This is a genomic window from uncultured Planococcus sp., from assembly GCF_947501725.1.
In the GTDB taxonomy this organism is placed as follows: Bacteria; Bacillota; Bacilli; order Bacillales_A; family Planococcaceae; genus Planococcus; species Planococcus donghaensis_C.
Map to the genome: position 1 here is coordinate 1 of NZ_CANMXD010000012.1, position 56,133 is coordinate 56,133.

General features: G+C 45.7%; 63 protein-coding genes. 16 read left to right on the forward strand and 47 right to left on the reverse strand.

Annotated elements, in window-relative coordinates; genetic code table 11:
* Positions 1-172: 172 nt before the first annotated feature.
* The 13 genes from Q0785_RS16355 to acpS all read right to left on the reverse strand — a co-directional run bounded on the left by Q0785_RS16355 (position 173) and on the right by acpS (position 8,879).
* Positions 173-1,420 (reverse strand): MFS transporter, encoded by a 1,248-nt coding sequence (locus Q0785_RS16355; protein WP_298832322.1) that lies wholly within the window; start codon positions 1,418-1,420, stop codon positions 173-175.
* A gap of 217 nt (positions 1,421-1,637) precedes the next feature.
* Positions 1,638-2,237, reverse strand: coding sequence for a PP2C family serine/threonine-protein phosphatase (locus Q0785_RS16360; RefSeq protein WP_298832325.1), 600 nt, complete (start codon positions 2,235-2,237; stop codon positions 1,638-1,640).
* Positions 2,237-3,019, reverse strand: coding sequence for an RNA polymerase sigma factor SigB (gene sigB, locus Q0785_RS16365; RefSeq protein WP_146558232.1), 783 nt, complete (start codon positions 3,017-3,019; stop codon positions 2,237-2,239). The genes Q0785_RS16360 and sigB overlap by 1 nt, the downstream gene beginning before the upstream one ends.
* Entirely contained in the window at positions 2,997-3,467 is a 471-nt protein-coding gene (gene rsbW, locus Q0785_RS16370) for an anti-sigma B factor RsbW (protein WP_006830181.1), read from the reverse strand. Before rsbW ends, sigB begins: the two co-directional genes overlap by 23 nt.
* Position 3,468: 1 nt before the next feature.
* The gene (locus Q0785_RS16375) at positions 3,469-3,798 is read right to left on the reverse strand and encodes an anti-sigma factor antagonist (RefSeq protein WP_298832340.1); all 330 of its coding nucleotides are present in this window, start codon (positions 3,796-3,798) and stop codon (positions 3,469-3,471) included.
* Between the two features lie 95 nt (positions 3,799-3,893).
* Positions 3,894-4,895, reverse strand: a complete 1,002-nt coding sequence (locus tag Q0785_RS16380) for a PP2C family protein-serine/threonine phosphatase (protein ID WP_298832343.1) — start codon at positions 4,893-4,895, stop codon at positions 3,894-3,896.
* A 12-nt stretch (positions 4,896-4,907) separates the two neighbouring features.
* Entirely contained in the window at positions 4,908-5,309 is a 402-nt protein-coding gene (locus Q0785_RS16385) for an anti-sigma regulatory factor (RefSeq protein WP_146558235.1), read from the reverse strand.
* A gap of 2 nt (positions 5,310-5,311) precedes the next feature.
* Positions 5,312-5,674, reverse strand: a complete 363-nt coding sequence (locus tag Q0785_RS16390; RefSeq protein WP_008432419.1) for an STAS domain-containing protein — start codon at positions 5,672-5,674, stop codon at positions 5,312-5,314.
* On the reverse strand, positions 5,674-6,501 hold the full coding sequence (locus Q0785_RS16395) for an RsbT co-antagonist protein RsbRA (RefSeq protein WP_298832359.1): 828 nt from the start codon (positions 6,499-6,501) through the stop codon (positions 5,674-5,676). Before Q0785_RS16395 ends, Q0785_RS16390 begins: the two co-directional genes overlap by 1 nt.
* A gap of 168 nt (positions 6,502-6,669) precedes the next feature.
* Positions 6,670-7,020, reverse strand: coding sequence for a type II toxin-antitoxin system PemK/MazF family toxin (locus tag Q0785_RS16400; protein ID WP_008432415.1), 351 nt, complete (start codon positions 7,018-7,020; stop codon positions 6,670-6,672).
* 4 nt (positions 7,021-7,024) lie between these two features.
* A complete protein-coding gene (locus Q0785_RS16405; RefSeq protein WP_142827252.1) occupies positions 7,025-7,309 on the reverse strand; it encodes a transcriptional regulator in 285 nt (94 codons plus the stop codon).
* Between the two features lie 43 nt (positions 7,310-7,352).
* Positions 7,353-8,510 (reverse strand): alanine racemase, encoded by a 1,158-nt coding sequence (gene alr, locus Q0785_RS16410; protein WP_298832384.1) that lies wholly within the window; start codon positions 8,508-8,510, stop codon positions 7,353-7,355.
* A 15-nt stretch (positions 8,511-8,525) separates the two neighbouring features.
* A complete protein-coding gene (acpS, locus tag Q0785_RS16415) occupies positions 8,526-8,879 on the reverse strand; it encodes a holo-ACP synthase (protein ID WP_298832386.1) in 354 nt (117 codons plus the stop codon).
* Between the two features lie 68 nt (positions 8,880-8,947).
* On the opposite strand from acpS, the gene Q0785_RS16420 reads away from it, so the two are divergent.
* Entirely contained in the window at positions 8,948-9,556 is a 609-nt protein-coding gene (locus Q0785_RS16420; protein ID WP_298832389.1) for a rhomboid family intramembrane serine protease, read from the forward strand.
* A 53-nt stretch (positions 9,557-9,609) separates the two neighbouring features.
* On the opposite strand, the gene Q0785_RS16425 is transcribed toward Q0785_RS16420, so the two are convergent.
* From Q0785_RS16425 to Q0785_RS16465, 9 genes are all read right to left on the reverse strand, one after another.
* A complete protein-coding gene (locus Q0785_RS16425) occupies positions 9,610-11,121 on the reverse strand; it encodes a PH domain-containing protein (protein ID WP_298832866.1) in 1,512 nt (503 codons plus the stop codon).
* Positions 11,114-11,593, reverse strand: coding sequence for a PH domain-containing protein (locus tag Q0785_RS16430; RefSeq protein ID WP_298832392.1), 480 nt, complete (start codon positions 11,591-11,593; stop codon positions 11,114-11,116). Before Q0785_RS16430 ends, Q0785_RS16425 begins: the two co-directional genes overlap by 8 nt.
* 145 nt (positions 11,594-11,738) lie before the next feature.
* On the reverse strand, positions 11,739-13,256 hold the full coding sequence (locus Q0785_RS16435; RefSeq protein WP_298832395.1) for a DEAD/DEAH box helicase: 1,518 nt from the start codon (positions 13,254-13,256) through the stop codon (positions 11,739-11,741).
* 334 nt (positions 13,257-13,590) lie between these two features.
* Positions 13,591-14,289 carry an alpha/beta fold hydrolase gene (locus Q0785_RS16440; RefSeq protein ID WP_298832398.1) on the reverse strand — a complete coding sequence of 233 codons (699 nt, stop codon included), beginning with the start codon at positions 14,287-14,289 and terminating at the stop codon, positions 13,591-13,593.
* A gap of 64 nt (positions 14,290-14,353) precedes the next feature.
* Positions 14,354-15,712 carry a UDP-N-acetylmuramoyl-tripeptide--D-alanyl-D-alanine ligase gene (gene murF / locus Q0785_RS16445; RefSeq protein WP_298832400.1) on the reverse strand — a complete coding sequence of 453 codons (1,359 nt, stop codon included), beginning with the start codon at positions 15,710-15,712 and terminating at the stop codon, positions 14,354-14,356.
* A 13-nt stretch (positions 15,713-15,725) separates the two neighbouring features.
* Entirely contained in the window at positions 15,726-16,796 is a 1,071-nt protein-coding gene (locus Q0785_RS16450) for a D-alanine--D-alanine ligase (protein WP_298832403.1), read from the reverse strand.
* A gap of 73 nt (positions 16,797-16,869) precedes the next feature.
* Complete coding sequence (locus tag Q0785_RS16455; protein ID WP_298832406.1) at positions 16,870-17,187, reverse strand: multidrug efflux SMR transporter; 318 nt, start codon at positions 17,185-17,187, stop codon at positions 16,870-16,872.
* Positions 17,187-17,534 carry a multidrug efflux SMR transporter gene (locus Q0785_RS16460; RefSeq protein ID WP_298832409.1) on the reverse strand — a complete coding sequence of 116 codons (348 nt, stop codon included), beginning with the start codon at positions 17,532-17,534 and terminating at the stop codon, positions 17,187-17,189. Before Q0785_RS16460 ends, Q0785_RS16455 begins: the two co-directional genes overlap by 1 nt.
* Before the next feature lie 88 nt (positions 17,535-17,622).
* Positions 17,623-18,393 carry a hypothetical protein gene (locus Q0785_RS16465; protein WP_298832411.1) on the reverse strand — a complete coding sequence of 257 codons (771 nt, stop codon included), beginning with the start codon at positions 18,391-18,393 and terminating at the stop codon, positions 17,623-17,625.
* Positions 18,394-18,552: 159 nt separating this feature from the next.
* Here Q0785_RS16465 and Q0785_RS16470 point away from each other — a divergent pair, with 159 nt between their 5' ends.
* Complete coding sequence (locus tag Q0785_RS16470; RefSeq protein ID WP_298832414.1) at positions 18,553-19,734, forward strand: FtsW/RodA/SpoVE family cell cycle protein; 1,182 nt, start codon at positions 18,553-18,555, stop codon at positions 19,732-19,734.
* A gap of 27 nt (positions 19,735-19,761) precedes the next feature.
* Here Q0785_RS16470 and Q0785_RS16475 read toward each other — a convergent pair whose 3' ends face one another.
* Complete coding sequence (locus tag Q0785_RS16475; RefSeq protein WP_186759981.1) at positions 19,762-19,902, reverse strand: Lmo0850 family protein; 141 nt, start codon at positions 19,900-19,902, stop codon at positions 19,762-19,764.
* Between the two features lie 231 nt (positions 19,903-20,133).
* Between Q0785_RS16475 and Q0785_RS16480 the strand changes: the two genes are divergently transcribed.
* The 4 genes from Q0785_RS16480 (at position 20,134) to Q0785_RS16495 (ending at position 24,455) form a co-directional block, all read left to right on the forward strand.
* A complete protein-coding gene (locus Q0785_RS16480; RefSeq protein ID WP_223636883.1) occupies positions 20,134-20,457 on the forward strand; it encodes a metal-sensitive transcriptional regulator in 324 nt (107 codons plus the stop codon).
* 15 nt (positions 20,458-20,472) lie between these two features.
* Positions 20,473-20,694: a copper chaperone CopZ gene (gene copZ / locus Q0785_RS16485; RefSeq protein ID WP_223636885.1), complete on the forward strand. Its 222-nt coding sequence runs from the start codon at positions 20,473-20,475 to the stop codon at positions 20,692-20,694.
* Positions 20,695-20,771: 77 nt separating this feature from the next.
* Entirely contained in the window at positions 20,772-23,159 is a 2,388-nt protein-coding gene (locus Q0785_RS16490) for a heavy metal translocating P-type ATPase (RefSeq protein WP_298832440.1), read from the forward strand.
* A gap of 114 nt (positions 23,160-23,273) precedes the next feature.
* The gene (locus Q0785_RS16495) at positions 23,274-24,455 is read left to right on the forward strand and encodes an MFS transporter (RefSeq protein ID WP_298832443.1); all 1,182 of its coding nucleotides are present in this window, start codon (positions 23,274-23,276) and stop codon (positions 24,453-24,455) included.
* Positions 24,456-24,537: 82 nt separating this feature from the next.
* Here Q0785_RS16495 and Q0785_RS16500 read toward each other — a convergent pair whose 3' ends face one another.
* The 5 genes from Q0785_RS16500 to Q0785_RS16520 all read right to left on the reverse strand — a co-directional run bounded on the left by Q0785_RS16500 (position 24,538) and on the right by Q0785_RS16520 (position 29,552).
* Entirely contained in the window at positions 24,538-24,861 is a 324-nt protein-coding gene (locus tag Q0785_RS16500) for a DUF5658 family protein (RefSeq protein WP_298832446.1), read from the reverse strand.
* An 861-nt stretch (positions 24,862-25,722) separates the two neighbouring features.
* Entirely contained in the window at positions 25,723-26,580 is an 858-nt protein-coding gene (locus tag Q0785_RS16505) for an SDR family oxidoreductase (protein WP_298832448.1), read from the reverse strand.
* 95 nt (positions 26,581-26,675) lie between these two features.
* On the reverse strand, positions 26,676-26,855 hold the full coding sequence (locus tag Q0785_RS16510; protein WP_298832451.1) for a hypothetical protein: 180 nt from the start codon (positions 26,853-26,855) through the stop codon (positions 26,676-26,678).
* Positions 26,856-26,867: 12 nt separating this feature from the next.
* Positions 26,868-28,421, reverse strand: coding sequence for a GNAT family N-acetyltransferase (locus Q0785_RS16515; RefSeq protein ID WP_298832454.1), 1,554 nt, complete (start codon positions 28,419-28,421; stop codon positions 26,868-26,870).
* A gap of 15 nt (positions 28,422-28,436) precedes the next feature.
* The gene (locus Q0785_RS16520) at positions 28,437-29,552 is read right to left on the reverse strand and encodes an FAD-dependent oxidoreductase (protein ID WP_298832456.1); all 1,116 of its coding nucleotides are present in this window, start codon (positions 29,550-29,552) and stop codon (positions 28,437-28,439) included.
* A gap of 167 nt (positions 29,553-29,719) precedes the next feature.
* Here Q0785_RS16520 and Q0785_RS16525 point away from each other — a divergent pair, with 167 nt between their 5' ends.
* From Q0785_RS16525 to cls, 5 genes are all read left to right on the forward strand, one after another.
* Positions 29,720-30,565 carry an MBL fold metallo-hydrolase gene (locus Q0785_RS16525; RefSeq protein WP_298832459.1) on the forward strand — a complete coding sequence of 282 codons (846 nt, stop codon included), beginning with the start codon at positions 29,720-29,722 and terminating at the stop codon, positions 30,563-30,565.
* 180 nt (positions 30,566-30,745) lie between these two features.
* Complete coding sequence (locus Q0785_RS16530) at positions 30,746-32,011, forward strand: glycosyltransferase (protein ID WP_298832461.1); 1,266 nt, start codon at positions 30,746-30,748, stop codon at positions 32,009-32,011.
* Positions 31,971-32,672, forward strand: coding sequence for an HAD-IIB family hydrolase (locus Q0785_RS16535; protein ID WP_298832463.1), 702 nt, complete (start codon positions 31,971-31,973; stop codon positions 32,670-32,672). Before Q0785_RS16530 ends, Q0785_RS16535 begins: the two co-directional genes overlap by 41 nt.
* Positions 32,673-32,859: 187 nt before the next feature.
* Entirely contained in the window at positions 32,860-33,690 is an 831-nt protein-coding gene (locus tag Q0785_RS16540; protein ID WP_298832465.1) for a phytoene/squalene synthase family protein, read from the forward strand.
* A gap of 449 nt (positions 33,691-34,139) precedes the next feature.
* Entirely contained in the window at positions 34,140-35,594 is a 1,455-nt protein-coding gene (gene cls, locus Q0785_RS16545) for a cardiolipin synthase (RefSeq protein WP_298832468.1), read from the forward strand.
* 76 nt (positions 35,595-35,670) lie between these two features.
* Here the strand turns inward: cls and Q0785_RS16550 are convergent, their stop codons facing one another.
* The 5 genes from Q0785_RS16550 to Q0785_RS16570 form a co-directional block, all read right to left on the reverse strand.
* Positions 35,671-36,501 (reverse strand): M15 family metallopeptidase, encoded by an 831-nt coding sequence (locus tag Q0785_RS16550; RefSeq protein WP_298832469.1) that lies wholly within the window; start codon positions 36,499-36,501, stop codon positions 35,671-35,673.
* 417 nt (positions 36,502-36,918) lie between these two features.
* Positions 36,919-37,164 carry a hypothetical protein gene (locus Q0785_RS16555; protein ID WP_298832471.1) on the reverse strand — a complete coding sequence of 82 codons (246 nt, stop codon included), beginning with the start codon at positions 37,162-37,164 and terminating at the stop codon, positions 36,919-36,921.
* A gap of 52 nt (positions 37,165-37,216) precedes the next feature.
* Positions 37,217-37,996 (reverse strand): membrane protein insertase YidC, encoded by a 780-nt coding sequence (yidC, locus tag Q0785_RS16560; RefSeq protein WP_223636933.1) that lies wholly within the window; start codon positions 37,994-37,996, stop codon positions 37,217-37,219.
* A 174-nt stretch (positions 37,997-38,170) separates the two neighbouring features.
* Entirely contained in the window at positions 38,171-38,956 is a 786-nt protein-coding gene (locus tag Q0785_RS16565; RefSeq protein WP_223636935.1) for a helix-turn-helix domain-containing protein, read from the reverse strand.
* A 358-nt stretch (positions 38,957-39,314) separates the two neighbouring features.
* The gene (locus Q0785_RS16570) at positions 39,315-40,211 is read right to left on the reverse strand and encodes a diacylglycerol kinase family protein (protein ID WP_298832477.1); all 897 of its coding nucleotides are present in this window, start codon (positions 40,209-40,211) and stop codon (positions 39,315-39,317) included.
* 104 nt (positions 40,212-40,315) lie between these two features.
* Here Q0785_RS16570 and Q0785_RS16575 point away from each other — a divergent pair, with 104 nt between their 5' ends.
* On the forward strand, positions 40,316-41,443 hold the full coding sequence (locus tag Q0785_RS16575; protein WP_298832480.1) for an MFS transporter: 1,128 nt from the start codon (positions 40,316-40,318) through the stop codon (positions 41,441-41,443).
* Between the two features lie 230 nt (positions 41,444-41,673).
* On the opposite strand, the gene Q0785_RS16580 is transcribed toward Q0785_RS16575, so the two are convergent.
* The gene (locus tag Q0785_RS16580) at positions 41,674-42,072 is read right to left on the reverse strand and encodes a hypothetical protein (protein WP_298832484.1); all 399 of its coding nucleotides are present in this window, start codon (positions 42,070-42,072) and stop codon (positions 41,674-41,676) included.
* Between the two features lie 92 nt (positions 42,073-42,164).
* Complete coding sequence (locus Q0785_RS16585) at positions 42,165-42,611, reverse strand: GNAT family N-acetyltransferase (protein WP_298832487.1); 447 nt, start codon at positions 42,609-42,611, stop codon at positions 42,165-42,167.
* Positions 42,612-42,706: 95 nt separating this feature from the next.
* On the opposite strand from Q0785_RS16585, the gene Q0785_RS16590 reads away from it, so the two are divergent.
* Complete coding sequence (locus tag Q0785_RS16590; RefSeq protein ID WP_298832490.1) at positions 42,707-43,198, forward strand: GNAT family N-acetyltransferase; 492 nt, start codon at positions 42,707-42,709, stop codon at positions 43,196-43,198.
* Positions 43,199-43,286: 88 nt separating this feature from the next.
* Here Q0785_RS16590 and Q0785_RS16595 read toward each other — a convergent pair whose 3' ends face one another.
* From Q0785_RS16595 to mntR, 6 genes are all read right to left on the reverse strand, one after another.
* Positions 43,287-43,883: a DUF4064 domain-containing protein gene (locus Q0785_RS16595; RefSeq protein ID WP_298832493.1), complete on the reverse strand. Its 597-nt coding sequence runs from the start codon at positions 43,881-43,883 to the stop codon at positions 43,287-43,289.
* A 370-nt stretch (positions 43,884-44,253) separates the two neighbouring features.
* Entirely contained in the window at positions 44,254-44,535 is a 282-nt protein-coding gene (locus Q0785_RS16600) for a GNAT family N-acetyltransferase (RefSeq protein ID WP_298832496.1), read from the reverse strand.
* A gap of 18 nt (positions 44,536-44,553) precedes the next feature.
* On the reverse strand, positions 44,554-45,522 hold the full coding sequence (locus tag Q0785_RS16605) for a ring-cleaving dioxygenase (RefSeq protein ID WP_298832498.1): 969 nt from the start codon (positions 45,520-45,522) through the stop codon (positions 44,554-44,556).
* Between the two features lie 129 nt (positions 45,523-45,651).
* Positions 45,652-46,539, reverse strand: coding sequence for a DUF1002 domain-containing protein (locus Q0785_RS16610; protein WP_298832501.1), 888 nt, complete (start codon positions 46,537-46,539; stop codon positions 45,652-45,654).
* A 54-nt stretch (positions 46,540-46,593) separates the two neighbouring features.
* Positions 46,594-47,454, reverse strand: a complete 861-nt coding sequence (locus Q0785_RS16615; RefSeq protein ID WP_298832503.1) for a S1-like domain-containing RNA-binding protein — start codon at positions 47,452-47,454, stop codon at positions 46,594-46,596.
* Positions 47,455-47,475: 21 nt separating this feature from the next.
* The gene (gene mntR / locus Q0785_RS16620) at positions 47,476-47,898 is read right to left on the reverse strand and encodes a transcriptional regulator MntR (RefSeq protein WP_223636959.1); all 423 of its coding nucleotides are present in this window, start codon (positions 47,896-47,898) and stop codon (positions 47,476-47,478) included.
* 175 nt (positions 47,899-48,073) lie between these two features.
* On the opposite strand from mntR, the gene Q0785_RS16625 reads away from it, so the two are divergent.
* On the forward strand, positions 48,074-48,229 hold the full coding sequence (locus Q0785_RS16625; protein WP_146558271.1) for a lmo0937 family membrane protein: 156 nt from the start codon (positions 48,074-48,076) through the stop codon (positions 48,227-48,229).
* Between the two features lie 144 nt (positions 48,230-48,373).
* On the opposite strand, the gene Q0785_RS16630 is transcribed toward Q0785_RS16625, so the two are convergent.
* The 3 genes from Q0785_RS16630 to Q0785_RS16640 are packed head-to-tail and all read right to left on the reverse strand — an operon-like array spanning position 48,374 to position 51,932.
* The gene (locus Q0785_RS16630) at positions 48,374-49,492 is read right to left on the reverse strand and encodes a GNAT family N-acetyltransferase (protein ID WP_298832512.1); all 1,119 of its coding nucleotides are present in this window, start codon (positions 49,490-49,492) and stop codon (positions 48,374-48,376) included.
* 21 nt (positions 49,493-49,513) lie between these two features.
* Positions 49,514-51,583, reverse strand: a complete 2,070-nt coding sequence (locus Q0785_RS16635; RefSeq protein WP_298832514.1) for a heavy metal translocating P-type ATPase — start codon at positions 51,581-51,583, stop codon at positions 49,514-49,516.
* Positions 51,576-51,932 carry a metalloregulator ArsR/SmtB family transcription factor gene (locus tag Q0785_RS16640; protein ID WP_298832517.1) on the reverse strand — a complete coding sequence of 119 codons (357 nt, stop codon included), beginning with the start codon at positions 51,930-51,932 and terminating at the stop codon, positions 51,576-51,578. Before Q0785_RS16640 ends, Q0785_RS16635 begins: the two co-directional genes overlap by 8 nt.
* Positions 51,933-52,179: 247 nt before the next feature.
* On the opposite strand from Q0785_RS16640, the gene Q0785_RS16645 reads away from it, so the two are divergent.
* Positions 52,180-53,646: a SulP family inorganic anion transporter gene (locus tag Q0785_RS16645; protein WP_223636966.1), complete on the forward strand. Its 1,467-nt coding sequence runs from the start codon at positions 52,180-52,182 to the stop codon at positions 53,644-53,646.
* Between the two features lie 11 nt (positions 53,647-53,657).
* Positions 53,658-54,077, forward strand: coding sequence for a universal stress protein (locus tag Q0785_RS16650; protein WP_223636969.1), 420 nt, complete (start codon positions 53,658-53,660; stop codon positions 54,075-54,077).
* A 209-nt stretch (positions 54,078-54,286) separates the two neighbouring features.
* On the opposite strand, the gene Q0785_RS16655 is transcribed toward Q0785_RS16650, so the two are convergent.
* The 3 genes from Q0785_RS16655 to Q0785_RS16665 form a co-directional block, all read right to left on the reverse strand.
* Positions 54,287-54,619 (reverse strand): CrcB family protein, encoded by a 333-nt coding sequence (locus Q0785_RS16655; protein WP_223636972.1) that lies wholly within the window; start codon positions 54,617-54,619, stop codon positions 54,287-54,289.
* The gene (locus Q0785_RS16660; protein WP_223636975.1) at positions 54,616-54,969 is read right to left on the reverse strand and encodes a CrcB family protein; all 354 of its coding nucleotides are present in this window, start codon (positions 54,967-54,969) and stop codon (positions 54,616-54,618) included. The genes Q0785_RS16655 and Q0785_RS16660 overlap by 4 nt, the downstream gene beginning before the upstream one ends.
* 62 nt (positions 54,970-55,031) lie before the next feature.
* The gene (locus Q0785_RS16665) at positions 55,032-55,925 is read right to left on the reverse strand and encodes an alpha/beta hydrolase (protein WP_298832528.1); all 894 of its coding nucleotides are present in this window, start codon (positions 55,923-55,925) and stop codon (positions 55,032-55,034) included.
* Between the last annotated feature and the right edge of the window lie 208 nt (positions 55,926-56,133).

Below are 56,133 nucleotides of genomic sequence, written 5' to 3' on the forward strand. Positions count from 1 at the left end.
ACCGAAGTCATCTGATCGCAGCCTAGCTGCAGGGTACCTTTTTTTATAAACTGTCCACTAAATGGGGCGCGGATCAGACAGAGGGCTTCTTTTTTGTCGGTCATTCTATTCATTTACTGAAATGGCCAACTCTCACTGCAAACGAGCCTACCTGTTCCCAGTACTTCTCCACTCAAGTCTCAGTTGGAACTTCGACCAATACTGGCTCTTTGCGTGCAGCCTTGCCTTTCAGCGTTTCAATCAATCCGAACGAAATGAGAAATGCGATTAGATAAGAAATCGGAATGACGACCATAACAGCAGTCAATCCAAACGAGTCTGCCAGCACTCCGGATAAGCCGATCGAGAAGGCACCTACCAGTTCACCGATTCCCATGATGAGCGCATTGGCCGTAGCCATGACGGCAACCGGTACACTTTCAACCGGTATGATGCTTTGATAAAGGGTGTTCATTGCCAAAATGATTCCACCAAACAACACCAGAACCACCAGGCTTACTGCAGATTGCGGGAAGATGAATAAGACGAGCGGCGTCACCATTGCCATTGCCAGATAACCAGACATTGCCGGTTTTCTGCCGATTTTATCGGAAGAATAAGGAATGAATACTTGCCAGATGATGGTCAACAATCCAAAGAGTGAGAAGACCAAGCCCATTTGGGTATTGGACAATAAACTCACTTGCGTCAAATACAGCGGCAAGAATGCGTTGAATGTCCACATGGCACCCATGCAGAAGATACTGATGAGAATACAGATCAGGATATTCCGGTTTTTCACGCTGTTATAGATTGTGCTTACATTAAAAGCAGTAACCGCTTCAGTTTTCACGACAGCTTCAGGCGGCTTCACAAAACGAAGCATCAGCAAGGCGACAACGAAACTCGGAATACTGACGAACAGGAATGCATAACGCCAGCCCACCAATTCACCCAACTGCGTTACAACTAGTGGGCCAATAGCGACGCCGATGACTGCGGCTCCTGCATACACCAAGCCCATATTGCGTCCGAGTGTCGTCGGACGCGAAACGGAAGCCAATAGCGAGAGTGAAATCGGAAGAATGACCCCTTCACTGGCGCCCAATAAAGTACGGACAATCAGCATAAACGTGTAGGTTTCTGCAAACATCGTCAAAAGCGCCAACACGGACGTGACGATCATCGCCCAGAACAGGATCGTTTTTTTATGCCCTAAGCGATCCGAGAGAATTGCAAACGTCGGAGCTGCCAGGGCAAATCCTATGGTTTGCCACATATTGATTTGACCGATTTTTGTGTTCGACAAAGCGATGTCTTCGATGATAAACGGCATCAGCATCGAAATTGCCTGTCTATCCAAATAAAGAAAACCCCATGCGACGAAAAAGAGCATGACCAATACGGTTTCATAACTTAACCCGTTTTTAATTTTTGCCATTCTGTCAACCCCCTCGATTAGTCCGTTATTTTTGCTCCAGCCATTACTTCTTCCAACTCCGTCCCTCCGCATCCCCTTTCAGCTCTGTTTTGCACTAATTGAATTGTATGAGAAAGCGCTTTCAATTTATAGAATAAATACCTTCTGATTTTTTCAGAATTTCAAATAAACTTATTCGGTTTTTATTATTCATTTTAGGCAAAAAAAAGAAGCCATCTCATTTGAGAAGGCTTCCCGTTATGAATGTGGCATCATCACCTGTTTGGATAGACGCCAGTATGTCGCGGTATAGTTGTTCAGGCACTGCAGCTTTTCGCATCATGGCTTTCGGATTTCTTAAATCCACTCCATCGGAATGGATCAGAAACAAATCGTCCTCCACATATGTGTAAAGCTGAGTACGAAGTTTTTGCGGACGCCCTGACAAATAGCCCATGACCGGCAATGGATAGATGATTTCATCGGTAGCTTTACGGTACAGATAAAATCGGATATTGCCGACGCAGCTGTATTCAAGCGTCTTTTTATTGAAATCGACTTTAAAGATAGCCACGGCAGCTCCACGCTTCTGAAGCATTAATCCGTTAAAGCGATACATTAATTGATTGATTGTTTCATGATGGTATTCACGTAAAATTTGGGGAATGACTTGAGACGATTCACGCGCCACAGGTCCACTCCCTAATCCATCGGCTACAGAGCAAATGAAATACTCGTCCGTCAATACAGTATGGTAGCTGTCACCGGATTCATGATTCCCTTTTTTTGCTTCGTTGAAAATAAAAGCATCTACAAAACTATGCTGAATTTTCTCCACTACGAAACCCCACCGGCCGCTAAAATAGCTTCCTGCAATTTCTTAATGGCTTTTCTTTGCAAACGGGAAACATGCATTTGAGAAATACCGAGTTTATCTCCGGCTTCTTTTTGGCTCAGCTGCTCTATGTAAGTGAATTGGATGATCTGCTTTTCCCGTTCCGAAAGCACATTCATCGCTTCAGCTACAAGCATGCGCTGATCCGCCTTCTCATAACCATCATCTTCCTGGCCTACTACGTCAAACAATGTGACGGTACTGCCATCTGAATCCGCCTCCAAAGAGTGGTCCATTGAAAGTGCCTGATAGCTTTTGCCCATTTCCATCGCTTCCAACACATCGTCTTCTTCGACATCCAGATATTCGGCGATTTCCCATACTTGCGGCGAACGTTGAAGCTCTGTTGTCAGCACTTCTACCGTCGCTTTAATACGGGGCCCCAATTCCTTGATGCGCCGCGGAACATGGATCGCCCATGTCTTATCGCGTAAAAAGCGTTTGATTTCGCCGATGATCGTAGGCACAGCAAAAGCTTCAAAGCTGCGGCCATACGAAGGGTCGTAACGTCTGATCGCTCCTAAAAGCCCAAGCATGCCTACTTGCGCAATATCCTCGTGGTAAGATTTACCATTAGAGTATTTTCGCGCAATGGATTCTACAAGACGCTTGTAATTCAATACTAAATTAGTCTGGGCTTCTTCATCTTCTGTCTTTTGATAAGCTTCAATCCACTCAAGCACCTGCTCTTTAGTAGGCTGATTAGGATGAGACTGTTTCGACATCCTTCTCCACCTGCTCTCCTTCAACATGCTTTGTCATGAAGATTGTCACTCCTTCTTGATGATGAACTTTGACTTCATCCATCAATGTTTCAATCAAATACAAGCCGAGACCTCCTTCACGAAGAAAAGCACCTTCTTCTTGGTCATGATAAGGACCCACTTTTGCTTTAGTTTCTTCGAAGTTAAAGCTTTGTCCATGATCCGCTACCATAATCTCGATCTTGTCTTCATACAAGGCACAGCCAATGACAACTTCGCCTTCTTCGCCTTCTGCATAAGCATGCTGGACTGCATTGGTCACCGCTTCACTCGAAGCAATTTTCAAATCCTCTATATCATCGAACGAAAATCCGATACGGCTGGCCAATCCTGAAATGGTGAGTCTTGCGACACCAACGTATTGGGATTTGGCAGGAACTCTCATTTCTACATAATCGAAAGGACGCATATCAGTTACCACCCTTCCCGACTGATTCGATATCCATAATATCTCCTAGACCTGTAATATCGAAAAGCCGTTTTAATCGTGCAGAGAGCCCTTTTAACTTTACGTGTCCGCCATTTGAATTGACCGATTTATAAAAAGCTACAAAAACTCCCAATCCTGTACTATCCATATAATTAACGTCGGAAAGATCCAACTCTGCTTTCAATCCTTGGTGATTCTGATAATTTTCTAGTTTTTCCCGTAGGACCGGTGCAGTATGCGCATCAATTTCTCCGCGTACAAAGCCCTCAAGAATATTGTCCGATTCAGTTAAATCCACTTGAATATTCATTGTATTTCGACACCCCGTTTTTTTAAATTCAACCCCGCTTAAAAAAAGCTGTTCTAAGCATTAATACCACATTTGACCCATAGTTAAACCTGCTACTAGACTTTTTTGTATATCACCAAAGTAAAGTCATCTTGGAACTGCGCATTTTGCATGCGTTCAAGCTCATCATAGACATATTGCACAATGGTTTGTGCAGGCTCGTCTTTCTTCTGCTCAATCAATTCAAAGATAACCTCACGCTCGATAAAACCTTCATCGTTCCGGCCTTCTGTCACGCCATCAGTCATCATAATCACGAGATCGCCTTTTTCCAGATCGACAGTATGCTCTTCATAGACGGCGGCCGGAGATACACCCAGCAGCAACCCTTTTGCAAACAGTTCGCTGAACTCTTGGTCTTTGGCTCGGTAAAGGATAGCCGGCTCATGCCCAGCTGATCCGTAAGTCAAGCGCGCCTGCTTGGCATCATAATTGCCATAGAACATGGACACGAACATCGAATCATCGACACTTTTTTCTACAATCCGATTGATGACACTCAAGACGTCTTTCGGAAGTGCATGGGTGCTGCTCAAGCTGTCCATACCGAATTTAATCATAGACATGCAAAGAGCAGCCGGAAGGCCTTTGCCGATTACATCCGCAACCGCCACCCCGGCATAGCCGTCATGATCACTGACAAAATAAATATAATCCCCGTTCATTTTTCGCGCAGGGATAGAAAGAAGGCCGATATCCAAACCTTCCAATAGAGGCAATTTAGTTTTCAACAGCGTTTCCTGAACGTTGGCAGCAAGATCCATTTCCACTTTCAGCTCTTCCTGCTGTTTCAGGAGACTTTGCCGCTCCTGAAGCGCCAAGCCATAGTTGATCATCATTTCAATCAGAAAATCAAAAGAATGCCACACAACATCCGGCAACTCACCGTACAGTTCTTGAATCGCCGCTTTGTGCATGCTGATGACTTCTTCAGGTGCGATATTCTCTAAAATCAGCTGCCGGCTGAAATTTTGGCCGACATACAGATTTTGTTCACTCTGTTTTTTCATGTATTCATTTAGAATCTCTTTATACTGATTCTCAATTTCTTGAGCCATTGGGTGTTCCCCCTAACGAAGCCACTTGGTAGCTCTTATATCTGTACCTTCGCCTAGTATCGTTTCGATTTTAAAGTCGTCCATTAATCGTTTGACACCTGGCAGTCCCGCCCCTAGTCCACCGGAAGTCGTAAAACCATCTTCCATGACTTTGCGGATATCCGGAATTCCCGGACCGCTGTCTGCAGCTATGATCAGGATTCCTTTCACGCCGTTTTCTGTTAATTGTTGAATTTCGATTCTGCCTTTACCGGCATATAAGTAAATATTGCGGGCAAGCTCGCTGATGGCCGTTGTAATACGGGCCTGGTCAACTGTGCCAAAGCCAAGCTCTTTCGCTACATTGCGTCCGAGTTGTCTTGCAGCTACAATATCCCATTCTGTCAAAATTTCCACCGAGGACTGGTCGCTCATTTTTAAGCCTCCAATTCCAATTGAAGTTTATCTAAACCATTTTCTAAATCCAGTGCTGTCATAACGTCTTCAAGTCGAATTCCTAACTCGATCAAAGTGATAGCGACTGCTGGCTGGATACCGGTAATGACTACTCGGGCCCCCATCAGGCTTGACATACTAATGACGTCTCCCAGAACTTTCGCGATAAATGAGTCGATGAAATCAATGGAAGTCAAATCAATCACGACACCTCGCGCACTTGTTTCATGCAGTTTGGTCAGTAAATCCTCTTGAAATTGAAGAGCTGTCTGGTCGTCAAGCTCCCATTGGATCGAAACAATCAATGTATCTCTTAACTTTAAAATCGGAATTCTAAAATTCATCAGTCTTCAACCTCCACAATTTTTCGGTTTGTCCAAGCCAATGCCTGTTCCACGCCTCGCTGTAAAGTGCTTGTTGTCGTAAAGTCGTTCAGGTTGATGCCGAGCGTGACAATCGTCTGGGCAATCTCAGGTCGAATTCCGACAAGCATGCATTTCGCTCCAACCAGACGCACAGCATCTGCTGCCTGGATAATGTGATGGGCGACCATTGTGTCCACTACCGGTACACCGGTGATATCGAGCAACACAACTTCTGCCCGATGTTTGACGACACCTTCCAACAGGTTCTCCATAATCAATTTCGCCCGCTCTGTATCAATTGTTCCGACAAGCGGCATGACCGAGACTTTCTCAAAAACCGGAATAAGCGATGCTGAAAGTTCCTGCAACGCGATCTTTTGGAGGCTGACCGTGCGTTCCCATGTCTTGGAGTATGCCTCGATGGTGCTGTTGCGGATCGGCGAGATCCACTTGTTGAACTCTTCTACAAATGCGGCAATATTACTTTCGTTAATAATGCCTTCTTTGGTCATGCCTTCATAGACGATCTCAGCGAAATGATTGATTGCTTTCGTAACGAATGTAATGGACCATCCAAGGCGAACTACCTTTTCCGCAAAATCGATTAATCGGCTTTCATATGCTTGATGGCTTTCAAGCAAATTGGATATCATCAATTCAGCGAATTCATGGCTTGTCTGATTCATCAGTTCTGTGGGCATCACCTGAAAAGAACGTTCCTCTTTCTCGTTCTTCATTTTTTCTTGCCATTGTGAAATAATTTCAGTTAAATTGCCCTGTATATATTGAGCCATCTGTTTATTCATATGGATTAAAAACCCTCCCTGCGACACTATGTATCTTAAATTTTATCTGCTACTCTTTATTGTATCGGAAATTCGTTTTTTTCACATCTTTTTTGTCGGCTAGTCTATTTTCTAAAAAAAGACACCTCGAGAAAAATTCTCAAGGTGCCTTTCAAGGAGTATGTATGCTTAAAATTTTACCAGGCCAACACTGATTTCCAGTGCCTCGTCTACTTTTTCCATCAACGTGTCATCAAGTTGGGTGATTTTATCGGTCAGCCGAGACTTATCAATAGTCCGCAATTGTTCAAGCAGAATGACTGAATCACGTTCAAAGCCATATTTCTTGGCATTGATCTCTACGTGAGTCGGCAATTTGGCTTTTTGAATCTGCGCAGTAATTGCAGCAATGATTACAGTAGGACTGAAACGATTGCCTATATCGTTTTGAATCACCAGGACAGGACGGGTCCCGCCTTGCTCAGACCCGACGACCGGTGATAATTCTGCAAAAAAAACATCCCCGCGTTTTACAATCAAGTTGTCACCCTCCGCTTACGAGTCGCACTGTCGTGTGCTCCGCTTCGTACTCAGCGTGAGAACATTCACAAGCAATCGATAGATTGATCTGTGACATCTCCACGTAGCCCTTGATCATCGCTTCCCGAATATGATATGAGTCGTACAGGTTCTTAGTCACCCGGTGCGTGGAAACATAAATATAATCTCCACTTTCTTGAACACGTTCATCTGAATGAGTTGTCAACTCTGAAATAAATTGTTTTGGTAACTTTACAACCACTTCTTTTGTCTTTGACTTCTCGTACACAGCCGACACCTCCGAAAATCCCGTTCTTCTGCCTTTATCTTTCTCATCTTAACATTGTATCGGGTTCCTGAAAAGGTAAATCGGAAACTTTGGTGCTGTCCGAGTATACTCGAGGCACCCGTTTCGTTAAAATACACGGGATTTCATAAGGGATCGTTTCCAGTCTGCGCGCCCATTCGTCGATGAAAATACGCTGTCCGCCCTGAGCACCGATCAGTTGCACTTTTTCTCCGACCGGTAGTTTTTCAGAAAGCCGAATCATGCATTGATCCATGCAAATCCGGCCCACAACCGGCACGCGCTGTCCTCTCACTAAAACTTCCTGCCCCTGCAGTCCCCGGAGCATGCCGTCCGCGTAACCGATCGGCAAGGTCGCAATCCATTCGTCCTGCTCGGCATGGTAAGTCGCCCCGTAGCTTAGCCCTTCACCAGCTTTCACTTTTTTCACATGGATGATTTCCGTTTCCAAGCTAAGCGCCGGATGGAGTTCAAATGACATTTCCTTGCCTACATAAGGGGATGGCGCGATGCCATACAATGAAATTCCTACGCGCACCGCGTTACAAGCCAATTCCGGATGCATGATGGCCGCTGCGCTATTGGAGACATGGACCATGACGGAAGGATCATCCAATTTATCGATTACGCTATTCATAGCGCCCACTTGCCGGCTGAACAACGAAGAATTCTCTTCATCCGCTGTGGCAAAATGAGTGAAAATGCCTTTAAAATCAAAATCATGATCAGCAATAAAACCGAAGGCTTCATCCACCTCGTCCAATTGGATGCCGATGCGCCTCATTCCGGTATCTACCTTCAAATGGATCTTCAATGCGTCCAAATCAGGTGCCAACTGGACTGCCGCCATAGATAGCCAATCAAGAGAAACAGCCGTAACGATAATATTGTGCTGCTGCGCGAACGGGATGAAATTCGGCGGAGTCGCGCCAAGGACCAGCAATTCCGTGTCGATGCCCTCTTTCCGCAGAAAAAGAGCTTCATCCGGGGTTGCCACTGCCAGCAAGCGGACACCATTTTCAATCGCCGTTTTCGCCACTGCCAAAACACCATGCCCGTAAGCATCGGCTTTTATTACTGCTATCACTTCAGCACCCTTGCTTCTTTCCTGAAAAGCGGTTAAATTCTTTTTGATTGCACCTAAATCAATGACTGCTTTTGTCGGACGATAATATTCTGTCATCGTAACACCACCCAGTTAATTTGTTTGTAAAAGAACTTGCGCTGCTGCAAATTCCTTTGAATGCGTAATGGAGACCAGGCCCGTTTCCTTGTTCTGAAAATAAACGGAAGGCTTGCCTTTGCTGTCTTTCCGGATTTCAATGTCCTGAAAAGAACAGGCCCCGCCAATTCCGGTTCCTTTCGCTTTGGAGAACGCTTCTTTGGCTGCAAAGCGGCCAGCCAGAAATTCAACTTTCCTTGCAGCAGTTAACTGAATGTATTCAGCATGCTCGGATTGTGTTAATACACGCTCACGAAATTTCGCTGATTTTACATCCAATCGCTGGATCCGTGACAATTCAACGATATCCAACCCGATTCCTGTAATCATAAATGTTTCTCCTTTCAATCGCAAACGGGTAACAGGTATAATTAAAGATATGAAATAGAGGTGACTAAATGTTTATTCGAACAGAAAGCTTTAAGCAATACCTGCGCCTGTATCCGGTTGTTTCCACTTTGATGGCCCTTAATCTGTTGGTCTATGTACTGACATGGCTTCCTTTGCTTGGTGACTGGCTTTACTTTTATGGTGTCGGCTCCAACTTCTACATTGCAGAAGGCCAATGGTGGCGTTTCTTTACACCGATGTTCCTGCATGGCGGATTGATGCATTTGCTGTTTAATATGTTTTCACTGTTCCTGTTCGGACCTGAATTGGAACGTTTAACCGGTAAAGTCCGCTTTATCACGATCTACCTGCTGGCAGGATTCTTCGCTTCAGCGGCCACCTACTTTTTGCAGCCGCTCGATTATGCCCACGTAGGAGCAAGCGGTGCGATTTTCGGAGTGTTCGGCGCATTCGGTGCATTGGTGTATTACGGCGGACGCGCTCTGCCTCAGCTAAAACAAATTATACTCCCAATTATCGTGATTAGTATAGTGATGACTTTCTTGACTCCCAACGTTAACGTGACAGCCCATATCGCTGGAATGATAACCGGATTCCTAATCGGACTCAGTTATTTCCATCCAAAGCGAATCGTCAGTTGGCGTGCAAAAAAATAAAGACAGCCGGAATAAAAATTCCGGCTGCTTTTTTTGCGGAAAATCGGGTTTGTTCAATCCTTTATTTCTCTGGTGCTGGAAGGTTCGTACCATGACAAGATTCGGCTGGCATCGTCTTTTTCCATATGAGGTGTTGATGCAGTGGCCCCCATCATGCCCGATTTGATCGTTGAGTTGATCGAAGCAATCCCTTTACGGCGCTGGAAGAAACTTTGCGTCACTTGAACAACTTGCACCCGCTTCTTCAGCATAAAGAATTGGTGTTTGCTGAGCCCCCTGAATTGCATCGTCAATTGGCGTTCTCCCAGCGCATACCCCACGGTCCGGTGCTGCCAGATTCCGATGGCGATAATGACGGGCACAAAAATCAATGCAAGCAGGCCGTAAGGATAGAAAAAATAGCCTATCGCAGCAAATACCGGCGACAACCAGAGCAAATCCAGACGATAGAAAAAGTGAACGCTGCGCTTCGGAGCCTTGACCAATTCCGGTTTCCATTCCAGCTCAGGAAACAACTCAGCCAGGATGGGAATCATCCGATTTGCTTTGACCAAAGGAAACAGGCGGATCTTCTCATCTTTGTCCCCGATTGATCCTCCTGCACTTTCAACCAATACTGTAGCGTATCCGAAAAGCTCACGCAAAGGGTTCTGGCTTACCTTGATGCCTTGAACGCGCTTCAGCGGCACGGAAACTTTTTTCTTTTCCAACAACCCTCGGGTGATATAGATATGGTCCTCATCTCGCTGGATGGTAAATTGGTAATTCGCCACGATGGTCATAATGACCGAGATGATCCAAGCGATCAATAACACAAAAAAGATGGTCAATGCGACGATCAATGCACCAAAACGCAGAAACAGCATGACTTCTTCGTAAATCGCATCATACGGAATCAGTTCGGAAAACTGGGAAAGGAAAATCGCAACCGCTGAAATCACGACCCCAATCCCACCCGAAGTGGTTGCAAGAATCAATAATTCCTTCATGGACATGCGGTAAAGTACCTGTGCCTCTTTTTTAGGTGGCGCTTCCACTTGTTCCACCGGCCCCATTACTGCAACGCCTTCTTGGGGAAGCGGGTGTTTTGCTTTCTCCATCTCGTTTTCGATGCGGTCTGCATCTTCGCGCGAAATAGCTGTCAATTCGGCTTCGGCCTGCCCGACCTTACCTGAGCCACCAGTCTCCACTTTCACTTTCACCAAACCAAGTGGCCGATGAAAAATACCTTCTGTATAATTCAAGCTCTGGATCCGGTCAAAAGGAATATACCTTTTTTTCTTTACAAAAAGGCCGTATTCAATGCGCAATTCCCCGTCCTCAAACCAGTAGACAAAACGTTTCCACTTGATGATTCCACCAATCAGCAGGAAGACCAGAACAACACTGCCCACTATTATTGGAATCAAACCTTGCCAGCCCTGGTTGAACATCGAACTGACTCCGCCGTCCCTGAATATATTGACACCAAAAATGATGATGAACGGAACAATCAATTCTTTTAAGCCTTTGATGAAATTCAGAAATGCCGAAATGGGATGCAGCTTATAGCGTTCTTCATACATCATCTTCCGCCACCCTTGCCAATACGGAAATTCTGGCTCTCAGCTCATCTGCTTCCGCTGTTACAAGCGCAGGAATTGTATGAGTGGTTGCCGCTGTTGAAATCGAAATTTCCGCTAAATCATATTTCCGCAAAATCGGGCCTTGTTCCGTATCGACGTGCTGAACACGCACCATCGGCACTAACGTCCGGGTAACGATGAATAAGCCATGCTGCAATTCGATTTCCTGTTCCCTCACCTCATAACGCCAGCGTTGCCAGCGTATTTTTGGAAATAAGTAAATAAACAGGAAGCCAAATAGCAGAATTACTGCTGCATAAGCAGCGTACAGCCATTGCGGCCAGTCAAAAAAGTACGTTAAAACGCCTGCTCCAATTGCGATCAATGCGATCACCGCAGTTTCCATACTGCCGTAAACACGCCAGACGGTTAATCCTTTTCGTGAAATTTGATTTTTCGGTTGGTTGTCCATTATATTCTCTCCAATCGCGTGCTTACCCATTATACGATTTACTCATCTAAACGTTTCAGTCAATTGTAACTGAAATCCGGACAGCAAAAAAGGGCGTATGCCAAACAGTTTCCTGTTTGGCATACGCCCTTTGGATGGATCGGTATTAAGATTCGCTGCGGCGAGTCGTACGTCCTGGACGTCCGCCACCGCTTCCGCCTTCACGGCGTCGGCTTGCGCCTGAGCTCGCTCCACGGCTTGAAGATGGACGAGATGATGATGAAGAGCGATTGCCTTTATAGCCGCCGCCTCCGCCACTGCGTCCGCTTCCGCCTTTACCTTTATATCCGCCGCCTCCGCGTGATGGCAAAGGACGTTCTTCGGAAATAGAGACTGGAACATCTTCCGGTTCTTTAGTCATTGTTTTAAGAGCCGCTGCAATCAAGTCAACTGCTTCGTGTTTTTCCAACATTTGAGTCGCAAATTCACGATAGTCGCCAAGATTGTTTTTCTCAGTCATTTCAACTAATTGCTCCATAGCAACGCGTTTTTGGCCAAGTACAGCCTCGTCAGCTGTTGGTGGTACCAAAGCTTCCATTTTTTTCTTAGTTGTACGTTCAACAATTCCAAGGTAGCCCATTTCACGTGGAGTTACGAACGTGACAGCTACTCCTTTTTTGCCTGCACGGCCAGTACGGCCGATGCGGTGAACATAGCTTTCAGGATCTTGAGGAATATCAAAGTTGTATACGTGTGATACGCCTGAGATATCAAGTCCACGAGCTGCTACATCTGTTGCAACTAGGATATCGATTTTGCCTGCTTTGAACTGCTTCAAAACGGACATACGTTTTGCTTGGCTCAAGTCGCCATGAATTCCTTCAGCCAAATAGCCACGGATATTCAAAGCTTTAGCTAATTCGTCAACCCGACGTTTTGTGCGTCCGAAAATGATCGCAAGTTCAGGCTGTTGAACATTCAAAAGACGTGAAAGAACATCGAATTTTTCGCGTTCTACTGCTTTAACATAGAATTGCTCAATGTTTTCAACAGTCATTTCTTTTGATTTGATTTTAACGATTTCAGGAGTCTTCATGAATTTCTCTGCAATACGGCGGATTGCATCCGGCATAGTTGCTGAGAACAACAAGGTCTGGCGAGTATCAGGAACACTTGCCATGATTGTTTGAATGTCTTCGATAAAGCCCATGTTCAACATTTCGTCTGCTTCATCAAGGATCAATGTGTTTACATTATCCAATTTAAGAGTACGGCGGTTGATATGGTCTAATAGACGTCCTGGAGTACCAACGATAATTTGCGGACGGTTTTTAAGTGCACGGATTTGTCGGCTGATTTCCTGGCCGCCGTATACTGAAAGGATACGCACGTTTTTATCTTGGCCCAATCTGTAAAGTTCTTCAGAAACCTGGATTGCCAATTCGCGTGTTGGTGCGATGATCAATCCTTGAACATTACCGTCTTTAGTGTCGATTTTTTCAATCAAAGGAATACCGAACGCAGTTGTTTTACCAGTACCAGTTTGTGCTTGTCCGATAATGTCCTTGCCTTCCATTCCAAGACGGATAGTTCCCTCTTGAATCGGTGTTGCTTCTTCAAACCCCATGCGTTTTACGGACTTTAAAGTTGTTTCGCTAATATTTAACTCTGAAAATTTTACCAAATTTTTTCAATCTCCTTTTGTCTTCATCTGATTTACAAATGGTGTACATTTTAGATGAATTCGTGACAAGGTCGAGCCTTTATGAGGAAGTTTCACGTCGAAAATCATACTCTGTAGTTTTAAGTCAGAGGGGATGTGTGAACAGGAAAAGCTCGGGCTTTGCCGAGCGGTCTGATCGGCGGGTGTTTGATGCCCTATCTATAGAACAAACCGTTTTGCTCAAAAAAATACTCTTCACAGGGAAGAGTAATTCAAAAATGTATCCATTGCTTTCAAAAGAATACCATGTTTTTTTCCTATTTGCAATCAATACGCAAAGGTTCTAATAATCAGTTTACTCTGCGCCTTTATTCATAAACTCAAAAACTTTCTTGAACCAATCGTCACAGTCGTCGCTGTAACAGATCAAATGCTTGCCGGTTTCTGAATGGATCATGCATTTTTCTGTTGAACCGATGTGGTCATGGATGAAGTCAGCGGCAGAAGCGGGAACTACGCTGTCCTTGCCTCCCTGCACGATACAAACCGGAACTTTGATCTTATCGTAATAGGGTTCAACCATTCTGACAACCCGCAGAAACTCCACGGCTGAGCTGACAGGTGTATTCATCAGTTTGTATTCATATAGATGATAAGATGAATTTTTCGCTATTTTCCCAGATAACACATCTCGCATCGCTTCCTGCACTTCCTCAAAAATCTGCGCAGGACTGATGTATTTGGCTGCCGCACTCAGCAGAACAAGCCGATCGACCTTGTAGCGCATGGCTAGATACAGCGCAATCAATCCGCCCATCGAAAAGCCGACAATGATGATGCGGTCCGCTGATTTTTTCAGCTTTTTCAATGCCAACTCCGCTTCCATCATCCAGCTTTCAGCTGAAATATTTTTTAAGGCCAATTTTTCACCATGTCCTGGAAGCGTCGGTATTTCCACGATCCAATCGGTCTCACCGGTTAAAAAATCAGCAAACGGCTCAACTTCAAACGGGCCTCCTGTAAAGCCATGGATACAAAGAACCCCGGTCTTCAAATTGCTTCCCTCTTTTCATCGCTTAACAGCACAAAGCTTTTCAGCCCCTACACTGCCATCTTCTTTATTGTCCGGTGAAAGGTTCAATCACTTTCTCCAGCGCCATACCACGGGAACCTTTCACTAATATGACCGCGTCTTTGTTGGTATATCTTTTCAACAAATCGATAATCGGTCCGTAGTCGTCTTCACTCCACAGCAATTTGCCGTTATAGGCCGGCTTCAGTTTATCATACAGCCATTTCATGCGCGGTCCATAGAGGCAGACCCCGGCAAGGCTATCTGAAATGTAATTGCTCAGCGCTTCGTGATAGCTTTGTTCGTCGTCTCCAAGTTCAAGCATATCGCCAAGGACGATCCACTTCTTGTCTTTCATCGTTGTTTCACGAATGAAATTCAATGCTGCATTCATCGATGAAGGAGCTGCATTATAGGCATCATTGATGAAAATGGCTCCGTTATCCGCTTGGATCATCTGCATGCGCATGTCGGTCAAAGCCGCGTCTTTCAAGGATTTGCGGATTTGCTCCTCTGACAGGCCTGCTTCAAGAGCGATCAAAATGGCGGCCAGCGTGTTCTTCACCTGATGCTCACCCAATACAGGAATGGTGAAGGCGGCATCTATGATTCCGCTCACCATAAAGCTGCTGCCATTTTCAGTCGCTTTAATATCCGTTACCGTCAATTCGTTGTTGTCATCGAATCCAAAAGAGACTGCCTGTGGGAAAGATTCCATAAACGGCTGCAGCAGCGGCTCGTCTCCGTCATAGAAAAGTTTGCCGTGTTGCTGCAGGCCTGCAGTGATTTCAAACTTCGCTTCGGCTATCGCTTCACGTGATCCAAGATCCTGCAGATGCGCTTCACCGATATTGGTGATGATGGCGTAATCGGGACGCGCCAATTCAGACAGAAACTCAATCTGCCCTTTGCCGCTCATGCCCATTTCCAGAACAGCAACTTTTGTGTCTTCGTCCAAAGACAGGATGGTCAACGGCAAGCCCAATTCGTTATTGTAATTCCCCTGGGTTTTTTGCACTTTGAAATAAGGCTTTAAAACACTCGCCACGAGATCTTTTGTCGAAGTCTTGCCATTGGATCCAGTGATCCCAATGACAATCGCAGACAATTCATCGCGGTAGGCTCTAGCCATTTCCTGCAAAGCAACTTCACAGTCATCCACGAAAAGCAGAGGCAGATCTTCCGGTGCCCCCGGCTCGTCGCGCTGCCATAAAGAAGCTGCTGCGCCTAGTTCGATAGCTGAACGGACATACTTATGCCCATTCACTTGTTCGCCACGGAAAGGAATGAACAAATCGCCCGGCTTGAGCGTTCTCGTGTTGATCGAGACCCCCGTAACGTCAAAGCCTTTTAAATTAGTTTTGATATCCAGCCATTTGGCTACTTGCTCAATCTTTTTTTTCATTTGGCTTCTCCACTCAATCTATTTTAACTTGCAGTAATTGCTTTTCTTCATGCCGCTCAATCGCTAAAGCGATGAGGCGTTCAATCAGTTCCGGATAAGGTAAACCCGTATGTTCCCAAAGCAAGGGGAACATACTGTAAGGCGTAAAGCCAGGCAAGGTGTTCACTTCATTGATCAAGATTTCATTGGCTTCTGTCACGAAAAAGTCTGCACGGACAAGCCCGGAGCAATCCAGAATTTTGAATGCTTTTTTAGCGTCCGTCTCCAATTTCGCGTAGACTGCATCATCCAATTCAGCTGGAATGATCATGGCGGTGTTGCCGTCTTTGTATTTCGCCTGATAATCATAGAAGGCTTTCAATGGTTTGATTTCTCCTGCTACTGAACAGGACGGCTCGTCATTTCCAAGCACGCCAACTTCGATTTCACGCGCAACTACCCCTTGCTCAATCACGATTTTACGGTCGAACTTCAGAGCCTCTTTGATTGCGGCAATCACTTCTTCCCGATTATCCGCTTTGCTGATGCCGACACTCGACCCTAGATTAGCCGGTTTCACAAAAACTGGCCAAGCGAGTTCCGCTTCGATTTTATCCAGCCAAAAATCCTGGTTTTTATCCCAGTCTCTTCTTATAAAATACACATAAGGCGTTTGTTCTAAACCTGCCTGCTCAAACAATTGCTTCATCACGACTTTGTCCATGCCTGCGGAAGATGCCAATACCCCGTTACCGACGTAGGGAATATTCATGACTTCAAGAAGGCCTTGAACGGTTCCGTCTTCTCCGTTCGGTCCGTGCAGCAAAGGAATGATGACATCCAACGCCTCCCTGCTTTGTGCCGGAAGGAATCCGGAAATATCATTCGGCTTCGAAGATTCTCCATTCAATTGAAGCTGCTCGATCGTTTTTGCCGTTTCTTCAAGACGGGCACCTTTTCGCCATTCTCCATCTTGCGTAATGTAGATTGGATAGACTTCGTATGCATCAAAATCAATTGCTTTTGTAACTGCCAGGGCTGTAGACAGAGAAACTTCATGCTCTGCCGATTTGCCGCCATATAATAAACCGATTCTTTTTTTCATCCAAGAAACCTCATTTCATTATCCATATTGCTTAGTTTATCACGAACCCACAGGGACGAATAATTTTTTCATGTCAGCCACCGAAAATTTTTAGACCGGCTACTCCTGCAATAATACAGGATAGAAAAAATAATTTCGCTGGCTGGCGGCTTTCGTCAAAGAACAGCATCCCGACCAAAACACTTCCAGCTGCGCCGATGCCTGTCCAGACTGCATATCCTGTTCCGAGTGCAATAGTCGTCAGAGCAAGTGACAATAAATAGAAGCTGAGCGCGCCTGTCAAAATGGTCAACCCTGTATATAATTTCACTTTAAAGCCATCCGATAACTTCATCGTCGTGACAAAAGCGACTTCAAATATTCCAGCAGCAATCAAAATCAGCCAATCCATCACGGCTCCACTCCTTTACCGGATGCTTCTTTCCCATCCATCACTTTTAAACCGATAATGCCGAAGAGCAATAAGCTTAAGAAGAACAGTTTCTCCATGCTGGCATTTTCATTGAATATCCAAATGCCGAGAACGGCTGTGCCTGCAGCACCGATGCCGGTAAAAACTGCATAAGCTGTTCCGATCGGGATTGTTTTCATCGCTATAGCAAACAAGAGAAAACTGATGACGATAAAAATCAGCGTAATAATAGAAGGGGTTAAATTCGTAAAGCCATCAGCAAGCTTCAAGCCGATTGCCCACACAATTTCCGTGACTCCTGCAATCAAAAGGTAAATCCAAGCCATTTGGTTCCCTACTTTCATTTTAAACCTGCTCCACTTTCAGCCATCGACCGAAAGGCAGCCCGAAAAAAATAATACCTGTTTCCAGGTATCATTTCCATACTTTTTGTTTTCTGTCATAGATGATCTTACGTGAAATCCCCTGTTTTGTGTATTCTTCAATATCGGACCAAAACTCATCTAGAAAAGAGATTTCCTCCACCGGCCGAACATGCAATTCGATTGTGTTTTTCGTTTTTTCGGGGTCAGCCAGAGAAATGAGTACGCCTTCACGGTAATTCTTTTTCAAGGATTGCAGAATTTCAGAAGGCAATTCCGGAATCAGGTCTTTAGATTTCCGGCGCCAGAAATTCTGCCCATTTTCTTCCCGGCGAATCAAATACGTAAAATAATTTCCGACAAGCTCATTCAGGCGTTCTAATTTGCGGAAGTAAATTTTTGTGGTTTCTTCTTCTTCGCTGGACAAATAGACGAATTCATTTTGAAGAGTCGAATAGAACGGGGATTTAACCGGTTCTTTTTTATGGCCGATGTACAGCAATTCGGCTTGTTCCTGTGGTGTCAGGGAATTTAATTGCTTTTCACTTCTAAAATCAACCCAGCAAAATTCGCTTTTTTTGTTTGCACGTGCTTTACGCAGCTGCCCAAACTCTTCCTGCGTAGCGAATTCCATATGCGTGTGCATGTTAAAGGATGCATCTTCATATGGGTGCTTCAACAGCAGCAAATTTTTAGGCAGTTTCATGGCATCCAAAAAATGGGCGAAGGTAAGTCCGCTGAATAAAGCAAATTGATCGGATTCGTTTAGGTAAATATATAAATGCTGTATGTAGGCGTCCGTGTTCAACGGTTTTTTCACCATATCCCCCACTCCATTCCATTTCTTATTATACGACCAAAAGGGCTAAATATGAAACATACCTGCTCCAATTGCGTCATTACTTTTGTCATGCGCATATTACAGATATATACGTTATAATATATTCCGACTCATAATAATAAAAAGTACAGGTGAAATTACATGCAAACAAACAAAAGCTTCACCGATCGGCTTGACTGGTCGCTGGCTTTCATCTTATTCCTATTCTTCATCGTCAGTCTCGTGGCGATTTCCTCTGCCCAGACTTCGGGTCAATATTTAACTAACTTTGTGCCGAGGCAAGCTTTATTTTACATCATCTCTGTCGGAATGATCGGGGTACTGATGTATTTTGATCCAGAACAATATAAGAAGATGGCTTATTATTTATACGGTTTCGGCATCTTCCTGCTGATCGTATTGATGATTTCGCCAGATGGCGTTGGCCAAATCGCCCAACCGGTCAACGGTGCCAAAGCCTGGTTCCATACACCCTTCGTCAATATCCAACCAGCTGAGTTCATGAAAACCTTCTATATACTAGCGTTGGCGAAAATGATTTCTTCCCATCACGAGGAAAACCTGATAAAAACCATCAAATCCGATTTTTACTTACTGGGTAAAATCGGCCTTTGCCTTGCTATTCCTCTTGGCTTTATCCTGCTGCAGCCGGATTTAGGGACTGCACTCGTATTTATCGCCATCACTTTGGCCATCGTAGTGGTTTCGGGAATCTCCTGGAAAATCATTGTTCCAAGTTTTGGCGGTGTTGCAGTCATCGGAACTTTGCTGTTGTGGATGACCATCAATGCCCAGAACTTCCTGTCCAGTGCGTTTGGTTTGAAACCTTATATGTTCGAACGAATTTACACATGGCTTGACCCTTACTCTTATGCTGAATCGGGCGGGTATAATTTGATTGCTGCGATGAATGCCATCGGATCTGGGGAAGTTTTCGGAAAAGGCTATCAAGGTCGCCAGGTCTATGTTCCGGAAAACCATACCGATTTCATCTTCACTGTGATCTCGGAAGACTTTGGGTTTATCGGAGCCAGTGCCGTCATCATCCTATTCTTTATGCTGATTTATCACTTGACGAAAATCACACTGCAATTCAAAGATACATTCAGTACGTATGTATGTGCAGGGATCATCGCCATGATCACGTTCCATGTATTCCAAAATATCGGCATGACCATCCAGCTATTGCCGATCACGGGGATTCCGCTTCCTTTCATCAGTTACGGAGGCAGTTCGCTGATCGGAAATATGCTGGCACTCGGAATCGTCTTCAGCATGAAATTCCACCATAAGAATTATATGTTCGATAAAAACAAAAAATAAAAACTCCGACGTCCTGCGTCGGAGTTTTTATTGTTGCGATTGGGTTTGGATCGGTTGTGGCAAGGCAATCGCCTTTATTAATTCCACGCGGGATTTTGTGATTTTTGCTTGGATTCCAAGTTTCGATAAATTTGAAACAATGTTGCGAACATCTACGTTCTTCGCCATCCATATCACCTCTTTGTATTTTTCATTACATATAAGGACGTATAGAAACTTGCCATGTTTCAAGGACAAGGTATAAATCGTTGACTTTTTTGTGTCTATGCTTATAATACCATCATTTCAGGATTTTAAACTTATCATTTTGATGACAATTGCGAAGGTGGTGTAAATCAATTGATTTGCATACCCCCATCAGGTATACTATAGTTAGAAATAAGATAGGAGGATCTTCAGATGAGCGAATTGATCGAAGAAACCTTAGTAGTGGATAACTCTTGTCGAAAAAGTCACCATCCTCCTTCTGTTAAACGGGATTTGACCAATCGGTTGAGTCGTGTGGAAGGCCAAATCCGTGGCATTAAAGGTATGGTGGATAAGGATGTTTACTGTGATGACATTATCACGCAGCTTGCTGCCACTCAATCTGCATTAAACAGTGTCACCAAAGTTTTGTTGGAAGGCCATTTAAAGGGCTGTGTCAGAGATCGCCTGGAAAACGGCGAAGAAGAAGTGTTGGATGAATTGCTAATTACTATCCAAAAAATGATGCGTAAATAAAAGGAGGAAATTTTCATGAAAGAACAAATCAACCTACAGGTCAGCGGCATGTCATGCCAGCATTGTGTCAGCTCCGTAAAAGATAGTGTCATGGCGCTTCCAGGAATCGAAAAAGTAGATGTTTCTCTTGAAAACGGCTCAGTTGATGTTGCTTATGATGCTTCAGCTGTAGAAGTAAGCCAAATTGCAGAAGCTATTGAAGATCAAGGATACGATGTTGCAACTTTAAGTGAATAACTGCGGAAACGCAGTTATTTTTTTCAAAATTAGATACCCCCGATAGGTATACTGTTTTCAGAAAAGGTGGGATTACGATGAGCACTAAGCAAACTGAAGTAGCGATTACGGGCATGACATGTGCGGCCTGCGCCAACCGTGTGGAGAAAGGCCTTCAAAAATTACCGGGCGTCTCGGAGGCTAGCGTTAATTTCGCTACCGAGAAAGCTGCAGTCGTCTATGATGATGAGCAAGCCACCATGGCAGACGTGCAGAACAAAGTGGAACAGCTCGGTTATGGCGTGCAGCAGGAAGAAATCGATTTTTCCATTCAAGGAATGACTTGTGCCAATTGCTCAGCACGCATTGAAAAAGTTTTGAATAAGATGGAAGGCGTCCAACTTGCCAACGTCAATTTGGCGATGGAAACCGGACATGTTTCGTACAACCCCGGAACTGTCACCCCTGAAGATTTTGTCAAACGAATCCAATCTCTTGGTTACGACGCGGTTCTTAGCCAGGAAAGTGAGGAAGCAACTGACCACAAAGAACAGGAAATCAAAAACAAAACTCGCCTGTTCTGGATTTCTGCTGCCCTTTCCCTGCCATTATTATGGACCATGTTCAGCCATTTTTCCTTTACGTCCTGGATGTATGTGCCCGATATCCTGATGAATCCATTCGTCCAATGGGCATTGGCAACCCCGGTCCAATTCTGGATCGGTGCATCCTTCTATAAAGGAGCCTATTTTGCTTTAAAAAATAAATCAGCCAATATGGATGTTCTTGTCGCCCTGGGAACATCCGCTGCTTATTTCTACAGCGTCTATCTGGTTCTGGCCAACTTGAATATGGAGCATAGCATGGGCTTGTATTTTGAAACGAGTGCCGTTCTGATCACCTTGATCATATTAGGGAAAGTTTTCGAAGCAAGAGCAAAAGGCCGTTCATCCGATGCCATCAAAAAGCTGATGAAACTTCAGCCGCAACATGCACTGGTCGAACGCAATGACGAATTCGTCAGCCTCCCGATTTCCGAAGTTAAAACAGGAGACGTCCTGATGATCAAACCCGGAGCCTCCATTCCAGTAGACGCAGCTGTCATTTCCGGCAATTCGGCCGTTGATGAATCCATGCTGACCGGTGAAAGCCTCCCGGTCGATAAAGAAGCAGGCGATGCTGTATTTGCAGCAACCGTCAATTCCAATGGTTCTCTCCGCGTGCGTGCCGATAAAATCGGCAAGGACACGGTGCTGTCGAATATCATCCGAGTCGTTGAACAGGCACAAGGCTCCAAAGCGCCAATCCAGCGGCTGGCCGACCAAATTTCCAGCATCTTTGTGCCGATTGTGGTAGGAATCGCCACCGTTACCTTCCTGGTCTGGTATTTCCTTGTCGCACCCGGCAATTTCGCCGCAGCACTTGAAAGTACCATTGCAGTGCTGGTTATCGCCTGCCCTTGCGCACTCGGCTTGGCTACACCGACTTCCATCATGGCAGGGTCCGGACGTGCCGCCGAGCAAGGGGTACTGTTTAAAACAGCAGAATCCTTGGAAAATACCAAGCACATCGATACTGTCGTACTGGATAAGACAGGCACCATCACCAATGGCCGTCCTGTCGTAACAGACTTTATTCCAGCGGATGATGTTGACCTTGATGATTTGAAGAATTTGGCTGCCAGCGCCGAAAGCCAATCCGAACATCCAGTAGCACAAGCGATTTCTGAGTTTGGCGACGCTAAGCTTAGCGTCAGTGCTTTTGAAGCAGTTCCAGGCCATGGCATCCGGGCTACAGTGGAAAATCGCCAGGTAGTCATGGGAAATCGCCGCTTGATGGACGGTTTGGAAATTGACGAAACACAGGCAGAAGCTTTTGAACAAGACGGCAAAACCGTCATGTTCATTGCAGTCGATGGCCGCTACAGCGGAATGGTAGCAGTCGCTGATACCGTTAAGGAAACCGCAAAACAGGCAATCCAGGAAATGAAAGACATGGGGTTGCACGTCGTTATGCTGACTGGAGACCAAGAGCGGACAGCTTTGGCCATCGCTAAAGAAGTTGGGATCGACGAAGTGTTTGCCGGTGTGTTGCCTGCTGAAAAAGCGGATGTTGTCTTGAAACTCCAGGGACAAGGCCGCCGCGTTGCCATGGCTGGAGACGGGCTGAACGATGCTCCGGCACTAGCCAGTGCTGATGTCGGGATGGCAATGGGCACAGGAACAGCCATTGCGATGGAAGCCGCTGACATCACCTTGATGCAAGGCGATTTAATGAGAGTTGTCGATGCGATCAGGATGAGTCGATTGACTGTCCGGAACATTAAACAAAACCTGTTCTGGGCCCTTGCCTATAATACGATCGGCATTCCGATTGCCGCGGCCGGCTTCCTGGCTCCGTGGCTTGCCGGTGCAGCAATGGCATTCAGTTCCGTATCGGTGGTCATGAATGCCCTGCGCCTTCAGCGTGTGAAGTTGAATAAATAAGGGTGAGTCTGACAAGAGGTCCAGAAATGGGCCTCTTTTTTATGCCATTGTCCTAAAGTTGAAACAGGAGTAAAATGGGGACATATTCTTTTGAGAAAGCAGGAATTCCTTATTATGAAAAAAACTATTCTACTGCTGATGTCCGTCCAGTTCTTCGTTTACCTGGGGTTCGGCATTATCATACCGATTTTACCCGAAGTCATTGTTCAACAAGGCTATTCGGAAATCCATGTCGGTGGATTGATCACCATCTATGCCCTATCTTCTTTTTTCACCGCACCGCTGTGGGGAAGGCTTTCCGACAGAACCGGCCGCAAAAAGCTTATTCTTTTGGGATTAGCGGGATTCAGCCTAAGTTTCTTCCTATTTTCGCTGTTCCTCGATAACCTGGTGCTGTTGTACCTATCTCGCATTGTCGGAGGCCTGTTCTCTGGTGCGCTTTACACTGCGGTGACCGGCTACGTGGCTGATATCACCACAAATGAAGAACGCAATAAATACATGGGGCTTCTCGGCATGTCGATTGGCCTCGGCTTTATTTTCGGACCAGCGATCGGTGGCTTGCTTGGGGCGGTTTCCCTGTCCTTGCCGTTTACGGCTTCTGCTGTTCTCACTCTTTTGCTGATGGGTTATGCGAGTCTGGTCCTAAAAGAGCCTGTCCGCAAAGGCGAAGCAGTGAAGCGCGCACTCCTGCCGAAAGGCTCCAGTACATTTTGGCAATTCCGCATCCGGTATCTGTTCCTGTTCTCCTTTATGGTGACATTTCTGCTGGCAGGATTGGAGTCGACTTTCCAGCTGTTCCAAATCGAACAGATTGAAATCACGCCGCTTCAGCTCGGTTATTTATTCATGGCGAGTGGATTTGTGGATGCCGCAATTCAGGGCGGTGTCGTACGCCGCATAAAAGACGGCACCGAAACAACATGGATCATCGGCGCGCAAATCGTAACGGCTCTTGGATTGCTCCTTCTGCCTTTTACCGGCAGTTTGATCTTCGCGGGTGTCGCTCTCAGCATCTTTACCGCCGGCAACGCGCTGGCGCGTACAGCGTTGGTGTCGCTGACGTCAAAAGAATCAGGCGGCAAATACGGTACTGCCGCAGGGATGACCTACTCAATGGACAACCTCGGCCGCATCATCGGGCCTTTGACCTTCACTTGGCTTTTAACGGTGCAAGCCGGCAGCATCTATTATTTGTCAGCGGCTTTAGCGATCGCCAGCATCCTGCTGATTGTTTTGTATAAAGCTTCCAATAAGACTTTACGGACAACAGAAAAAGCCAGCGTTTCTGTTTGAACGCTGGTCTGTAGCTCTTAAGATGAATCAGCAAAGCATCGCTCTCAGCGATGCTTTTTATTTTACAAAAAATGCCCCTAGCCTATCCGATGAAGAACAAGATCAACCAGAGGAGATGCAGAAGCAAAATGAAGGAATAGAGCATGTTGACAAAAATGAGGCTGTAAAGCCAGCTGCGGGATTGTAAGCGGACGAAGGGCGTGTAGAGAAAACTGAAGAGGCAAAGCGATAACAACAGCTTCGTCATCAGGATGGCAAGGGGGGAAAAAGACGCCAGTATGGGATTCGCTTCGGTTATGGCACCGAGTGACAGCCCTATATAAGTCAATAATCCATCAAGAAAATTCAACACAACTAAGCTCCAGACATGCTTTTTCAACGGTTTATGTTGTTTAACTATCCCCATACCCTCACCTCATTCATTCCATCAGTCATATGCCCTTAGTAATGGGGTACCCCGTAAACAGAATTTTTAGACAATAAAAACAGGTATTTTGTCGTGCGTTTTTTAAATTTCTTTGTTAAGTTAAGAAGAAATCCACAGTGAAACAGCCAGGCACCTCAAAAGGGTACCTGGCTGTTTTGTTCAATCTATATAAGGTGAACTAATGATTTATTTTAGTCGATACTCCGCAAAACAGCTTCGAAGACATTAGCCGTAGCTTGCGAGGACAATGTCTTTGCGACGTAGTGCGCAGCATGGAGGAGCACGGTTTTTAAAGCTACGCTATGGATAGAGATATACTCTTCGCTGTTTTGCTCCATATCTATGAGAGCTCTCCAGCGCCGGTGCAGCTCAGAAAGAGATGGAGAAATAAAGCGAGTGTTCTTCTCGACTTAACGCGGGAACCAAGGTGGGCCATAAGAATTTGGTCCACCTCTGCGACAGAGTATGCGGAGGAGCATTGTTCTTAGCACTTCCATAGCCGCCGATATGGCATATAAATGTTACTTCTTTAGTTCACCTTATATATTTGATTTTTTGCCTTAGGGTTAGAGGAGTTTGACTGACGCAGGCGATTTCTGTGTCCAGACTCCAGCAGCCAGCCCCTCGAGTCGCTTCAGCCTTTCCAGCAATGGCAAAGAACGCCATTACCGGCAAGGCTTCCAGCGCTTGTCGGAGCTTAACGGCTACTTCCGCTTTTCTGTGTCCAGACTCCAGCGGCCAGCTCTTTGGGTCATAAGCCGGCCCTGCTGTACGGCAAAGAGCGCCGCTTCGCCGGTCCGTCTTATGCCCGGCAGAGCTACACGGGCGCTTCCGCTTTTCCTAGTAAGGCGACCCCCCATTTATGTGAAGGACCTGCCCTGTTACGTAGGAGGAGTCGTCGGAGGCTAAGTAGACATAGCCCGGCGCCAATTCGTCCGGCTGTCCTGGACGCCCCATCGGCGAACTGGTACCGAAGCCTTCTACCGTTTCAGCATCAAAAGATGCAGGAATCAACGGTGTCCAGATGGGGCCTGGTGCTACACCGTTTACTCGAATTCCTTCTTTTACAAGAGAACCGGATAAGGCACGTGTGAATGCCAGAATCGCTCCTTTTGTAGATGAATAATCGATCAGTGTCGGCTCTCCTCGGAAAGCCGTAATGGAAGTCGTGTTGATGATGGATGCTCCCGGCTTCAAGTGATCCAGAGCTGCTTTGGTCAAATGGAACATGCTGAAAATATTGGTGCGGAATGTCCGCTCCAGCTGTTCTGCTGTAATGTCCTTCAAAGACTGCTGGACATGTTGTTCTGCTGCGTTATTGACCAACACATCCAGCTTGCCGAACTCATCAATCACTTTCCGGATCACGTCCTGACAAAAAGACTCATCTCCGATATCTCCGGCAATCAGCAGGCAGCGTCGCCCTTCCTGTTCAACGAATTTCTTCGTCTCTTCCGCATCTTCATGTTCATCAAGATAGGCAATGGCCACATCTGCTCCTTCTTTTGCAAACGCAAGAGCTATGGCGCGTCCAATTCCACTGTCTCCACCGGTGATCAACGCTGTTTTATCAGGCAGCCGGTGCGCCTGGCCAGCTAAATTCCCTTTAAAGTCGGGTTTTGGATCCATTTTCGTCTCAAATCCCGGTTGCCGCTCCTGTTCCTGCGCTGGTACATTTTCTGGTTTGTTTTTATCCATAGCCTTTCCCTCCCATTATATTCTCAGATTATTTTACGATTTTCCCTTATTCTTACAAACTAAACCTGATCATAAAAAAAGCCAGCGCCTCCAACTTACAGAGGTTCTGGCTGATTCGAAAGATTCTTTTGCAGTTCAGGATGCGCTTCTTTCAGGATAGACGGGCGCATCAAATAACTGGTCAACGCGATCAAGCAAAGGCTGCTCGCACCTACAATATATTCTGCCGGCACCACATCATACAGCACGCCGAACAACAGATAACCGAGCGGCACAAAAGCCCACCATCACATATGGCGGGCTTTTTCAGTCGTATGGTAGCGTTGATAAATTTCATGGAATTCGAGGAATTGCTGCCAGTCCTTTTCGAATTCCGGCTGGATGCAGGAGATTTGAAACAAATCCCGTGCTTTTAAATAGCCGCTCGTCGAATGGAGCTCAAATCCGGAAAGATGGGCGTCCTGTGTCAGAAAACCGGTTTCCTCTTCCGCTTCAAAAGTCCGGGACGTCGGATAGCCGGCTGCGAGAGCTGGCCAGTCCTTCGTATCTTCCTGGAGTTTTCTGAAACGTCCATCCAAAAGTTTATAGCGATCGGGATAAGCGCTCAATGCACGCTTCAGGCTCTCCAACACACTTGAAGAAAACGTAAAAGGCACATCTTCAGCATAAAGGCCCAAATCAAAATAGCTTGGCAGCTTGCTATCCGGCGTAATCTCGTGATGTGCAAAAACAATGGCGATTCCGCTCATCGTTCCGACCGCTTTTCCGCTCGCCGCTGTCGCTAACCAGACATCCCTCAACGAAAATGGCAATGCACCAAAACTGCTGATGCAGTCCAGACATAACCGGATTCCTTGTTGTGTGCAGAGATCCGCTAAGGCGCGAAAATCGTTGATTTGCCCAGTCGAAGTTTCACCATGGACCATAAGCACCCATCCATAGTCTCCTGTTTCCAGCTGTTCTGTTGTCTTTTTAAAATCGAAAGCCTGCCCCCATGGTGCGTTATCCACCGTGTAATCCAATCCAAGACGTTCTGCCTGCTTGACCAGCCTTCTGCCGAATTCGCCGTTCACCAAAATCAGGCCTTTGGAATCCAGCCGCTTGATTTGTGCGAGCATCGCTTCATTGGCTAAGGTTCCGCTTCCGGCCAGCAGGTAAGGCGTGGATTCCGCCATTTCAACGAGCAGGCGGTCGACATCCAGACGAACTTCATGGAAAGCTGCGGACCGATGGGAAATGGGCGGCTCCTGGAACGGCGCTGCGAGCTGCTCAGTCAACGCAACAGGACCTGGCACGAACAGCCGGCGTTTCGCCTGCAGCCTTGCCGCAACAGAATCGCTATACTGCCGGCGGGTGGTGACCATCGGGATAAATACAGCTTCGCCTGCACCCACCGGCTCGGCAAACGGCTGGAAACCTAACTGGCCATATAATTTCAATTGGCGGGTGGTGCCGGAAATGATTGCAGATCCAAAGCCCTGTTCCAAACAAAAATCGGATAGTGCCCGCGCCAAAAGAAAAAAGACACGTCCATTACGATGCGCTTTACGGACAGCCAACAGGCGGATTTCACAAATTTTCCCGACATCCTGCAAAAAACCCTCCACTTTTCCGATCTTCAGGTCCAGGGAGAAAGGCCGTTCAGACCGCAGTGCAATCATCCCCACCACTTCCATTCCCGAGAGGACAATCAAATACGTGTTCTGCTCATGAAATGGATCGGTACGCATGCCACTGCCATCGGCCTGGTGTTGTGGAATCTCCTCGACAAAAGTTTCATAGTTCAGCCGCGCAATTTCATCGAACTCTTTTTTTGTCCGGGCAATCTTGCACCAATACACAATTGTCCGCCCCCTTCACTTCCTGAATGCATCTTCTACTTGGTAAAGACTTAAATCGATCTCAACAGGTTCCCCGAGCGCCAGCTTTGCCAGCTGGCCACCCAGATAAGGACCCGCCGTCAGACCTGATGCCCCAAGACCGTTCGCCGCAAAGAAGTTGGATTGTCCGGGAACTTGGCCGATAAACGGCAGCGCACTGGTTGTAGCGGGACGAAAGCCGGTTGCCGCTCCGGCAATTTCCGCCTTCCCGAGACCCGGAGCTGCTTCCAGCGTTTTATCCAAAATGTGGTGCATGCCCTCTGCTGTCAGCTTGTCGTCAAAACCAGCGCCATTTTCATGCGTCGCCCCCGCAACGATCCTGCCATCATCAAACGGGACAATATACTGTCCATAAGGCACCATAGCAACCGGCCACTTGCCGGTCTGCTGCCCTTCCGCCTGCAGATGAAGAATTTGGGCTTTCTGCGGAACAATATCGAGATCCATTCCTAAAGGTTTGAATAATTCCGCTGCCCATGCGCCTCCTGTCGAAATGACCCGATCCGCCAGCAAATCCTCGGCATCTACTGTCACTCCGATGACTTGCGATCCCTCAATCAACAGCTCAGCATTGCCCGTCAGCTGTTTTGCCCCCAATTTGACGGCGGCGGAAATCAACGCATCGCGAATTGCCTGGCCATCGACACGGGCTGCCCCACTGACCCACAATGATCCATACTCTTCTGTCGCAAATGGGAAAAGCTCTCTTGTTTCATCTGGAGACAACCGCTTGATATCCCCCATTTCCGGAGCATCCAATCGCCGTTCATAAGCCTTCTGCTCCATCTTATCCAGCTTGCTGTCTTCATGGATGCTGACAATGCCCACTTGCTTATAACCTGTATCCGCCTCCCCTAAAGCTTCCAGCTCCCGAATCAAGTCCGGGTAGTACTTGGCACCATTTTTCGCCAGGCCATACCAGGCTTTGTTTCTTCGCTGTGAGATCCATGGACAGACGATTCCTGCTGCAGCTCCTGTTGCCTGTCCTTTATCGCCACGGTCAACCAACACCACCGATGCTCCTGCCTTTGCCGCATGATATGCAGCAGAGGCCCCTAATATTCCTGATCCGATAATTATCAATGATTTCATTTAAACACCCAGTTTCAAAAAGTCTCGTGTCTTCATTCTAATCGAGTCAGCGAGGAGACTCAAACCCATTTCATGAATTTAGCAGCCACCGGATTTGAATTTCGATTTTGGGGGTAAAGCATATAATAGAAAGTCAGCGGAAGTTCACAAGAGGAGGAATCAGTTTTATGGAAAGAAGTTCAGCAACCGAAAGTATCTTGCCTATGACATCCATTCGAAGCGGATCAGGGATTGAGTTGACCCCCGATGTTTACTGTTATACTGTACAGATCGCAAATGTCTTCTTTATCGGAAATCCGGAAGTCAGCAATGAATGGGTATTGGTCGATGCCGGCATGCCGCATTCCACGAACAAAATCCTTAAGGCCGCAGAAAATCGATTTGGACCCGACCACCAGTTGAAAGCAATCATTCTGACACATGGCCATTTCGACCACGTCGGCAGTCTGATCGACATCTTGGAACAATACAATGTTCCGGTCTATGCCCATCCACTCGAATTTCCATACTTGACAGGCGCAACCGATTATCCACAACCTGATACTTCCGTTCAAGGCGGCGTAGTGGCCAAAATATCCGGGATTTTCCCCGTCAAAGCCATCGACATCTCTGCGCATCTTCACGAGCTGCCGTCAGATGGCAGTGTTCCGGGAATGCCGGGATGGCAATGGATTCATACGCCTGGACATTCAGAAGGCCACGTCTCGCTGTTCAGGGAGCAGGGCCGGGTCCTGATTGCCGGAGACGCTTTTGTTACAGTGAAACAGGATTCACTCTATAAAGTGCTGCGCCAGAAAAAAGCAATTCATGGGCCGCCCGTCTATTTGACAACAAACTGGCGAGCCGCTTGGGAATCGGTTTGCAAGTTGGCAGATCTTGAGCCTTCCATTGCTGCAACAGGACATGGCAAACCGGTAAGAGGAGCAGCCCTGGCCAGGGGACTGGTTTCCCTGGCCGAGAACTTCCAGAAGGAAGCTGTCCCAGCGCACGGAAAATACGTTCATACAAAATAAAAGTATTGTCCAGCAAGAAACAGCGGGGTTTACAGTCCTGTGTTTCTTGCTGGTTTTCATGTAATTTCAAATGAAGGAAAATTCAAAATACGATGTTTAGATTTATTTTAGACGGGTATACTTATTAAGCGGTCTCTGTTTACTAAGAGCCTTAGTACGATAAAAAGGAGTTGAGCTTTGATGAATAAAAAAGCTTTGTTTATTTCGGATCATGGTGATCCTTTAGCGAAACTCGGTGGCAAACAAGCGGGTGGACAAAATAATTATGTAAAACAATTAGCGCTTGCATTAGAAGATAAAGGTTGGCAAGTTGATGTCGCCACTCATTGGTGCGATTCTTCAGCCCCTCAAATAGAGACATTCGGAAACACATGCCGTGTCATCAGACTTGAAGCTGGCCATAGAGGATTCGTTTCGAAAGATGAAATGTATTCCATGCTTCCAGCTTTTTATGAGGAACTGAAAAGTACATTGACCCTTGATTCCTATGATATTGTTCATACACATTATTGGCTGTCAGGCTTAATCGGCAAAAAACTGAAGAAAGACTTTGGCCTGCCATATGTGCATACCGCACACTCACTGGGATGGGCAAAAGAAAAAGCAACAGGAGTTCATGATCAGCGCCGCATCAATGCGGAAAAGGCAATTTTGAAAAACGCCGATCAAGTATTGGCTACCACCAATAATGAAAAACAATTGATCAAAACTTTTGTTGATTCTCCTTCTCCCATCAAAGTTATCCCCATCGGAGTAGACCAGGCATTCAAAGTGCGTGGCAACCGAACACATTTACGCAGAAAATTCGGCTACAGTAACCCTCTCTTTGTCTTTGCCGGGAGACTGGAAGTAACCAAAGGCATTTTCACTTTATTGAAAGCTTTTCAATTGCTGGCAGAAAGAACCGATTCTTCCAATACGCCACACCTGATCATCGCAGGCGGAGATGCAGAATCCATCGACATGGAAACCAAACTGCCTAAGGACAAAAAATTACGGGATGCCCTGCAAGGCATTGAAGATCGGGTCGAGTTCCTGGGACCACAATCTCAAGACGAATTGGCATTGTTATTCAATTCTGCAACCGCAACGATTGTACCAAGTTTCTACGAATCTTTCGGAATGGTCGCTGCAGAAGCACAGGCTTGCGGCAGCCCTGTCATCGCTTCAGACGTCGGCGGATTGAAGAACGTTGTGCAGGACGGCATTACCGGGCTGTTGGTTGAAACGAAAAATGAAATCGATTTGGCAATCGCGATGGAAGTCCTATCTGCGAATACGCTGTTGACGGAACGCCTAAGCCGCCAAGCGGTAAAGATTGCACGTAAGGATTTCGACTGGGATTCCATTTCCAAACGGATAAATTCATTGTATGAGGTGATCATCGGTGCACGGAGCAACGCATTTGTTAGCAACAGATTTGGACGGGACATTGGTCGGCGATAAAAGCAGTTTACAGGCGCTGCTGGATTTTTACGGCAGCCAGACCTATGAGGTTTCTCTGGTTTACATTACCGGGCGCCATTATCAATCCGCTTTGTCTCTTATAGAAGAAGAAAATCTACCAGTTCCCGACGTGCTGATTACAGACGTGGGAACTGGCATATACATAGGCGATCGTTTGGAGCCAGACCTGGAGTGGAGCAGACGGCTGGAAAAATCCTGGACGCCTGAAAAAATAGAGTCTATCGCAAGCGAGGTTCCGGGTCTTACATCGCAGGATTTGCCCATCACCAACCGTTGTTCGTATTTCGCTTCCGACTCTACTGTCGTGGAGACTTTTCGATCAAAGTTGACCAAAGCCGGTATTCCATACAAATTGATCTACAGTGGCGGTCGGGATGTCGATATTCTTCCAGCCGAAAGCGGCAAAGGGCAGGCTCTCCAGTATATCCTGGATAAATACAAGCTGTCAGAAGCCAAATTGTTGGTAGCTGGTGATTCCGGGAACGACGTCGAAATGTTGACGCTCGGCTTCCCTTCTGTCATCGTCGGCAATGCCCAGCCTGAGTTGCTTGAACAGTCCGAACATCCATCCATCTATCGGGCCAAGCAGAAGTTTGCAGGCGGCATCCATGAAGCATGGAACCATTTCCATACGGATTAACCCCCTCCCCCTTTGAGCATGAAAAACCTGTTCAAAGGGGTTATTTTCTCTTCAAGTGATGAGTTTACGGGTAATCGTTTGTTTTTTTACCTATATGGTTTATATTTAGTAGGAAGCCATTTTATAATCAAAAGAGTTTACCTACATAAAATCAGTTAATGTCAATCCATAACAGGAGGAAATTGAGATGAGCAAAGTTTCGAATCTACAAAAAGAGTCCTTGGTTATGCTAAAAGAAACTAGCCGGACCTTTTTCATCCCAATCAGCTTTTTGGAACCTACTTTAAAAAAGACTGTCGGCTCCGCCTATCTTTGTATGCGGGCAATTGATGAAATTGAAGACCATCCAGAGCTTGAGGACCAGATAAAGATCAACCTGCTGAGCAGCATTCAACAGATGTTGGCAACAGAGTTTGATGAGGCACGTTATTTGGAACTTGTGACTCCTTACGAACACCTCCTTCCACCTGTCACTATGCGCTTAGCTGACTGGATCAGCGTTTGCCCCGAAGAGATAAAAGGAAAAGTGATGGAATCCACCGCCATTATGGCTGGTGGCATGTCCAAATGGGTCGAAAAAGACTGGGTCATCAAAACAAAAGAAGATCTGGATGAATACACGTATTACGTAGCCGGTCTGGTCGGCACTATGCTCTCAGACATCTGGCACTGGTTTGACGGAACGGAAACTGACCCCGATCATGCCATCGCTTTCGGCCGCGGGCTGCAGGCGGTCAATATGCTGCGGAATTATGACGAAGATTTTGAGCGGGGCGTGACATTCGTACCGGAAGGCTGGACACGTGAAGATATGTTCAACTACGCTAAAGACAATTTGGCGAAAGCCGACCTGTACGTCAAACCGATCAAGAACAAGCGGATATTGATGTTCTGTAAAGTTCCTTTGGCGTTAGCCCACAGCACGTTAAAAGCATTGAAATCCGGAAAAGAAAAGATGAGCCGCCAGGAAGTGGAAGGCATCGTCGAACAATTAAAACAAGAAGAACACTTAAGTTAAGATTTCCGGCCTTGATTTTACAAAGAGGCCGGATTTTTTTAAATTCAAGCTCTTATTTAAATTAGGAAAGACATTTCTCCCATTAATTCAACTATGTTGAGCTGGCATCTGTTGTACTGAAGCGATTTTTTAAATTCACTATTTTACAACTTAAAAAAGTTGATCTGCTTTTCAACTCAGCATGTTTCTTCTTTCTCTCACCGTTAGTCTATACTTGAACTACCCCTATTTTTGATATCGTTGTCCATTGTGGAGCATCCACCGCCTTGCTCTCTATTCTTTAGCCAAACAATGGTAAAATAAAAATGCGCCTATGCGTTGGATTTTCTCCAGGAATAGGCTGTACGTTGAGGCAACAATTCAATGCGGAGAATCATCGGAGAGACTGGAAGAAATTGATTTCCTTGGTTCGATTGGTGATCGAAGATTTATAAGTTAGGAGAATTCCAATGACTGTAACCATTTTCAGTGTTTTAACAGCCGCGATCTTCATATTCAATATCGCGCTTGCAGCGGCGCTGGTTTTTCTTGAAAGACGAGATGCCTCTTCTACGTGGGCATGGCTATTGGTCTTGTTTTTCATCCCTATTTTCGGGTTCTTCATTTACCTTCTTTTAGGAAGACAATTGCGCAAAAAAACGCTTTTCAAATGGGAAGGCAGCAGACGGATCGGGATTGAAAGCCGGATCGCACACCAAATGAATGAATTGAACGACGGGGCGTTTGAGTTCAAAGACCCCAACGCCAAAAACTATACGGACCTGGTTTATCTGCATCTGCGCAATAACGGTGCTTTACTGACCCAGGATAACAGCGTCCAAATTTTTAATGATGGACGAAAAAAGTTCGATTCCCTTATCCTGGACATTGAAAATGCCACACACCATATTCACATTCAGTACTATATTTTCCGATTGGATGAACTGGGCACACGAATTGTCGATGCATTGACCCTCAAGGCACAAGAAGGCGTTAAGGTTCGGTTACTATATGACGATATGGGCTCCAGAAGCTTAAGTAAACGGCATTTTAAAGGCCTTATAGAAGCCGGAGGAGAAGTTGAAACTTTCTTCCCCTCAATTTTACCAATCATTAACCCACGCCTGAATTACCGAAATCACCGGAAAATCGTCGTAATCGATGGGCAAATCGGTTATATCGGCGGCTTTAATGTTGGGGATGAGTATATTGGGCTGAGCCGGAAATTCGGTTATTGGCGGGATACGCATCTGCGCATCCAAGGCAGTGCCTTGTATCCTTTACAGACACGCTTTATCCGGGATTGGAACCAGGCTTCTATACGCCATGATATCGAATACCATGAATCCTTCTTCCCGCTAAAGCAGGAAAAAGGAAACACATCGATGCAGATTGTCTCCAGCGGACCCGACGAGGAATGGGAGCAAATCAAAGATGGGTATTTGAAGCTGATTAACTTAGCAAGAGAGTATATTTACATACAGACCCCTTACTTCATACCAGACGCCAGTTTTTACGATGCTATACGCATCGCAACTTTATCGGGCATCGATGTGCGCATCATGATACCCAACAAGCCCGATCATCCATTCGTCTACTGGGCAACCTACTCATACGCCGGCCAAATGTTGAGAGCTGGAGCCCGCGTATTCATCTACGATAACGGCTTTTTGCACACCAAGATGATTGTCATCGACAATAAGGCGTCCACCGTCGGTACTGCCAATATTGATGTCAGAAGCTTTAAATTGAATTTTGAAGTGAACGCCTTTATTTATGATGAAAAAGTATCCACAGATCTTGCAGAACTCTTTCATCGGGATATGAAGCTTTCAACCGAATTGACATATATGATGTATTTAGATCGCACCCGTATGATCAAAACCAAAGAATCCATCGCCCGTTTGCTGGCACCTATTCTGTGACAATTACTAAGAGCTTTCCAAGGTATTTATGACCATAGAAAAACGTCTCCGAATAAAACCGGAGACGTTTTTTATTTTACTGAACCCCTAAATACTCTTCCAGGGTAATGCCTTTTTGATGAATATCTGCAGCAACCTCTTTTCCTACGTAGCGGAAATGCCAGGACTCATGCATATAGCCCGTTATGTGTTCACTGCCTTCTGGATAACGAAGGATAAATCCGTACGCATGCGCATTGGCTGCCAACCATTTGCCACCCTCTGTATCACCGAATGATGCAGAAGCCCAATGCTGTTCTTTTCCGGCTTCGCCGATATCAAACGCAAGACCTGTCTGGTGCTCTGAGTATCCAGGGCGTGCACTGTATCGATCCGCCGCTTCCTGGCCATCCTTTGCTGTATAGCCTTCGTATAATTGTTTTTGCCGTGCAAAATCGCGATAGGTACTGAATGCTGACAAGTTGAGGCCGTTTTCAGCCGCCGCCGCTTTCATGGTTTCAAAAGCTGTACGCGCTTCCGGCACTTCTCCCGGCGCGTAAGTTGCAGGCAACGGATGCTGCTTATTTGCCAGCAGGACGCCATTAATCACGGTCGGTGCTTCAGGCAAAGCACTGTCTGCCGGATAAATCGTCGCATCCGTTTTTTCTTCTGCAGCCGGTTCCTCTTCTACAACCGGCTCCTCTTCTTCAGGTTCAACCGGAATCACCGCTTCGTCTTCCGGGGCTTCTGTAGCAGGTTCTTCAATCGCCACAGCCTCCGCCAACGCTTTCATGCTTTGTTCAACATTCCAGTCATGTATATAAAACCACATTGCTGCTAAAGCAGCCATAATTGCTGACAAACTGATCACCATCCATTTAATATATAACTTTTTATTAGCTTGTTTTCCTTTATCTATAAACTTCATGCCAAGGCCTTCCTTCTATCAACGTCTTTATTATTCTACCATTCTTATCGGTGAATTTCTTCCTTTAACAAGCAGCGCTTTCTTCTGTGCTTTCATCCTATTTCGAGAGTTGAAGACAACTATTAAAATACAAACAGTCTATTTTGTCTTAAATCATTCAGCTTTCTGAATAATGGGACTATTTACCATAAATAAACTTCTTTTATATTAACTCATCACCCCCATAAGACATACGCTTTTTACGAAAAAATAAGTATAAACGCATAAGGAGATGGAAACATTGGATCGAATATCGGAACGTGATATCCAGGCCTTAATGAATCAGTTGGATACACTGTTGGAAGAGCGAATGAAAGAAAAGCACGAATATATAAAAACAGCGCAATCTCAATAGATGAGATCGCGCTGTTTTTTCGTCTACACTAAAATAGTAGCTAACACGATAAAAAACAATAAACCGAAAATAATGGACATGCCCAGCATCCATTTGGCTTCCCGGTGCATCCCCTGCGCCTTCATGTGGCGGTAACGGAAACTGTTTGTCAGAACGAACAATAAGGTCATGAACAAGACCGCTACTTCCAGGTAGCCGAATATCAAGCAGGTCAACGCAGTGATACTCAAAAGTGCAATTCCGATTCCTTGCAGAAGTTTCATATTCATGCAGCTATCCCCCAATAAAGAAAGCCGGCAATAACTGCCGGCTCCTTCTGTATTATTTCTTCTCTTCTACTGCTTCAAGTGCTTTTTCAGGATGGTTCGAATAGAATTTACGGCCAATGAAAGTCTGGATGATCAACAAGATCCCTCCGACTGCCCAGTAAACCGGTAAAGCCGCCATCGATGTGAACGAAATGAACATGATCATGATTGGGGAAATGTAAACAAATAGTTTCATCTGTTTTTGCTGCTGTTCAGGCATTGTCCATAAAGAAACTTTTGCCTGGAAGAAGTAAACTGCTCCAGCAATCAAGGTCATGATCACATCTGGCGACCCGAGGTTAAACCAAAGGAACTCGTGCGAACGGACGTCCGGTGAGTAAAGAATAGCAAAATAAAGACCCATGATGATCGGCATTTGGATAACGACAGGCAAACAACCCATGTTCAACGGGTTCACTTCGTGCTTCTTGTAAAGACCCATCATTTCCTGCTGCAGTTTCATCTGTTCTTCTTTATCTTTTGTTTCTTTCAAACGCTTTTGGATATCTTCCATTTCAGGGCGCATCTTATCCATTTTCACTTTCATTCCTTGCTGGCGTTTATATGTGCGCAGCATGAAAGGCATCAATACTAAACGGATGATGATCGTAATGACAACAATGGCCATGCCGTAGCTGCCGCCGAATAATCCGCCTAAATAATCCAACGAGAAATCAAATGGTTTAACAAAGATGGAATAGAAGAACCCTTCCTTGTTTTCAACAGCCGAACAACCACTCAATAGAACAACGGCTGTCGCCATCATCATTAATAATGTAATTTTCTTTTTCAAATTAGTCACCTTCACCTTTTTCAACTACTAAGAAGTATAACGATAAGCGCTGGAAAATTCAATCCATGGAGGGAACACTATTGGATTTTTTAAGTTTTGTGACAAAATTACGGCACTCCATTTGCTCGATCAAGACGGAAAGTAAGCAAGAAAAAAAAGGAGAATTGCTTCTCCTTACTTGGCATTCGGCAACGTATAGCGGAAATACGGAATGTGCTGGCTGTCACGGAATTGCTTCGGTGTGACGGCAGTATACTTTTTAAAGATCCGTGTAAAATAACTTTGGTTACAGAAATGGAACTGCTTCGAAATATCTGAAATCCCTTTATCCGAGTGGCGAAGATAATATTGAGATTCTTCCACACGACGTACATTCAAATATTCAACAAGCGTAATGCCCGCATGTTCTCTGAAGATGCGGGAGAGATGGCTTGTCGAAATATTGAAATGCTTGGCAATTTCTTCAACTGACAAATCGCGTTCCACTTCATCGTTGATGTAGATGACAACTTTGTTGACAGTTTGATGTCCAAAAGAAGGCTGTTTGCGTTCTGAAATAATCGACACAAAGAATTCGATCAATTCATCTGCCACAAACATGAATTCAGAATCATTCATGTGCTTGTCCACTAATTCCACACACGCTGAATTGAAAGCAAATGCTTTTTTGGGCGGTACACGCATTTCGTAAAGTTTGCGCGCCATAACGGAAGATAGGATGATGTAGTAATTGCGGATAGAACGGATGATGTCTTTTTCCGAACGGAGTGAGAGCATATCGATCAATTCTCTCAAGGTCTCTTTTGCACGTTCTTTTTCAAGGTGATGAATTTCATACATCAATTGTGTTTCAATTTCAAAAAATCTATCCAACCCTTCAATTTGGTTTAAATTTTCTGTTTCGTTCATAAATATTTTCGAAATGGTTTCTTGAATGGATGGTGCTGTAATAATATTCATGGGTTCCCCGTCTTTCTTTATCCAAGTTTTTGCAGCATTCCCTCAACTATATACTGAAATACCACAAAATAATAGAGTTATGCTTCTGTTTTTGTAATTTTTTTGTGTAATTTGCTCTAGTACTAAATTCCTTTTCTTATGCCATCAGTAACATTTTAATACAAAATTTATACTATACATAACGAAATAGCTTGAAAAAGGTTTCATTTTTACTTCATAAAACTCAATTTTAACAGGAATCCAAAACAAACCCTAGAAATAAGACAGTTTGCTTTAAATTCCTGTTTGGCGATCCATTAAACCTTGTACAAAATGGTGATCTTTCAAGCTCAACTTTTATAATACAATATTTTCTCTGTTATTCATCTTTGTCCGGCGGAATAAGCGCACGGATATGGCGAGGCAGAATTTCAATGACAAAAGGCGTCATACAACCTTCATCCCCATCAATATTACAGGACAAGGGTTCCGTTGTTTTTATGGACACTTTTGTCGTATGAACCGCTTCCACTGCCGGATCTTCCTCCAGCTTGCCTCTTATCACTGAAGTCGCAATGCGGACAAAAGCAGGCAACGCTGCATTCTTCACAATATACAGATGCAGCAAGCCATCATCCGTCAGGGCTTCCGGGGCTAATTTTTCAAAACCGCCTACTGAATTTGTTAAAGCGACCAATACCAGTTTTGCTTCTCCAGACCACACGCCGTGATCATGTTCAATTTCAAAATAAGTTTCTGTATCCGCCGTAATGGCTTTTACCCCTTCAATGAAATAAGCCAATGCCCCTAATTTGGTTTTCTGCTCCGGATCCACGTCGTATGTGGATTCCGCAATATCCCCGATTGCCAGTATATTCATGAAGAAATGTTTGCCGACTTTGGCAATATCCACCCGTTTTTCATAGCCGGTTTTAAGTGCTTCAATAGCTTCGGGCGGATCCAGGGAAATTCCTAACGCCCGCGCGAAATCATTGACGGTACCAAGTGGAATCAAAGAAAATAAAGGCTCATGCGGCTGTTCCGCAATTCCGGACACAGCTTCATTGATTGTTCCGTCGCCACCCATCGCTACAACAAAGTCATATTTCTTTTCACATGCTTCAGCGGCAAAATGTGTCGCATCCTTTGCCTTTTGTGTTTCTCTTGTATCAACCTCATAACCCATTGAAGCGAGCGTTTCTTCCACCTGCCCACGATACTCGGAAGCGCGTTCTTTTCCGGCAGACGGATTCAATATAAACATTGCTTTTTTCATCATCAGACCTCCGATGGTATAATACATCTATAATTATCTTTACTCTTGTATCAGGATGAACAAATCCACAAAAGGGTATGTTGTTCAAGAAAGTAGGAGCCGTCTTGCGAATTTTCATTTATATTATTATCTTTTTTGCTTTTTTCGACTTATTTGCCCAACTTCCCATCATGAGCACCTATGCGGTGTCATTGGGTGCCAGTCCTTTTATCGCCGGACTCGCAGTCGGCATGTATTCACTGTCGAATACCTTCGGGAATGTCATTTCCGGTATTTTTTCAGATCGAAAAGGGCCTTTTGCAATTCTGGTGATCGGCTTATTGTCGACCAGCTTAACCTTGTTTACATATGCTTCAATCGATGGCCCTTATAGCCTGCTTGCTGTCCGGTTTATCCATGGGCTCGCAGCTGGCCTGACAGTTCCTGCCGCTTTCACGTACTTGGCCAATCGGACTGAATCCGCTAAACGCGGCAAAGGAGCTGCTTTATCAGGCGCTTTTGTCGGGCTTGCAGCAATTCTTGGACCAGCGTATGGTGCAATCTATACAAGCCGAAACGATGTGCCGCAGACCATGTTCCTTACCGGAACGCTGATTCTGCTGATAGGAATAGCTGCATTTTTCATCTTGCGGCAGACCACTATCAAGAAAGACAAAGCTGTCAAAGACGCCGTTTCCTTCAAGGATATCTTAAAGAACAACGGGTTGATCCGTTCTTTTTCAGGCGCTTTTTTCCTGATGTTTTCACAAGGGGTCCTAGCTTATATGCTGCCGCTGAAAGTTGAAGGACTTGGGCTGGATTCCCAGCTCAGCGGTTTGCTGCTGAGCACATTTGGAATTTCAGCCATCTTGGTATTCCTGCTTCCCATCAATCGGATTTTTGACGCTGCCAAACCCATCTACACCTTGATCTCCGGCTTTACGATAATGGGGGCTTCCCTGTTCTTTTTAAGTGCCGTGACAATTGAGCCGTTGCTGTATGCCAGCATGTGCACTTATGGGTTGGGCTTCGCTCTGCTGTTTCCTTCAATCAATTCCATATTGATCGATTCAACAAATGTTTCAACCCGAGGACGAGCCTATGGGTATTTCTATGCTTTCTTTTCCATCGGTGTTGTAGCCGGATCGAGTATTACAGGAGCTTTTGCTTTAAGTCCCAATCAAGGATTTTTCGTCAGCGGCTCTCTATTGTTGATTATCGCTTCGCTAAATATATGGTCTTATAAAAAATAGTTGGCAGTAAAAAGGATGGTCCCGGACCATCCTTTTTTTATCCCGCTTTAACGGGGCAGTATGACTCCCACTTTTATAAGCGGGAGATCCAATGACCATAAAAGTCCGATTGGATCGGGCCGACAGGATGTCGGTTACATAGGCGTTGCCGCAGGATGCGGCGTTCTTAGCTTATGTTCCGCTTTTCTTCAGGGGGGATGAAGAAAACCCCCACTGATTGAAGTTTCTCTTTATAAATTATCGGTGCTTATCTTGTTTTCTGGAGCAGCTGAATCTGTGTTTTCAGCTTTCTCTTTGCTGACATCGTTTGACGACAGCTTCACATCGTCCTTGTCTTTTTCATTGTCCTTTTCCTTCTGCTGCTGCTCGTTATAATATTGAACACTCGCTGAGGCTCCACCTTCTGAAACCATTTTGTTTTCACGTTTTTCCGTGTTGCTCAGCGTATCTGTAGTTTTCGAAGTCGGATTTCCATCTTTGTCCAGGTTTTGTGATTCCATATAAGAATTCACCTTCACTTTCGTATCATTGAACGCCTTTGTAGCTTTTTCACGATTTTCAGGATTCTTGAAATATGCGTATGCTCCAGCAGCTAATCCTGCTAATAAGAGACCTCTTCCTCTTGCCATTTGCAGCACTCCTTCATCAATTTATATATTACTGTTTATTTACCCTATTCTCTCCAAAGCTAATCCTCGATTGTATGTCAAAAGTATTACATTTAACTATTGGTAAGTTTCATGTCTACGTGCGGGATCCCATCTTCATCGTAGCTGTCTGAGACAGTCTGGAACCCAAAAGATTGATAGAACTCCTGTAAGTATACTTGCCCCTGCAATTGGATGGCTTCCGCCCGCCATTCCCCTACAATATAATCGATGCTCCGTTCCAGCAGCTGCTTCGCTAAACCACGTCCTCTAGCATCTTCTCGTACGATGACTCTGCCGATCGAAGGCAGCTCATATTTTACGCCAGCAGGAACTAGTCGTGCATAGGCCAATACTTCGCCCTTTTCAATATAAAGCAAATGAATGGATTGCTGGTCTAAATTATCCAACTCGGGATAAGGACAATTTTGTTCAACGACAAATACATCTACCCGTAACTTCAGAACTCCGTATAATTCCCTTGCTGTAAAATCGTCGAATCGATAGGTATTCCAGTCCATATCTGACACTCTCCTTTTGTTTCTATTATTCCACATTAGTGGCTATTGGGCTCTTTTTTTGATATGATTGCAGAAAGAATTTCAGAGGTGATTGCATGATTCGTACCGGTACATCCGCAGATATTACATCTGTTCAGGAAATTGCCAAAGTTAGCTGGAATGATACGTACGCTGGAATCATTCCCTCTACAGTCCAAGAAAGTTTTTTAGATAAATCATATTCTACTCCTATGATGGAGATGCGTTTAAAGAGGACGATTATATTGCTTGCGGAACATGAAGGACAACCTGTCGGGTTCGCCAATTTCACGAAAGTGGACGAAGACGGCGATGCCGAGCTGATTGCCATTTACATGAAACCTGAATTTCAACGGTCGGGCTATGGCAAACAATTATTGAACAGCGGTCTAAGCTACCTGCTCAACGGCAACCAGTTATTTGTCTATGTCGAATGCGAAAATACCAAAGGCCGCAACTTCTATGAAGCGAACGGCTTTGAGCTACTCGAAGAATTTGAAGAATTATTTGAAGGCCACCCTTTGCAGACCGCCAAATATGTCTACCACCTGAAAACAGCTGCCTTATAGGCGGCTGTTTTTTACAGACTCAAATTAAAAGAGACGTCCAGGGCATTTCCAGCCTGGACGTCTCTTTTTATGATGTACAATGTCTGCTTTACAGCGGACGGTAAGGGGTATCATCGTCATTGCTGCGATTACTGCGGGTTGTTGTGTCATCGCGGCGCACCTCATCTTCACGGCGCACAGACTCTTCTTTGCGGCGAAGCTGATCCTCTTGATACTTGAAATCCTCATCGCGCAAATTCTGATCGTTTTGCACACGCGGTTTGCGGACAAAACACATGATTGCAGCGATGTAGAAAAGAATCGACGTTAATGACAGCAAGCCTGCAAACAGACCGGCGACGATGAATAAGACACCGGCAATGGACGCTTTGCCAGTTTTGCGGAGATTAACTAAGGCGGCAATCGCCAAAATTGTGCTTAATGCCAATAGCGCAATCAGCACCCATCCTACTACGCTGAAGCTTGAAGACATCATATCCATGACCATCTGGGCTTCTTCAGGATTTGAAAAAGCTGGATCCGCCATAATTTCATCTTCTATATACTGCTGGAATTCTGGAGTACCCTGGACATTTGCGTAACTTGCCATTGCAAATCCAATTAAGGCAATCGCTAAAACATTAAAGATGATTCCGATAATGCCGAGCACTTTTTCTCCTGCTCTATTCACTGTTTCCTGGTTCATTCAATCCACCTCTTCCTATAGTCTCTTATGAGTATACGTACAAATAAGGATTTGGTTACTTAATTACTCTGTTCCCCTAATAAAATTAATAAAACCTGTTTAAAATATGGGAAGCCGGGTATTTTAATACTAACAAAGATTTGAAAGGAGTTCTATAAAATGGAAAAAAACCTAATTTTTAGTCAAGCAGATTTCATGTACGGTGTTGGTGGAGCTTCGATTTTAACAGCTATCGTTTTCTTTATGACCAGCATCTAAAGTGGAGGTAACAAATGGTGAACTACATAATCGATAACTAGCAAAAGCAATCCACTGTAATTGAGAGCGGATTGCTTTTTGTATGTTCATTTATTCAGCTGGTACAAGTTCCCTATATTTTCACGTCATCATATTCTTTGTAGCGGTCAAAAGCCGTTACGGCATAGGAGCATACGGGCTCCATTTTATAGCTATGTTCACGGGCATAATCTGCTGCCTGATCCAAAAGCTTCTTGGCCATTCCCTGATTGCGCATCGACTCATCGACAAAGGTGTGTTCGATGACCATGACATCCGCCAGTTCTGTCCACGTGATTTCCGCTTTTGTCTCCCCTTGTTCTTCAAGGCGGTATGCAAATTCATCACTGCCTAATTCAATTAATTTAAAGTCCATTCTTCCTTCTCCTCCTCTTCACTGATTGATACTCAACGGACGAAGAGATGCTTCGATCTGAGCGCGTTTCGGCTCTAAAAATGGCGGCAGCGCAAGCTCCTCTCCCAAACTTTCCATCGGTTCGTCCGTTGCAAAGCCCGGTTCGTCTGTTGATAATTCAAAAAGAATTCCATTAGGCTCCCGGAAATAAATTGCCTTAAAGTAATAACGGTCGACTTCACCAGAAGTCACGAATCCGTTCGAACGCAAATACTCATTCCACTTGCTGTAATCTTCGAACGTTTTCACCCGGAACGCCACATGATGGACACTGCCTCTTCCCGGACGTTCCGGCGGAAGGTCCGAACGTTCCTCTAAGTGTATTTCGCCAGCGGGACCGCCTTTTCCTGTCGAAAAGACCAAAATATCTTTTTGCCCTTCTACAGTAGACGGATAGGCCCCTATTTCTTCAAATCCCATAATGTCCGTCAGAACGGCAGCCGTTTTCTCGCTTTTGCGGACTGTTAATCGGACATGTCCCAAACCGACAATCGCAAACTCTTCCGGAACTCCAGTTTTCGTCCACGGTATTCCATATTCAATACCCTTGCCGTCATCAACGACCAGCATCAACCTGGAACCTTCAAAATCCTGAAACGTTAAAGTCCGGCGGTTGAAACGCTGTTCAATTTTTCCGTGAGGAACTTCGAATTCATCAAAACGTCCAGCCCAATAATCCAAAGCTGCTTCACTTTTCACTCGGAATGCGGTATTGCTGATGCTCGAAACACCTGGATGTGTCCGTCCAGCCATCGGAATATCGAAATACGTCATGTCAGTACCCGGAGTGCCGACAGCATCTGCATAAAACAGGTGGTAAGAAGATGGATTGTCCTGATTGACACTTTTTTTCACTAAGCGCATCCCCAGTATCCGTGTAAAAAAATCGTGGTTGGCATCGGCATTGGCGGTCAAAGCTGAAACGTGGTGAATTCCTTCTAATTTCATCATTTTTCCTCCTATTTATCTTGAATTCGAGATATTAATTTTATAGTAGCATTGTCTTTTATTCCACGCAAGCCATTGAGCTCCATAAAAAAAGACAAGCCCTAAGTTTCGGGCTTGCCTTTTTTCGGGTTAATTCATCCAACCGCGTACTGTATCAGCCAGGTTTCTAAAGAAAGTTTTGACGCTTTCCCAAAAACCTTCGTCATTGACGATGTTGCCGATTTTATCCTCTATCGTCTTGCTCAAATCTTCCAACTGAGTTGACCACTGGGAAAAATCGATGTCAAGCTGACGGATACGGTCCATCAGATCCACCAGCAATTGACGATCTTCCGGGCTTAATTCGATTTGAAGCTTGCTCAGTTGATCTTCGACAATCTGTTCCACTTCTTCACGCGATGCCGGGTTTTGCTCAGCAATCTGTTTTTTGATTTCGGTTAACAGCTCGCTGACTTTGGCATCTTCCACGCCACCGTCCGCAAGTTCAGTCGCTACAGTCAATTCGTCATTTGCAACGTCTGTCCGTTCCGGATCCAGCTCTTCACCGTTCACTTCATAAGCTTTGTAGATTCCGACAAGCGCTGAGTGGCCGGTTACCGCTTTGGGCGCCGCAACTTCTACATTAGCATTTTCAATTCCTGCAGTCAGCATGGCATTGGCATACATTTCAGATGTTACTTGTGTAATATTATCGGGAGTTACGATTTCAATGACCAGTCCGTTTCCTTCATCTTTGCGTGTGATTTTAGCGGATGAGTACATATTCGCACGGGAATCGCCATCTTTAATGTAATTGACCAAATCCTGGCCAGTCACTTCGATTTCTTCTACATCAGCTTCCCCTGCAACATCCAGGCTTTCAGCAACAGATGCTTTTTCGTCAGCCGACAGATTGCCTCCGTAAACAACGATCGGCAGGCCAAATTTTTCATTGATGCCGACATTTGCCGAACTATAGGATGGCAGGACGACAGATAGCGTAAACAGTAATGCTATGACAGTGAGTAATTTTTTCATTTTTTTATTGCCCCTTTCTTCAAATTAATACGAAATCAATTTGAAAAGGTTCCTTTATTTTGTCGACTTGGTCCATCCTTCTTCTTGGATGATCTGACGATTCTTATACAGTTTTCCAAGCGCACGCTTGAATGCCGCCTTGCTCATGCCGAAGATTTCCTGGATTTCGTCTGGTGAAGATTTATCGGTGAACGGCATCTTGCCGCCCGACTCTTCGAGATAACGCATGATTTCTTCTGCGTCATCGGACAAACGTTCCTGTTTTCTTGGGAGCAACGAGCCGTTAAGTGTACCATCGTCTTTGACATCAATGATGCGGACGGTTTTTTCTTCCCCAAGGCGTGGTTCTTCATGGCGTTCTGTCTCGTGAACAAAGATCCGGTACATTTCAGGTACGGACAGCATGAAAGTACCAACCGGCAACAGGCGGTAAGCGCGTGCTTGCACATTTTGGTTAAAGGCGGTTTCGGGCGCCGGCTGCATCAGTTCCAACACTTTTTCTTCAGTTGCCAGACGCCCGTATAAGTCGCCGTGGCGATCTGTACGAAGCGTCATAAAGATATGGTCGCCCTGCTTTGGCCATAATTCCATGATCTGCGGAAGATCGGCTGGCAGTAGATAAACTTCGCGTGTTGTGCCGATATCAACTACTGCGCCTTCACGTGGTGATACTTTTAATACTTTCGCCCAGCCATACTCACTAGGCAGGATATGAGGAATCATCGGTGTTGCTGAAACCCCTCCCTGACGGTTACGGTAAAGGAAAACTTCAATCTCTTCCCCGATTTCCTGGCCTTCTTCTATTTCTGATGCGTTCATCATCACTTCATCGCCTGAACCATCCGATAAGATCCATTGCGATGTTGAACGGTCTTTCACTTGCAGTACCGCTTTTAACCCTGGGTGTAAAGCCATAATTAGCTCCTCCTATTTCTCTTAACTTTCTTTTCCTTCTTTATTCAGCTGTTCCAGCTTTTCCGTAAACTCCGGGCTTTCTTCCAGCAGTTGGACCAAATCGGCAATTCGATCGATTGAATTCCAGCTCAGATGATGCTCGATTCCTTCAACATCCCCATAGATCCGCTCTTCATCTACACCGATCAACCGAAGAAATTGTTCAAGCAAGCCGTGCCGTTCCAATAGGCGTTTGCCAAGCTTCTGGCCTCTTGGCGTCAACACAAGGCCTCTGTATCGTTCGTATATCAAGTACCCGTCTTTATCCAGCTTCTGCACCATCTTGGTGACAGAAGACGGCAGCACAGATAAGGCCTCCGCGATATCCGAGACACGCGCATAGCCTTTTTGCTCAATTAATGAATAGATGATTTCAATATGGTCTTCCATACTTGGAGTAGGCAAAATTCTTTCCTCCCTCACGTAGCTATGTTCAGTTTACTATACCGCCATCATTGAAACAACTGGACTTGTCGCCCCTTATAACAGTCCGTTTTTTCAGAAAGGTTTAGGCATATTGGTGTCAGGGTAGTTATTACTATAAGCAAAATAGTTATTATTGAAAGGACAGGTGAAAAACATGGGACGTATTCTTTGGATTATCTTAGCAGTTATTATCGTAGTATGGCTAATCGGATTCTTAATGGACGTAGCAGGCGGACTAATACACATTCTTTTAATCATTGCTGCAATCGTTTTAGTTATCAACTTAGTAACTGGACGCAAAGGCGTATAGCCATAGCATTCGATGAAGAAATACAAGGTTGTTCCGAAAGCCATGAAAATGGCTGTCGGGGCAACCTTTTCTTTTGTATTTTTGCTTATCCATCCAATATAAAAAGCAGGAGAGGGAAATCGTTGATTTTTCCTCTCCTGCTTTTTATTGTTTAATTTTAGCGTAGACGCATGTATCCCGAAGTTTATTGCCTACCCGGGAAACCGTATCATTGCGTAAAATTCCTTCCAGCTCGAATTTCAGGCGGTTGGCGACTGCGCGGCTGCGGACATTGTCCGGATCGCAGCGGATTTCAACACGATTGGCGCCTAACTCTTCAAAAGCAAAGCGCGTAATGCGTTCCACTGCTTCCGTAACGTACCCTTTGCCCTCATAGCGGCTGTCGACCCAATAGCCGATTTCAAACTTACGTACTTCCCAGTCAATCCGGTGAAGTCCAGTAGAGCCGACGAATTGGCCAGTTTCCTTCAGGAAGAAATGCAGGCGCAAATCCTTACGCAATTTAAAATTAGCCTCGGCTTCAATCAATGTTGCCTCTGTTTCTGCAAGATCAGGCTTTTGCTGTGCAAATGGCAGCCATGGCCGGAATGCTTCCAACGAATGCATAACAGCTTCATAACTGGCTTGCGCATCTTCTCTTCTCGGCGCCCGTATCAACAGACGCTCCGATTCGAACTCTTCCGGAAAATCGAGCAGCACCGGATTAAACGGGAGCTCTTTTGTTTCTGCGACGGTATCGTCCCATAAAACCGGTGTCGTGATTCCAGCCTGCCAGTCTTCACGTGTCATGCCGTAAGTCACTGCATCATAATAACGGTTTTCCCGTGGAGAAAACCAGGCCTGGCGCAAATGGGCTTCTTTGACAAAGCCAGTCCGTTCGAAAGCCTTGCGCATCGCGAAGTTATCGTGGCGCGTATTGCCTTCCAGCCGAATTTTCTTCTCCGGCAGCGAAAAGACGAAATCAGCAACCAGTTTCAATGCTTTCGGACCATAGCCCTTGCTGCGGTAAGGATCTGCAATCCGCAGATCGAAAAGCGGGATATCATCCTGCAAATCAAAGATTTTGACTAAGCCAACTTGCTGATTTTCATCATTTTCTATCCAGAAAGTTGTCACTTGGTCTGATTTATAGCCACCTTCTTCAATTGTTTTCTCAATCAAAGCCCGCACCGGGTGTTCATGGCCATGAAACGGCCACGAATTTGTTGTCATAAAATGAATCAGCTGTTCCTGCTCCTCCATTGTCCACTCTGTTAACTTCAATATAAAACCTCCAAACTTGCCTTACTTCTGAACTTTTACAAGTCGCAATGCATTCATGATCACCAATAGCGTAGCACCCATATCCGCGAAAATCGCAATCCACAAGGTCAACCAACCTGGAATGATCAATAGCAATGCGATAATCTTGAGCCCTAGCGCAAAGACGATATTTTCTTTTATTATACGCAATGTCTTTCGGCTGAGTCGAATCGTATAAGGAAGTTTCTCCAAATCATCTGCCATCAAGGCGATATCCGCCGTTTCCAGCGCTGCGTCTGTCCCCGCTCCGCCCATTGCGATGCCGATACTTGATGCAGCCAAGGCCGGCGCATCATTAATGCCATCGCCGACCATCGCCACCCGGCCATATTGTTTTTGCAGATCTTTGATTGCTGCTAATTTGTCTTCCGGCATCAGCCCTGCACGGACATCGGTTACACCGATTTCTGCTGCAATGGCTGTTGCCGTTGCTGGATGATCCCCAGTCAACATGATGGTCTGGCTGATCCCCATCGCTTTCAACTTCTGAATGATGGAAGGGCTTTCTGTACGGATGGCATCCGCTACTGCGATGATTCCCATCAGCATCGCTTCTGAAAATACAGCGGTGACGGATTTCCCACTCTCTTGCAGTTTACGCGCTTTATCAGGAATACGTAAGCCCTTTTCTTCAGCCCAGTTTAAGCTGCCGACGTAGATGGTTTCTTCATTGACTGTCGCATAAGCACCTTTCCCGGTAACAGAATTGAAGTTTTCAGAGGCATAGACACCTGCTGCTTCTTTCGAGATGGCTCTGGCCAATGGATGCTGCGACATGGTTTCTACAGAGGCAGCCAGTTTCAACAGTTCTTCGTCTGTAACCGCTCCTTGCGCAAGAACATCTGTCACTTCAGGATAGCCTTTGGTCAGTGTACCGGTTTTGTCAAAAGCCACTGCATTGATGCGGCCGGTTTCTTCCAGGTGGACCCCACCTTTAATAAGGACTCCTTGGCGCGCGGCGTTGCCGATGGCCGTGACAATGGCAACCGGTGTCGACACGACGAGCGCGCATGGACAACCTACGACGAGAACGGCCAAGCCCTGGTAAACCCATAGTTCCCAGTTGCCGGTTACAAAGCCCGGTACCAATGCCACGAAAAAAGCGATGGCGATGATTGCCGGCGTATAGTATTTGGCAAACTGGTCGATGAATTTCTGGGTCGGCGCTTTTTCAGCCTGCGCTTCTTCAACGAGATGGATGATTTTTGCAATGGTGGTGTCTTCCACACGTTTCGTGACAGTGACTTCAAGCGCACCTTCATCATTCATGGTACCAGCAAAAACTTCATCTCCCGCCTTTTTGACTGCAGGAATCGACTCTCCTGTAATCGCTGCCTGGTTGACGGCGGACTGCCCGCGAAGGACTGTGCCATCCATAGCGATTTTCTGCCCCGGCTTGACGATCAGAATGTCTCCAATGCGGATGTCTTCCGTGTCCATTTCAGCCAATTCACCGCCGCGCTGAATCAACGCCCGTGCCGGAGCCAGATCCATCAGGCTGCGGATCGACTGGCGTGCTTTGTTCATGGAGAAGGACTCCAATGCTTCGCTGACAGCGAAAAGGAACACGACTACCGCCCCTTCGCGCCACTCCCCGATGATGACGGCCCCGATAATGGCGATGGTCATCAATGTTTTCATGTCGAACTGGAGCGTGCTGAGGTTCTTCAACCCTGTCCAGAACATATGGTAACCGCCTATTGCCATGGAACCGCCGAACAATGCGATGGACCATGGATGCGTTTCACCCGCCTGGAACGAAACGATGATCCCCGCTATCAACAGCAGCAGTGAAATAGCCGTCTCTATCGTCTGGCGTCGCTGATAGAAAGGAACGTGTTTCACTTTTTCTTTTTCAGGATAGACGCGGATATGGTCGAAAGCCCCCGCTTTTTCAAGCGCTTCAATCGTCACATTCCCATCAATCGTCAATTTAGAAGCTCCGAAATTCAAATTAACGTTTCTTATATCGGGCAGTTCTCTGACATTCTTCTCAAACTTGGCCGCACAGCTGGTGCATGATAGATTTTCAAGACGATAGGTTTTAACCATTTTCCACACCTTCTTTCGTGTGTGCGTGAGCAATTGTCACCAACTGGCGGACATGATCGTCAGACAAGGAATAATAGATTTGTTTTCCTTTGCGCTCGGATTTCGCCAAAGCCCGCTCCCGCAGGTAACGCAAATGATGGGAAGCCGTTGCTGTGGAAGACCCGATGACTGCGGCGATATCGCAGACACACATCTCTTCTTCTATAGTTAAGGCATATGCGATGTTCAATCTGGTTTCATCCGCCAGCGCTTTAAACAGATTCGCCACCTCGCTCAAATCGGTCATGCTCTTCTGTACACGATCGACCGCTTCAGGATGGACTTTCGTCACTTCACATACCTCTTTCATGCCGGCACCTCTTTCATTCAAATAAAGATTTGATTGTTTCCCTCAGTATATAGGCTTTGGCGATTACAGTCAAATGCATATTTGAATGAAGTGTATTTACACGACTATAAAAAGGTGATACAGTTTTAACGTTATTGCTTGAAAAGCTTTATGCATAAGCTCTCCATCTTACCGGAAGGAACAGCCGGTTTATGGGATAACCACTAAATAATGCGTGTTCATTTACTATAGAAGGAAGTGGAGTTTTTTGAATACCTTACCTTATAAAGAGCAGTGGTTCGGCAATATCCGCGGGGATATCCTGGCGGGAATTGTGGTGGCACTTGCCCTGATTCCGGAAGCAATCGCTTTCTCCATCATTGCAGGAGTCGATCCGATGGTCGGCCTGTACGCTTCATTTTCCATCGCTGTCGTCATTTCCTTTGTCGGCGGCCGCCCTGCCATGATTTCAGCAGCAACTGGCGCCATGGCACTTGCGATGGTATTGCTGGTCCGTGATCACGGATTGGATTATTTACTCGCGGCAACCGTTCTGACTGGTGTGCTGCAACTCATATTCGGATTGCTGAAAGTCGCCCGCTTTATGAAGTTCATCCCGCGGGCTGTCATGATTGGCTTTGTCAATTCACTGGCTATCCTGATTTTCATGGCACAGGTGCCATTTATCTTTGGCGTCAATGCCATCACTTATGTATTTGTGGGAATCACGTTGGCGATCGTCTACATTTTGCCACGTTTTTTTACGGCTATTCCGGCTCCCTTGATCGCCATCCTAGTCTTGACGGGAGTCGTCATGTACAGCGGAATGGATATGCAGAATGTCGGCAGCCTGGGCACGATTTCACAAACCTTGCCGAGCTTCTTCATTCCGAATGTACCGTTCAACTTTGAAACTCTACAAATCATTTTCCCGACTGCACTGGCTTTGTCCATCATCGGATTGCTGGAATCCTTGTTGACTGCATCGATACTCGATGATGCGACTGAAACAGGCTCCGATAAAAACCAGGAAGCACGCGGTCAGGGAATCGCCAACATCATCACTGGATTTTTCGGCGGCATGGCAGGCTGCGCGATGATCGGCCAGTCCGGCATCAATGTCCGTTCCGGCGGTCGAGGACGTTTGTCCACCTTCACAGCCGGCGTATTCCTGATGTTCCTGATTATTGTCCTCGGCAATTGGGTCGTCCAGATACCGATGCCGGTCTTAGCTGGAATCATGGTCATGGTCTGCATCGGCACCTTTGACTGGGGTTCGTTCAAATACTTGGCGACTGCCCCGAAATCAGATGCGATCGTCATGCTATTGACTGTCGTCGTTGTCGTCTATACCCATGATTTGTCCAAAGGCGTATTCGCCGGCGTCATTTTGAGCACCATCCTGTTTGCTGCGAAGATCTCCAAAGTGGAGGTCCGCAAAGAAGGATTGGAGTCCAATGCGTCGAATAGATATAACATACACGGACAATTGTTTTTCGCATCTTCCCAGGACTTTGTTTCCGCATTCGATAAAGTGGAAGCTTCCGAAGGGATTGTGTTGGACTTTTCAGATGCGACTGTCTGGGACGATTCAGGCGTCGGCGCCATCGACCGGGTCATGAACAAACTGCAGGCGCAGGGCCAGACCGTTGAAATCACCGGGTTGAACGCCTCCAGCCAAAAGCTCGTCGACAAATTAGCGACCTATGGCACTGCAGGCAAGAGCACACATTAAGGGGGATGCTTATGTACGAGAAAATCTTAGTTGCGGCCGACGGCTCTGACCATTCAAAGCGGGCCGCTCACGAAGCGGTCAAAATGGCCAAAGCCAACCCACAAGCTTTCATCACTTTGCTGTATGTCATCGATTATGAAAAAGCGCGAACCGAAATTCTTCACGGCCAAAGCAGTGATGAAGTCCATTTGGAACGCAAAAAGCACTTGATGCCGCTCGAAGAAATCTTCCGTTCTGCCGGCGTTGATTTTGAAACCAAAACGCTGCACGGCGTACCGGGTCCGACCATCGTCAAGCATGCCAATGAAACCGGTTATGATGTCGTATTGATCGGCAGCCGCGGATTGAATGCACTCCAGGAAATGGTGCTCGGCAGCGTCAGCCATAAAGTGGCCAAACGTGTCCAGGCTCCGGTCATCATCGTCAAATAACTCCAGCCGCTCTTCGTGAATCTGCGAAGAGCGGCTGGAGTTTTGTTTTTTTTCGATTTGTGGGTGTTTGCAAGGATTTGTGGGCGCTTATTTGGATTTGTGAGCGTTCAGCGAGATTTATGGGCGCTTATCCGAATTTGTGGGCGTTCAGCAGGATTTGCGGTCGTTCGCAAAAAAACTCCTGCAGCAGACACAGGAGGTACAGAAATTCAGTGCATCCAGACATAGCCCAGGCTAAATAGGCCGATTCCACTGGCTAAAGTGGCAAAAACGTAAGCGGCACCCTGTAGCCATCTACCATCTTCCAAATCTTTCACCACATCCAAAGCCATCGTCGAAAACGTCGTGAAGGCCCCCAGAAAACCGGTGATCCAGAAAGCCGATAAGCTGCCGCTGCCGATAAACAGGCCAAGCACCAACGACCCGATGCTGTTGACCAGCCAGGTCGCGGCTTTCGGCTGCCACACCCTGCTTTCAATCAACAAGTAAAACAAGTAACGCGTGACCGCTCCTAAAAATCCGCCAACCGCAATGCCAATCATGACTGCACCCCTCTCCGGCCAACCCACAAACCTGCGGCTGCGGCGGCAACACAAGCAACCGTCATGCCGCCCGCAAATGCCATGCCCAGCCAAATGGAGGACTCCAGGTAATGGAACCAGTCAGCAGAGAACGCGGAAAATGTTGTAAACGAGCCCAGCAGCCCCGTTGAAACCAGCAGCCTAAGCTCTGCCAACTTCCGGCTTAACCGGATGGCTGCGAGCCCGATTAAAAAACTGCCGGCTATATTGACGAGCCAGAGTCCAGATCCACCTACAGCCACCATATATATTCCCGCACGCAAAAGCGAACCGATCATTCCGCCAAATCCCACAGCCAGTATCCGTTTCATCCTAAACGCTCCGCATCTGTTTTCTACAGTATAACTTAATGAAAAAAAATCGTGTTTGTTTTTTAGTCTTCTGTTAATTCTTTTAAAGTCGATATGACTAAATCCGGTCGATCCAAATGTATCGAATGTCCTGCACTTTTTGCAAACTTAACTGTGCTTCTTTTCGAAAGCTTTCCTTGTTCGAGTATTAATTGCTGCCACATGTTTTCCAACATCAACAGTTCCGACTCAGGCAAACCTCTGCTTACACCTTCCTGAATTACATAGTTTTTATCGCGGCCGATAGCGACTAGTGGAATGTTGCTCAGCATACCTAATTTTTTGATCATTTTTGCATCTATTTTAAAGTTTACGAATTCAGATATCATTGCTTTGTACAAGTTTGGCTTTTGCCGAAACTGGATTAATTGCCTTTGTATATGTGAAGGCAGTTTTTTCTGGTTTTCGGCTAATTTGGGGTGAATAATTTTTCTGGTTTCTTCTTCGTTCATACTTGCATAGTTTTGAAAATCCTCTAGCCATTTATTATCAGCTGAATTTCCCCTTAAAACAGGAAGTTCAAGCTCATCCAGTCTTTTCAAATCCTCAGATGTAGAATCAATTAAGAGCAATGCTTTTACTTTTTCAGGATAGAGTTTTGAAAAATGCTGCGCGCATAAGCCCCCATAAGAATGTCCGATCAGAATGACCGGATCCACTATTTCCAACTTCTCCATTAGTTGCTTCATCTCTTCAGCATTAGCCGTTGTCGTACGTTTTTCTTCTCCAATTTCACTTTTTCCTGATCCTGGACGGTGGAACATAATAATTTTATTCGTTTTACTCAGAGCTTCTGTCACTTCAAACCATTCCTCAAACGAACAGCCCATTCCCGGCAGAATAAAGATAGGTACTCCATTTCCACCTTTTTGCACTACTTCCATTTTCCGATCATTGATGGTGATAAACTGGTTCATAGTTTTCGCTCCTTATATTGAAGAACACACAATAACCGTTTTCTTCTCACTTGTTTGTATAAATTTTTTTAAAAAATAAATCACCCAAAATCAATGATATTCAAGAGATATATCTCAGAACATTTCATACTTGGCATCTAGGAATGCTAATTTTTTTCTGTACATATCTTTTGCGTCTACATCTTCCTATTTCTATTTATTCATTATA

Excerpts from the sequence above, each read along its gene's own strand:
- Q0785_RS16355 (WP_298832322.1), bottom strand. The coding sequence starts at position 1,420 with ATGGCAAAAATTAAAAACGGGTTAAGTTATGAAACCGTATTGGTCATG.
- sigB (WP_146558232.1), bottom strand. The coding sequence starts at position 3,019 with ATGTCGAAACAGTCTCATCCTAATCAGCCTACTAAAGAGCAGGTGCTT.
- rsbW (WP_006830181.1), bottom strand. The coding sequence starts at position 3,467 with ATGCGTCCTTTCGATTATGTAGAAATGAGAGTTCCTGCCAAATCCCAA.
- Q0785_RS16375 (WP_298832340.1), bottom strand. The coding sequence starts at position 3,798 with ATGAATATTCAAGTGGATTTAACTGAATCGGACAATATTCTTGAGGGC.
- Q0785_RS16380 (WP_298832343.1), bottom strand. The coding sequence starts at position 4,895 with ATGGCTCAAGAAATTGAGAATCAGTATAAAGAGATTCTAAATGAATAC.
- Q0785_RS16385 (WP_146558235.1), bottom strand. The coding sequence starts at position 5,309 with ATGAGCGACCAGTCCTCGGTGGAAATTTTGACAGAATGGGATATTGTA.
- Q0785_RS16390 (WP_008432419.1), bottom strand. The coding sequence starts at position 5,674 with ATGAATTTTAGAATTCCGATTTTAAAGTTAAGAGATACATTGATTGTT.
- Q0785_RS16395 (WP_298832359.1), bottom strand. The coding sequence starts at position 6,501 with ATGAATAAACAGATGGCTCAATATATACAGGGCAATTTAACTGAAATT.
- alr (WP_298832384.1), bottom strand. The coding sequence starts at position 8,510 with ATGACAGAATATTATCGTCCGACAAAAGCAGTCATTGATTTAGGTGCA.
- acpS (WP_298832386.1), bottom strand. The coding sequence starts at position 8,879 with ATGATTACAGGAATCGGGTTGGATATCGTTGAATTGTCACGGATCCAG.
- Q0785_RS16420 (WP_298832389.1), top strand. The coding sequence starts at position 8,948 with ATGTTTATTCGAACAGAAAGCTTTAAGCAATACCTGCGCCTGTATCCG.
- Q0785_RS16425 (WP_298832866.1), bottom strand. The coding sequence starts at position 11,121 with ATGTATGAAGAACGCTATAAGCTGCATCCCATTTCGGCATTTCTGAAT.
- Q0785_RS16430 (WP_298832392.1), bottom strand. The coding sequence starts at position 11,593 with ATGGACAACCAACCGAAAAATCAAATTTCACGAAAAGGATTAACCGTC.
- murF (WP_298832400.1), bottom strand. The coding sequence starts at position 15,712 with ATGAAAAAAAAGATTGAGCAAGTAGCCAAATGGCTGGATATCAAAACT.
- Q0785_RS16450 (WP_298832403.1), bottom strand. The coding sequence starts at position 16,796 with ATGAAAAAAAGAATCGGTTTATTATATGGCGGCAAATCGGCAGAGCAT.
- Q0785_RS16455 (WP_298832406.1), bottom strand. The coding sequence starts at position 17,187 with ATGGATTGGCTGATTTTGATTGCTGCTGGAATATTTGAAGTCGCTTTT.
- Q0785_RS16460 (WP_298832409.1), bottom strand. The coding sequence starts at position 17,534 with ATGGCTTGGATTTACCTTTTGATTGCAGGAGTCACGGAAATTGTGTGG.
- Q0785_RS16465 (WP_298832411.1), bottom strand. The coding sequence starts at position 18,393 with ATGGTGAAAAAACCGTTGAACACGGACGCCTACATACAGCATTTATAT.
- Q0785_RS16470 (WP_298832414.1), top strand. The coding sequence starts at position 18,553 with ATGCAAACAAACAAAAGCTTCACCGATCGGCTTGACTGGTCGCTGGCT.
- Q0785_RS16475 (WP_186759981.1), bottom strand. The coding sequence starts at position 19,902 with ATGGCGAAGAACGTAGATGTTCGCAACATTGTTTCAAATTTATCGAAA.
- Q0785_RS16480 (WP_223636883.1), top strand. The coding sequence starts at position 20,134 with ATGAGCGAATTGATCGAAGAAACCTTAGTAGTGGATAACTCTTGTCGA.
- copZ (WP_223636885.1), top strand. The coding sequence starts at position 20,473 with ATGAAAGAACAAATCAACCTACAGGTCAGCGGCATGTCATGCCAGCAT.
- Q0785_RS16490 (WP_298832440.1), top strand. The coding sequence starts at position 20,772 with ATGAGCACTAAGCAAACTGAAGTAGCGATTACGGGCATGACATGTGCG.
- Q0785_RS16495 (WP_298832443.1), top strand. The coding sequence starts at position 23,274 with ATGAAAAAAACTATTCTACTGCTGATGTCCGTCCAGTTCTTCGTTTAC.
- Q0785_RS16500 (WP_298832446.1), bottom strand. The coding sequence starts at position 24,861 with ATGGGGATAGTTAAACAACATAAACCGTTGAAAAAGCATGTCTGGAGC.
- Q0785_RS16505 (WP_298832448.1), bottom strand. The coding sequence starts at position 26,580 with ATGGATAAAAACAAACCAGAAAATGTACCAGCGCAGGAACAGGAGCGG.
- Q0785_RS16520 (WP_298832456.1), bottom strand. The coding sequence starts at position 29,552 with ATGAAATCATTGATAATTATCGGATCAGGAATATTAGGGGCCTCTGCT.
- Q0785_RS16525 (WP_298832459.1), top strand. The coding sequence starts at position 29,720 with ATGGAAAGAAGTTCAGCAACCGAAAGTATCTTGCCTATGACATCCATT.
- Q0785_RS16530 (WP_298832461.1), top strand. The coding sequence starts at position 30,746 with ATGAATAAAAAAGCTTTGTTTATTTCGGATCATGGTGATCCTTTAGCG.
- Q0785_RS16540 (WP_298832465.1), top strand. The coding sequence starts at position 32,860 with ATGAGCAAAGTTTCGAATCTACAAAAAGAGTCCTTGGTTATGCTAAAA.
- cls (WP_298832468.1), top strand. The coding sequence starts at position 34,140 with ATGACTGTAACCATTTTCAGTGTTTTAACAGCCGCGATCTTCATATTC.
- Q0785_RS16550 (WP_298832469.1), bottom strand. The coding sequence starts at position 36,501 with ATGAAGTTTATAGATAAAGGAAAACAAGCTAATAAAAAGTTATATATT.
- Q0785_RS16555 (WP_298832471.1), bottom strand. The coding sequence starts at position 37,164 with ATGAATATGAAACTTCTGCAAGGAATCGGAATTGCACTTTTGAGTATC.
- Q0785_RS16565 (WP_223636935.1), bottom strand. The coding sequence starts at position 38,956 with ATGAATATTATTACAGCACCATCCATTCAAGAAACCATTTCGAAAATA.
- Q0785_RS16570 (WP_298832477.1), bottom strand. The coding sequence starts at position 40,211 with ATGAAAAAAGCAATGTTTATATTGAATCCGTCTGCCGGAAAAGAACGC.
- Q0785_RS16580 (WP_298832484.1), bottom strand. The coding sequence starts at position 42,072 with ATGGCAAGAGGAAGAGGTCTCTTATTAGCAGGATTAGCTGCTGGAGCA.
- Q0785_RS16585 (WP_298832487.1), bottom strand. The coding sequence starts at position 42,611 with ATGGACTGGAATACCTATCGATTCGACGATTTTACAGCAAGGGAATTA.
- Q0785_RS16590 (WP_298832490.1), top strand. The coding sequence starts at position 42,707 with ATGATTCGTACCGGTACATCCGCAGATATTACATCTGTTCAGGAAATT.
- Q0785_RS16595 (WP_298832493.1), bottom strand. The coding sequence starts at position 43,883 with ATGAACCAGGAAACAGTGAATAGAGCAGGAGAAAAAGTGCTCGGCATT.
- Q0785_RS16600 (WP_298832496.1), bottom strand. The coding sequence starts at position 44,535 with ATGGACTTTAAATTAATTGAATTAGGCAGTGATGAATTTGCATACCGC.
- Q0785_RS16605 (WP_298832498.1), bottom strand. The coding sequence starts at position 45,522 with ATGAAATTAGAAGGAATTCACCACGTTTCAGCTTTGACCGCCAATGCC.
- Q0785_RS16610 (WP_298832501.1), bottom strand. The coding sequence starts at position 46,539 with ATGAAAAAATTACTCACTGTCATAGCATTACTGTTTACGCTATCTGTC.
- Q0785_RS16615 (WP_298832503.1), bottom strand. The coding sequence starts at position 47,454 with ATGGCTTTACACCCAGGGTTAAAAGCGGTACTGCAAGTGAAAGACCGT.
- Q0785_RS16625 (WP_146558271.1), top strand. The coding sequence starts at position 48,074 with ATGGGACGTATTCTTTGGATTATCTTAGCAGTTATTATCGTAGTATGG.
- Q0785_RS16635 (WP_298832514.1), bottom strand. The coding sequence starts at position 51,583 with ATGGTTAAAACCTATCGTCTTGAAAATCTATCATGCACCAGCTGTGCG.
- Q0785_RS16640 (WP_298832517.1), bottom strand. The coding sequence starts at position 51,932 with ATGAAAGAGGTATGTGAAGTGACGAAAGTCCATCCTGAAGCGGTCGAT.
- Q0785_RS16650 (WP_223636969.1), top strand. The coding sequence starts at position 53,658 with ATGTACGAGAAAATCTTAGTTGCGGCCGACGGCTCTGACCATTCAAAG.
- Q0785_RS16655 (WP_223636972.1), bottom strand. The coding sequence starts at position 54,619 with ATGATTGGCATTGCGGTTGGCGGATTTTTAGGAGCGGTCACGCGTTAC.
- Q0785_RS16660 (WP_223636975.1), bottom strand. The coding sequence starts at position 54,969 with ATGAAACGGATACTGGCTGTGGGATTTGGCGGAATGATCGGTTCGCTT.
- Q0785_RS16665 (WP_298832528.1), bottom strand. The coding sequence starts at position 55,925 with ATGAACCAGTTTATCACCATCAATGATCGGAAAATGGAAGTAGTGCAA.